This is a genomic window from Rothia sp. 32237D007AR (genome assembly GCF_053544675.1).
Genome location: NZ_JBPPUO010000005.1, coordinates 57672 through 114616 on the forward strand (window position 1 = coordinate 57672; position 56945 = coordinate 114616).

Below are 56945 nucleotides of genomic sequence, written 5' to 3' on the forward strand. Positions count from 1 at the left end.
GTTGCCCTCTTCAGGCTTAGAAACAATGTCAAGCTCGGGCTGCGCCAGGGGGGTCAGCTCGTTCTCAACCAGTGCCTGCTGGTAGAAGTTGTTCAGAGCATCGTTCAGGGCGTTCTCAACAACAAAGTCAAAGCCTGCACGCTGATCGATGAGAGCCTTGGGGGTCTTACCCTTACGGAAACCGGGAACCGAAATCTGGTTAGCCAGTGACTTGTAGGTGCGGTCAAGGTAGGTCTTGAACTCAGCGAAGGGAACCTCGACCTCGATCTTTGCGAGGGTCGGGTTGATCTTCTCGACGGCAGTCTTCACGTCCGTTGATCTCCTGATAACTTGATTGGAACCACCACCCGGAAAAGAGTGGGGTTAGATATAACGTTCTATAGAAAAACCCGCCGTTTCCGGCGGGTCGTTCTATTTCACGTCGGGGTGACAGGATTCGAACCTGCGATCTCCTGCTCCCAAAGCAGGCGCGTTAGCCAAGCTACGCCACACCCCGTTTGCACGGAAGGCACCACCCAGTTTAGCGCCTCCACCGTCTAAAACCTAACTCCCACCCCAATTACGCCCAGGGCGTGTTGAGAAACGCCCACACCACCCTAATTTGACAAGGCCCCACTCGACCAGGTTTACTGGAACACGTCCACAACGCTGGGCACCCTACGCGGGGATGTAGCTTAATGGTAAAGCCTCAGTCTTCCAAACTGATTACGCGGGTTCGATTCCCGTCATCCCCTCTCTTGCGGCTGTAGCTCAATGGTAGAGCGCACGCTTCCCAAGCCTGATACGCGGGTTCGATTCCCGTCAGCCGCTCGCCTACAACGGCCACTGTTACCAGTGGCCGTTACTGCTTTAACTCCATCCTGTGATTTAACCAGCCCTATAGAACCAAAAGACCGGATTCAGGCCATAAACCTAGGCCGCTACCGGAAACGAATCGGCACCTCAGGTTCCCCCAAAGACAGCATCAGACGATTAGCCCAGTTAAAGAAGGCCGAAGAATTAATCACATCAATAATGTCTGCGCAGTCCAAACCAACAGCACGAAGATTCTGAACATGCTGCTGACCAAAAGCAAGAGGCGTTTGAGTCAGCGCACGCGCAGCCTCCCCTATCGCATTCCACAAGGCGCTACCCAAATCAGCTTCAGCCCCTTGGTCAAGTAGACGCTCAACATCACCCAGCCTGCCTGTGGACTCTTCCAGAGTGCGACCGGCATGAACAGAAGCACAAAAAATGCAACCATTCATGCGAGAAACAACAGTGGCAGCAAGCTCACGCTCAGCCCGCCCAAGACCCCCAGAAACATTGTAAAAAATGTCTAAATCAGTCAAAGTACGGGCCTCTAAGGCAGCCGGGTTCAAGGACAGTAAACGAAAATAGGCAGACCCCACCCGCTCCGGGCGAATCATAGCTTGAACCTGCTCAGGGCTCAGCTGATCCTTACTAGGGGCAGGCACCCAGGGCTTCCAGCCCAAAGAATGGTGCACAAAACGTGTGGGAGGCACAATATCGGGGTAAGTCATCAGGTCGAACACTCCCCCAGTTAAACCAGAAGCCTGCCGCTTAGCAGAAGAAGCTACAGCTTTATTGGCCGCAGCATCGCTAGCCCCAGAAGGAACTGGCTCATACCGCTGTGCTTGGCTCCCGGCGTCCTGAGAATAGTGAGCCCCTACAACTGAGAGCCCCTGCACAACCCTCAACTGAAAAGTAAGAAAAGCCACCAATTGAGCTAGAGTAACCACCTCAGAGGCAGAAAAAACCTGAGCCAAAGGAGCAAGCCCCTCAGCGGTCGCATCCACCGGGTGAAACACCATATCGTGGGCATAATCAAAAGCAGCAACCAGCCGGGCAGACAAACCAGCAAGACCCTGAGTTGAAACCCAAGCCGATACCCCCGCAGGAGCAGGGCCCTGACCCATCACCGCTAAGGCAACCTCAACAGCATGGGCAACAACTGGTACCAGCTCTGGGTTCTCATCAGCTAAAAGATCGCTATAAAACTCAAAGGCGCTTGAGCGATGCAAACCAGCAACAAAAGCTGCCACCGCATACCGCTCAGGTAAATCGCCCTCCAGCAAAGCCTCAAACGACTTCTGTGCATTTTCTACAGCCTGAGGGCGCAAACTGCGTTCAGGTAGATCAGTAGCAGAAAGAAAATTAATAATATCGATTGTCATCAGACGTCCTTACCATCGATAACCAGCTAGAGGCCAAGGTTGAGGTGACCCTGACGGTAGCTCGCGCCAGGAATAGCATCAATTAGTGTCCGAGTAAATTCATGGGAAGGGTTATTAAAGACCTCAACAGTAGGCCCATACTCCACCTGGCGGCCGCGACTGAGCACCGATACCGTATCAGCAATCTGACGGACAACCGCCAAATCGTGGGAAATGAAAATATAGGTCAAACCCAGCTCCTTTTGGACCTCATCCAAAAGCCGCAGAATCTGGGCCTGAACAGTAACATCTAGAGCCGAAACCGCCTCATCAAAAACTACCAGCTCAGGTTCCACAATCATGGCACGGGCAATAGCCACCCGCTGACGCTGCCCACCAGAAAGCTCCCGAGGGCGGCGGTCAAGAAGAGTAGGGCTCAGAGCCACCAAATCTAAATAATGGGCCACCTTCTTACGAATCTCTCCCCTACTGAGCTGTGTAAGGTTGCGTAAACCTTCCCCGATCGCATCCCCAATAGTTTGACGGGGGTTAAGCGAAGAATAAGGGTTCTGGTAGACCATTTGCACTTTTTGCCGAAGCTCTTTACCCGGCCCAAGGGGCAGGCCATCAAGCAGCAAGGTCCCCTCAGTGGGGGTGCATAACCCGGCTATAGCTCGGCCAGCAGTGGTTTTACCTGAGCCAGATTCACCCACAATGGCGTGAGTAGCCCCCCGGCGGACGTCAAAAGTGAGGTCTTGTAGGGCTGTAAAGTCACCAAAGTGTTGAGTGAGATGCTCCACAGTTAAGAGGGGCTGTGAGTCCTCACCCCAGGGAATATGTGCTGTGTGCTCTTGGCGTTCTGTGCCTAAGTCTATATCGGTCACCAGCGAGGGGGCGTCTTGAAGTAACCGTTGGGTATAGCCTTCTTGGGGCTGAATCAACACGCTCGCCGCAGGGCCCTGTTCAACAATTTTGCCCTGGTTCATCACCACAATATGGTCGGCCCTATCACCGGCTACAGCAAGGTCATGGGTAATAAAGAGCACCCCAATACCCAGTTCTTCTTGCATGGTGTCAAGCAAGTCGAGAATCACCTTTTGGACGGTCACATCAAGGGCGCTAGTGGGCTCATCAGCTAGCAGCAAATCTGGTTCTAGAGCCAGGGCCGCTGCAATGAGTACACGCTGGTTCATACCGCCTGAAAGCTCATGAGGGTACTGGTGGTAGCGGCGCTGGGGGTCATCAATTCCAACCTTCGCCAAAAGGTCTAAAACCTTTTCTTTGACCTGATCTTGACGGTGAATTCTGAGCCCCTCCCCCACAGAAGCACCAATAGTTTTGGTGGGGTTGAGGGAATTGGTGGGATCTTGAGGAATGAGCCCGATGCGGGTACCCCGCATCTTTGAGGTAACGGGCTGGCCTGCTAGTTCCAGGCTGCTGAAAGTAACGCTGGCATTGCTGGCTAAAAGCCCCATGATAGCTAGAGCTGTGGTGGATTTACCGGACCCTGATTCACCCACAATTGCGGTGGTTTTTCCGGCCTCAACGGTAAGGTTCACGCCCTGGACGGCTTGGACGGGGCCCTGCTTGGTCTGGTAGCTAACATTGAGGTCTTTGATAGTGAGTAGGCTCATCGTGCAGCCTCCTTGGTGATGATGTGGCTCAGGTGGTTAGCAGCTAGGACCACTGCGACAATAATGGCACCCGGTAGCAGGGTCAGCCACCAGCTTATTGCCAAATAGGCCCGTGAATCAGCGATCAGTAGCCCCCACTCTGGGGTGGGCGGGGGTGTGCCGTAGCCAAGGAAGCCCAAGGTTGCCAGTTGCAGGAGGGCTGAGCCGAATTGAAGGGCAGCTAGGGCTAGGACGGGTGTGAGGGAGTTAGGCAGAATATGGTTGGTAAGCACCCGGAAAGTGCTGCTACCTAGCCCGTAGGCTGCCTCTACATAGCCGCTGTTGGCAACGGAAAGTACCTGGGAGCGGACCAGGCGGGCAAAGAGCGCGATGGAGGTGACACCTACGGCGATGGCAGCGTTAGTGGTGCCAAAGCCCATGATGATGAGGATTGAGAGACTTAGCAGTAGGGAGGGAATGGAAAGGAGCACATCTACCAGTCGCATCAGGACGGTGTCAGTGGCCCCCTTCAGGGTTCCAGCTAGAACTCCAAGGATAGTTCCGACCACCAACCCCACAGCAACAGCGATTAAAGCACCCAGTAGAGAGTGCCTTGCACCATAGACGACGCGGGTGTAGAGATCTCGGCCCACCGAGTCTGTGCCAAACCAGTGCTGTGAGCTGGGGGCAAGTAAGGCTGCATCGGTGCCCAGGGTGGGGTCTGCTGAGGTAAAGAGTGATGGGAAGAGAGCCCAAAAGGTAGCAATGATGAGCACAGCGTAGGCTAAGAAAGCTGTGGGTTTTGTGAAATAGTTGGTCATGATTGTTATGCCTTGTGTCGCAGCCGCGGGTCGAGCAGGGGGTAGAGAAGATCAACGATGAGGTTGATGAGCACGTAGGCGGCGGCAGCAACCACCACAATAGCCAGTAGCACCGGGGTGTCTCGGTTGGCTACGGCCTGAACCGTTAGGTTGCCTAGACCGGCTCGCCCGAAGACAGCTTCGGTCACAACGGCCCCACCCACAAGCTCACCGAAGAGCACACCGGCAAGCGTGATAGCTGGTAGTAAGGCATTGCGCAGAACATTGCGCCAAAAAATCCAGTTTTCTGTGGCTCCGCGGGCGGTTACTACCGTGATGAAAGGCTGGGTGTACACCTCATCGATACTGCGTATCAGCACCTGAGCCAGAGGGGCAGAAATCGGGACGGCTAGGGTCAACACAGGCAAGATGAGGTCTTGTAAATCTGTTGCCCCGTAGACCGGCACCCACCCTAACTGGAATGAAATGAATTGAATGAGAAGAATACCGATGAGGAAGCTAGGTATGGAGCTCATCGCTGGAGGAAGGGCACGGACGGCGCGGTTGAGCCAGGCCATCTGGGGCTGAGTGGCTAGGTAGGTGATAGCAAAAGCTAGGAGCAAAGCTGCCCCAAAGGCCAGCGTTGCCAGGGTGAGGGTGCTCGGTAGTGCTGCCTTCATAAGGTCAGTAATGGCTGTACCTGAGTTGACGGAGTAGCCAAAGTTACCCGTCAGGAAGTTCCCCAGAGTTGTGAAATATTGGAGGATAATCGGCCGGTCTGCCCCGTAGGAGGCTCTGATTTCGCTGATTTCAGCTTCAGATAAACCTAGTTCGGGGTTGGCGTAACGGGTGGTGATGGCGTCCCCCGGCAGGGCGGTTAAAAGGACGAAAGCTAAGGTGAAGGCTGCAAGCAGGACGAGGGCAGCCTGGCCTGTGCGCTGGATTAGGTAACGAGTTCTCATGGAGGGCCTTAGGCGGTGAAGGTTACGGCGTAGAAGCTGGGGCGGCCAATAGGGTCGGTGGTAAACCCCTGTACGAAGGGTTGTAGCCCAAAGACCTGAGGCTCTTCAAAGATGGGGATGGAGTAGGCTTTTTCAATCAGGATTTCCTGAATGCGGGCAGAAGCAGCCGCACGTTCTTCGGTTGTGGGTGCTTGGGCGACCTGGAAGGTGAGCTCTTCAAGCTCTGGGTCCCCTAGCTGGCCGGTCTTGGGGTCAAGGTTGAGCAAGGAGTTGCGGTTTTCACTGCAGTACTGGCTTTTGATGACGTCGTAGTCGGCTCGTCCAACCATGGAGGAATTGATGTGGATCAGGTTGGGGTCTTTCGTTGCTGCCCCTTGTGCTGAACGGTCACCAGGGAAAATGCTGATGTGGATTCCGATGCGTTTGAGTTGGGCCTGTATGACGGTAGATTGCTCACGGTTACGCGGCTGAACGGCGCTCCAGTTAACTGTGAGTTCTAGTCTTTGGCCGTCCTTACTTCTGATACCGTCTGCCCCTGGGACCCAGCCTGCCTCATCAAGTAAGGCGGCTGCCTGGGTAGGGTCGTAGGGGTAGGCTCCCTCATGGTTGACGTACCCGAAGGCTCCGCGGGCTAGGGGCCCGGTGGCCAGGGTGTAGCGCGGGGAGAAAAGGGTGGTAAGAATTTGCTGCCGGTCAATACCCAGGGCGATAGCTTTACGTACCCGGATGTCGGTCAGTAGGGGGTGCTGGAAGCGTAGGTCCCAGCAGTTGTTGACTCCGTTGGTGGCAGCGGCGACTATTTTTAGGCCTTTGTTAATGATGTGATCTTCAACAGGGGCCTCAATCTGGCGGGCTATCTGTGCCTGTTGAGCGATGAGGGCCCCTACCCGCACGCTGTCTTCACTTGCTAGTGCGATGGTGATGGTGTTGAGCCAGGGTCGGCCTTGGTGGGTGAGGTGGGGTGGGGCCCAGTTGTAGTCTTCTCGGGCGGTGAGGGTGAGTTCTGTTCCAAGTTTTTCGGAGGTGATGGTGAAGGGACCAGAGGCGATGATGTTAGGGGCGTTGCCGGGCCCAAACCCTGTGTTATCCAGCTCTAGGGTTGCGTTAGAGAGGATTGCTGCGTTCATGGAGCTGGTTGCTTGGGGGAAGCCTAGGGCTGGTTTTTCAAAGGAGAACCGTACCGTGTAGTCGTCGAGAACTTCACTGCCCAGGTAGCCGGTGATTTGTTCGGAGGCGGTGAGCTTGCGGGAGGTGTCCCCTTGCCCGTAGAGGTCAAAGTTTTTTGCTACGTTGTGGGCATCGACGGGGGTTCCGTCTGAGTGTGTGACGCCTTGACGCAGGGTGAAAGTGAATTGGGTTGCGTCTTGGCTGATGTCAGGTAGGGAGGTTGCCAGCCAGGGGTGTAGTTCTCTGGTGGTGGGGTCTTGGTAGAGCAGGCGGTCTGCAATGTTGTTCATAATGCCGCTGTTGGGGTAGAAGCCCACCGATGGCGGGTAGAGGGTGGTCCAGGTGGATGAATCCAGGTAGGTGAGGTGTCGGCTCTGGGTAAGGTTTGAGGTGCTTGGGGTGGTGCAGGCGGTCAGTAGCCCCACGCTCCCGGTGCTTAAAAGTGTTAGGTATTGACGCCTTGTCAGTGCCACAGGCTTATTCCTTTGGGTGTGAGTGATGATTGGGGTATGTGCTGGTGCGGGTTGCGAATTATTACACCAGGTGATTCTTGCTGCGTGTGCTGGTGATAGGTTTGAAAAAAGTAAAAGTCAGATTTTGTGTGCACAACACTATTTCAGTTCAAGCAGAAAGTTTCAAAGTGGCCGTAGCAAACGTAACAATTGTAGGGGTTGGCCCTCGCGGCATTTCCGTTCTGGAGCGTTTAGGGGCAGCTAGCCCTGAGCAACCTATAGTTCTGCATCTTGTCGATTCTTCTGAGCTTGGTTCCGGTGCTATTTGGGAGACCCAGCAGACACGTACCTTGTGCATGAACACCTTAGCTGGTGCGGTGACTTTGTTTACTGAGCCTGGTTCTTCGGTGGGCCTACCGGTTTTCCCTGGCCCTACCATGTTTGAGTGGATTCAGGCCATTCGGGGTGATGATGATGCTCCTGAGTACCAGATGTATCAGACCTACCCGGCTAATGCCCAGGCTGAGGTTTTCTCAGAGGGTTTAGCGGAGCTGATTTCTTCATTTGCTGATGAGATTGCGGTAACTCGCACGGAGTCTAACCCTTCTCGTGCCCTCTATGGGGCTTACCTGCGGTGGTGCTTTGAGGTTGCTTTACACCGCCTACCCCAGAATGTGACTGTTGAGAAGCATCAGGCTCGGGCTGTGTCTCTGACGGAGATTGAGGCTGATGGTCTCAAGCTAGATAAAATCACCCTTTCTGATGGTTCAACCATTTTCTCTCACGCAACGGTTTTGGCTCTTGGCTGGGTGACTCCTTCTGATACGTCCCACGAGGCGCTGTTGGCCCAGTCGTCCTTGCCTTGGGTGCGTCCGGCTAACCCTGTTGAGCAGGATCTTTCGGCTATTCCTAGCGCTCAGAGCCAGAAGCTTACCTTGGTGCGCGGTTTAGGTATGGGCTTTTTTGATGTGATGGCCCTGGTGACCATAGGACGCGGCGGCTCCTTTATCGAGGACGCTTCAGCTCGCTCTGGCTTGCGATATGAGCCTAGCGGCCAGGAGCCCTTGATGGTGATTGGCTCAGGCCGAGGCTACCCCTTTTTGCCCAAGAGTGAGTACGGTGATTTGCCGCCGGTTGCCCCGACTCCTGCCTTTGACCGTGTCTTTGATGAGCTGTCACAGCACTCTGAGCCGATTTCTTTCCAGGATCAGGTCTACCCGGCTATCCTTGCTGATGCTCAGGCTGAGGACCCAACCTTTGATGTTGACTACTGGTTTAACCCGCTCGCCAATTTCTCTGGTGACATCAGCGAATTGACGGATTATCTGGGCCAGCGGCTCACTGAGGATATCCAGCAGGCCAAGCTTGCTCAGGCTAGCCCTTTGAAGAATGCCCTGTGGGTCATTTCCTCAGTTCGTAAGCGCGTATCGATTCTAGGTGCTGGTGGGCGTTACACCGACACCGCTGACGTCTCACAGTTTATGAGAATGGGGCAGATGGTCGGATCAGGCCCTCCCCTCTTTAGGTCCCGCCAGCTCCTAGCTCTCCTTGATGCGGGTCTGATCCGTTTCATTGGTGCAGCCCCGAGCGTAGAGGCAACCGATGCGGGCTGGAAGATGGTCAGCCCCACTACCGGTGAGCCTGTTGTAGGTGAGGTTCTGGTGGATGCCTGGATGCATAACCCCAATACCTTTAGCACCCTGGACCCCTTGTTAGTTTCTCTGCGTGAGCGTATGCGCCCCTTTGCTGGTACTGGTTCCCCTGAAACTGATCCTGTGAGCCGGGCCCTGGTACACCCTGATGGTAGCCAGGATCCACGCCTGCTCTTGATTGGTATCCCCACTGCTGGGCAGCACCCTGACACCACCATTTCTCCCATGCCGGGCACCGACCCGCTCTTTTTGCAGGAGACCGATAAGGCCGCTCAGAGCCTGCTCAAGATGGTCGCTAGCGTCTAGAATGGAAAAAGTACCCACACTTTTGACCACAAGGTTGACCTTTTCATGGCTATAGCACCCTCTCGTTTCGCCCCGGCTTGCGCTCTACTTGCTACCAGCGTCCTGATACTTACAGGTTGCGGTAAGGAGAGTTCCAGCACCTCTGCGAGCGCTGAAGCTAGCATCTCTACACCTAGTGCCGCTGCCACCCCATCGCCTAGCGATAGCCCTACCATCGAAGCGACGGCTGAGACGAGCAGTGCTGAGCCTGCCCCGGTTGAAAGAGCTGAGGAACCGGCACCGGCTACTAGTGTGCTCACGCCCCCGGTCAATGATGGTTTCACTATTGACCCAGCTTCTTTGGCTACCGCTGATTTAGTGACCGGGGCCCCGGTCGCTGATGTGAACGCCTATAGTTTTGCTGCGGCCGATCAGCCCTCTGTGGTCTTTCAGACCCCAGATTCTCAGGTTGCCTGTCTCATGCAGCCTTACGGTGTGTTTTGTATGACCGATGACTCTAAGAACTGGGTGTTGCAGTCGGTGTCTATGGGCCCTGATGATACGGAGCCTCGTACGGTACAGGCTCGTGGGCGGGCTGCTACGCATGATTGGTTTAAGACCAATACGGTGTTGCCTGAAGGGCAGTCTATTAGCTGGATGGGTATGACCTGTACGGCTACCGGGCCGGCGAGTGTGCAGTGTCATGATGGTGCCCACGGTTTTAATCTTTCTGATCTTCCTGACCGTTAAAGCCTGAGAAGAGTAAGGGCCCCCGTCATTATGTCGGGGGCCCTTTTCTTGTGTGCCTGGTTGTCTAGCCCTAAGGTGCTGGGGGTAGAGAATCTTCTAGTGTTGGCAGCCTGGGCACCAGTAGAGTTTTCTGCCGGAGAGCTCTTCCATGGCGATGGTAGAGCCGCAGCGGGTGCAGGTTTGGCCCTGGCGGTGGTAGACGTAGTTGGCGTGCTCAGGCCAGGCCTCAGTTTCTGGGATGCCTGGGCGGTCTTCTGGCTCGGTCGTGATAATTCGGCCTAGGCGCACACCGATTTCAAGCAGGTGCTTGTTATCGGCCCAGAGAGCTTCAAGCTGTTGGGCGCTACATTCTTTGCCCGGTGTGAAGGGGTCAATCTGGGTGCGGTAGAGGGATTCTGCGCGGAAGATGTTCCCGACTCCCGAGATGGCCTTTTGGTCCATGAGGACTACACCGATGGGGCGGCTTGTTTTTGCTGCTGCGGTGTAGAAGGCTTTCGGGTCTGCGTCTGGGTTTAGTGGGTCAGGGCCCAGTTTAGCTCGTGTGGCTGCTAGGTCTTCAGGAGTAAGTGTGCGGCAAATGGTAGGGCCTACCAGGTCGGCCCAGCCGTGGTCTGAGACCAGGCGGACGCGGGTGGTCGGCCGAGGCTCAGGAGGGGTAGCTGAATGCTCGGTGTGGTGGTCTTCTTTCTCGCCAATCTTACGGGGTGCCCCGATGGATGAGGCCCCGGTAAAGTGCTTGTCCCCGCCGAAGGTGAAGGCCCCGTAGATTCCTAGGTGTACGTTGAGGTACAGGTCGTTGGAGAACCTGGCAAAGAGGTGTTTGCCGTGGGCAAAGGCAGAGTCGAAGACTTGGCCATCGAGTAGGGCGGCGCCGTCAGAGAATCTTCCTTGGGGGCTGGTGACCGTCAGTTGCTCACCGGCAAAAACGTCGGTGAGCTGACGGGCCAGGCGGTGGATGGAGTGCCCTTCTGGCATTAGCTCTCGTAGCTGTCGATCTGTTTGCCGGCGATTTTTCCGGTCTGCTCGTATTCAGCCATCTGGCCGATGCGGCGGGTGTGGCGTTCTTCGCCGGTCCATTCGGTGGTGAGGAAGGTTTTGATAATCTCTAGGGCTTCTTCCTTGGTGTGTTGGCGTCCGCCGACTGCAACGACCTGGGCGTTGTTGTGTTCGCGGGCTAGGGCGGCGGTGTCGTGGTTCCAGGCTAGGGCGGCGCGGATTCCTTCAACCTTGTTAGCAGCCATCTGTTCGCCGTTACCTGAGCCGCCTAGGACGATGCCTAGAGAATCTAGGCCAGCTGCTCGGTCTGCGCGCACGGCCAGGGCGGCGTTGATGCAGAAGCTGGGGTAGTCATCGAGGGCGTCGTATTCTGCCGGGCCGTGGTCGACCATTTCGTAGCCGGCTTCGGTGAGGGCTTCGATGAGGTAGTGGCTAAGTTCTAGGCCTGCGTGGTCGGTTGCGATGTGTACGCGCACGGTGTCTCCTTTGGTTGTGGTGGGTGGGGCTGGTGGACCGCACTGTAATTTAGTTATGTGAATCACTGGTGTGCACTTAGAATGGGGAATATATGTGCTGTGTATTGCCCTATATACGATTGTAGGTCACCTACAGTTGCCCTGCGGCTTGTTGACTGTGTTATTTGCACGGTGCAGGCCTCTGTTCAGATGTGATTGATGAAGGATTCCTGATGCCTGGAATGAATTTGACCCGTGCCGAAGCTGAGAAGAGAGCGTCTGTGATTCAGCGTGTGCATTCCTACACTGTTGAGCTTGACCTAACACGCGGTGAGCGTGTCTTTGGCTCTCGGACGGTAGTACGGTTTGATGCGATCCCCGGCAGTGAAACCTTTATCGATGCTATTACTGATACGGTGCACAGTATTGTGCTCAATGGTGAGCCTGTGCCGACGTCCGCCGCTGACGGGGCGCGTATAGCTTTGCCTTCCCTCGCTGAGCACAATGAGCTGGTCATTGAGGCAGATATGCTCTACACCAATACGGGTGAGGGGCTGCACCGCTTTGTGGACCCGGTAGATGGTGAGGTGTATCTTTACTCGCAGTTTGAGGTGCCTGATTCTCGCCGGGTCTACCCGGTCTTTGAGCAGCCTGATCTGAAGGCTGAGTTCCAGTTCCTGGTGACGGCCCCGGCCCACTGGGTTGTGGTGTCTAATCAACCAGAGACCTCGGTTGAGGAGGTTCCCGGTGGTAAAAAGTGGACCTTTGCCCCTACCCCACGGATGTCCTCCTACATTACTGCTATCATTGCCGGGCCCTATGCTAGTGTGCACTCGTCTTTGACCAATAGTGAGGGGCGTGAGGTGAAGCTGGGTTGCTACGCCCGCCAGTCTTTGATGGGGCACCTGGATGCTGATGAAATCTTCCACATTACCCGCCAGGGTTTTGAGTTCTTTGAAGAGCAGTTTTCAACCCCCTACCCCTTTGAGAAGTATGACCAGCTCTTTGTGCCCGAGTTTAACGCCGGAGCTATGGAGAACGCTGGTGCAGTGACCTTTTTGGAGAACTATATTTTCCGTTCTAAGGTAACTGAGGCCATGGTGGAGCGTCGTGCTATTACCATCTTGCACGAGCTTGCCCACATGTGGTTTGGTGACCTGGTCACCATGAAGTGGTGGAACGATCTATGGTTGAATGAGTCTTTTGCTGAGTTCATGTCAACCTTGGCTGCTGCTGAGAACACCCGCTTTGCCCCTGAAGCCTGGGCTACCTTTTCGGCCTCAGAAAAGACCTGGGCCTACAATCAGGATCAGCTCTCTTCCACCCACCCCATTGTTGCCCCGATTAGTGACTTGCAGGATGTTCAGGTCAATTTCGATGGCATTACCTATGCCAAGGGCGCCTCTGTGCTACGCCAGCTAGTGGCCTGGGTGGGGCAGGATAACTTCATGGCCGCCCTCACAGTCTATTTTGAGAAGCACGCCTACGGTAACACTGTGCTCGATGACCTCTTAGATGAGCTGGAGGCAACCAGCGGACGCGATGTGCGCACCTGGTCCCAGCTCTGGCTAGAGACTGCCGGGGTCAATACCCTCACCACCGAGGTGGAAGAAGCAGAAGATGGCACCATTTCCCGCCTGGCCCTGCGCCAAAGCTACGCTGAGGGCTTTGAAACCCTGCGCCCCCACCGCCTGGTCATTGGTTTCTATAACCTGGACGGTGAAGTGCTCACCCGCACTGAGCGCCTAGAAATAGATGTGGAAGGCCAGGTAACTGAGGTGCCCATGGCCGTAGGAGCCCAGCGCCCCGATTTGATTCTGGTCAACGATGAGGATCTAGCCTACGCCAAGATTCGCCTGGATGAGCGCTCCCGCGCCACCGCCATAGCCCACCTGGGCGCTATTGATTCGTCTCTTGCCCGCGGTGTGGTCTGGGGTTCTCTCTGGGATACTGTCCGAGACGCCCAGATGCCCGCCCATCAGTTTGTTGAACTGGTACTGGGTAATATCGGGGCAGAAACGAATTCTACGGCCGTCCGTACCCAACTGCTGAATCTTGAGACCACCCTGCGCGCTTACTTGAACCCCGCCCACGCTGATGCTCTTCGGGCTGAGGCAGCTGACCGTATCTGGCAGCTAGCCCAGGGGGCAGAAGCTGGCTCAGACAACCAGTTCCAGCTGGTGGGCACCTTCGCCCGGCTAGCTCACACTTCCAGCCAACTTGATAGGGTGGCGGCCCTGCTCGATGGCACCACCACTCTCGATGGCCTGGATATTGATACCGACCTACGCTGGAACCTGCTGGTATCCCTGGCAGCAGGCGGGCGCGTGACCGCCACCGAGATTGATGCCGCCTTAGCAGAAGATAACACCTCGAACGGCCAGCAGGCAGCAGCCACCGCTAAGGCCGCTATCCCCACGGCTAAGGCCAAGGCAGAAACCTGGCGCGCAGTAGTTGAAACAGGCGAACTGTCTAACATTGTGCAGCGCTCAGCTATTCTCGGCTTCTACCGGGGCGCCCCTGAAGTCTCAGAACCCTACATTGACCGCTACTTTGAGGCTATTGAAGGAGTCTGGCGCGAACGCTCCCACGAGATTTCAAGCCAGATTATCGGCGGGCTCTTCCCCCGCTTCTACACCCAAGAAGTTCTCGACAAAGTCGAAACCTACCTCGCCTCCCTACCTGAGGACGCAGCCGCTCTCAAGCGTCAGGTAGCAGAAGGACGCGACGCCCTAGCTCGTGCGCTGAAAGTACAGGCTGCAGACCGAACGGTCGATGAGCGTTCTTTCTACTACCAGGTCGGTGGCCGACCGGTTTTTGAAAAGCTCTGCCGAGAGTTCTACGCCCGTGTAGAAGCTGACCCAGAGTTTCGGGCCATGTACCCCGATGAGGATTTGGGCCCAGCAGAGCGCCGCCTTCTCATGTTTCTTGAGCAGTACTGGGGCGGGCCCAAGACCTACCAGATAGAGCGTGGCCACCCGCGCCTGCGTATGCGCCACAACCCTTTCTATGTGGGCCCCAAGGAGCGTGATATGTGGTTGAGATACATGCGTGAGGCCATGGACACCCTGAAGCTTTCTCCCCTGCACGATGCTGAAATGTGGGCCTACTTTGACCGGGCGGCTCACGCCATGCAAAACCGCGCCCAGTAAAGGTTATGAGGCTACTAAGGTTATGAGGCTACTGTGGGAGCTGCCGAATACACCAGCACATGCCCGGCCCGCGCTGAGATGCGCGCCCAGCGTCCGCTAGAAAAAACAGGCATCGGCTCAGTAGCCCTTGGCGGCAAGAAACCCAGCACCTCCAAGGCAAAAGCTGCCCCAGTCGGTAGATTCACAGGAGTATCAGCTGCTTCTAAAGGGGAAGACCAGATACGTGAGCGGACGGTTGCCACCACCGCATGCCCCGGATTGGCGGGAAGCGCCCCGTCTACAGCGGATATTCCCTCCTGGGCAGCAGCGCGGGCATGGTCGGAGAGGTAAAACCCTTTCTTCTCCCACCCACTACGCGGAACGGTTCGCCCAACCCAAGGAGCGGTGACGGTCACCGGGGGCAGGGCCAGGGCAAGCCCTGCCTCTTCGATACGGGCTAGCCGGTCGAGAAGAGCTGCCGCCTCAACCGTAAGATCAACCTCGGCAGGCTGGGTCAACTTAATAGCCCGCAAACCGATAACCGTAGGGGTCACATCAAGCAACGTCTCTGGTGCAAGCAGGCACGCCGAGACCCCCAGTACTTGGCCGCTGGCCTCTAGCCGAACAGCAGCCTGCGGGTCCACAGAACGGGCCCGGGTAAGAAAGGTCGCCAGATCACGGGCCGTTGCGGCATCGGGCAGGTAAAGGTAGTCGGTGTAATCAGAGAGCTTCTGCTCGGTCATATCACGGGCTTTCAGACAAGAGAGGGCGGTCTATTCACACACCACCCTATCGCAGAAACTAGGCTGCACTTCCCATGGCATAAGAAAAATGGGGCTGCCTGTGAGAGAGTTTAACTATGAGTCATCAAACCCTAGAAAGTCTCTCCCCTACCCAAAAATTATTGGCCATGCTCGATCTCACTCCCGGCGGGGCGTCCGCCCACGAGCAGGTCTTTAGTGCCCTCACGCTCACCAAAGAATCTCCCCGCATCTTCGGCGGGCAGGTACTAGCCCAGGCCATTATGGCCGCAGCCCAGACCGTTGAAGATAAAAGGCTTCACTCCTTGCACGGCTATTTTCTGCGGCCCGGTGATGTGGAGACTGACCTCTCCTACGGGGCTGAGACCCTGAACGATGCCAGGTCATTTTCTACCCGCAGGGTACAGGCCTACCAGGGCGGGCAACCTATTTTCTCCTGCATTGCTTCCTTCCAGACCCCTGCCCAGGGGCCCGACCACAGCAGCCCCATGCCGCAGAATCTACCAGCCCCAGAAAGCCTACCCACCACAGCCAATCTGCTGGGGCACCTGCAGGTACCCATCGCCCAGAAGGTCTCCTACACTCGCCCCTTCGATGTTCGGCACGTCACCACCCCGCTGTATCTAAGCCCCGATGAAAACCCTCAACCGGTCAACATGGTCTGGTTTAAAACCTTTGAGGCTCTACCAGATAACCCTGCTCTGCATCAGGCTGCTCTCGCCTACGCCTCGGACTACACCCAGCTTGAACCGGTCCTACGCCAGCACGGCAAGGTGTGGTTAGAGCCCGGTATGAAGGTGGCCTCTCTTGATCACGCCCTATGGTTTCACCGCCCTGCCCGGGCCGATGAGTGGCTGCTTCTCGTGCAAGAATCGCCCAGCTCCCAGGAGGCCCGCGGGCTATCTGTGGGTAAGATTTTCAGCCAGGACGGTGTACATGTAGCCACCGTAGCCCAAGAAGCGATGATTCGTCTCCCCGAGTACCGCGACCAGTAACGAAAGAAAAGAAAAATCCCTCCTGCCTTTATCGGCAGGAGGGATTTTTCGTGGGCGCAGAGTTTGCTTGCGTTAGCTAACGACTTCACTCGGCTCAGAGCCTCACAGTCGGTTGGCTCTTATGCGATCGCGTACTCGCACCCGGTGAACTCACCTTATCGGGTGAGCTTACGGTGAACTACGCGGTGGGGCTTTGCAGCCTCAGGGCCCAAACGCTCAACCTTGTTCTTCTCGTAGGACTCGAAGTTACCCTCGAACCAGTACCACTTATCGGGCTGCTCGTCGGTGCCTTCCCAGGCCAGAATGTGGGTGGCTACTCTGTCGAGGAACCAACGGTCGTGAGAGACCACAACAGCACAGCCGGGGAATTCCAGCAGGGCGTTCTCCAAGGAAGTGAGGGTTTCAACATCCAGGTCGTTGGTCGGTTCGTCCAGCAGCAAGAGGTTACCGCCCTGTTTGAGGGTCAGCGCTAGGTTCAGACGGTTACGCTCACCACCGGAAAGCACACCTGCCTTCTTCTGCTGATCCGGGCCCTTAAAACCAAAAGCTGAGACGTAGGCGCGTGAGGGCATTTCTACCTGCCCTACCTGGATGTAGTCCAAGCCGTCTGAAACAACTTCCCACAGTGACTTTTCAGGGTCGATGTTGGCACGGTTCTGATCAACGTAGGAAATCTTGACGGTTTCACCGATTTTGAGGCTACCGCCATCAAGAGGCTCAAGGCCAACAATGGTCTTGAACAGGGTTGACTTACCTACACCGTTGGGGCCGATAACACCAACGATGCCGTTACGGGGCAGGGAGAAGGAGAGGCCGTTGATGAGGGAACGCCCATCAAAACCCTTCTGCAGGTTCTCTGCTTCAATAACGACGTTACCCAGGCGGGGCCCTGGGGGAATCTGGATTTCTTCAAAGTCCAGCTTACGGGTCTTCTCAGCCTCAGCTGCCATCTCCTCATAACGGGCCAGACGGGCCTTTGACTTAGCCTGACGCCCCTTAGTGTTAGAGCGGACCCACTCCAGCTCTTCTTCCAAGCGCTTAGCGAGCTTAGCGTCCTTCTTGCCCTGAACTTCAAGGCGAGCGCGCTTCTTATCCAAGTAAGTAGAGTAGTTACCCTCGTAGGGGTAGAGGTTACCGCGATCTACTTCAGCAATCCATTCTGCAACGTGGTCAAGGAAGTAGCGGTCGTGGGTAATGGCAATGACGGCACCCTCATAGGACTGTAGGTGCTGTTCTAGCCAAAGGACGGATTCTGCGTCCAGGTGGTTGGTAGGCTCATCGAGCAGCAGCAGGTCGGGCTTCTGCAGTAGGAGCTTACATAGTGCTACGCGGCGGCGTTCACCACCGGAGAGGTGGGTGACGGGTGAGTCCCCGGGAGGGCAGCGCAAAGCGTCCATAGCCTGCTCTAGCTGGGAGTCGATGTCCCAGGCGTTAGCGGCGTCAATGGCTTCTTGCAGTTTGCCCATTTCTTCCATGAGCGCATCGAAGTCAGCGTCCGGGTTGGCCATCTCTTCTGAGATTTCGTTGTAGCGAACAATCTTTTCGTAGATTTCGCCGACGCCTTCTTGGACGTTGCCCAGCACGGTCTTCTCTTCATTTAGAGGGGGCTCCTGCATGAGGATGCCTACGGTGTAACCCTCTGATAGTCGTGCTTCACCGTTGGAGGGGGTATCAAGACCCGCCATGATTTTTAGGATGGTTGATTTACCGGCACCGTTGGGGCCGACCATACCGATTTTTGCACCGGGGAAGAACGACATGGATACGTCGTTAAGGATGACTTTGTCGCCCACAGTTTTGCGGGCTTTAGTCATGGTGTAGATAAATTCTGCCATGCGTTTAAGCCTACCGGTTGATGTCAAGCTCTTGGGGGGTTAGGGCAGGGCATCTCTAAGAATCTTAGTGTGAGTTTGCCCTGCCCCCAGTTTTTCTTATGCCCTTCAGTGGGTAAGGGCTACAGCAGCTTCATCTAATTCAGCATCGGCGGTCAGACCTGAATCAGTCTCTTGTGCCCCCGCTCCTGATGAGTGGTTCTCTAGGGGTGTTTTATCGGCCGGTGGTAGAGAATCATAGCCCTGGTGTACCGCCGGCTCCCCTGATACTTGTTCGTTGAGCGTGCGGTCAGTCTCATCAACATCTGGTTTGCGATCTGTCACGCGGGCAAAATTTGCTAGCCCATAGGTGAGGTCGTGGCCGATACTGGTGGCATCTACTTCGATGCTGGTGCCCGGTGAACCATCTGACCTTTCAAACTGTTTGACGCGGAGCCGGCCGGTAACTAGCACAGGCTGGCCTACTTTCAGGCTTCTGGCGCTGTTGTAAGCCAGGGCTCTGAAAGAGTTGACGGTGTACCAGTTGGTTGAGCCTTCTTTCCAGGTGCCGCTGGCAGCATCAAACCAGCGGGGCGTGGAGGCGATGCGGAAGTTGGTGACCGGGGTATTGCCCTTGGGTAAGAATTTTTGGGTGGGTGCGGTTGCGATGAAGCCTCGGATGGTGACGGTATCGGTCATGGCTCCTCCTTGAGGTATGGGTCAATCAGGTATCTCAAGGGTTACACCGGTAAGTGTGGTGGAGCCAGAAGAATCCTTGCTGTGGATAACTTTTTCCGTGAGATGGTGCGCTAGCGCACCCAAAATTGGTGAAGTTATGACGCGCCCCACCGCTTATATAACGGTTTTTGTTCACACCTCTAGCAGGCAACATCTCTTAGTCGCCCATGCGGCAAGCTACAGCAGATCAGGTGCCAGGGGTTTCTAGCCCGCATGGTCAAAATAGGCTTGCACAGCCTGACTGGCCACCTCATAACCTACCTGCTGGTCAGCAAAGCCTTTACCCAACAGAGCAATTGAATAGGTTGAGCTTTCAGTTCTGACCACACCCACTGAGTTAATATGCCAGGCCCCGGTATCTTCTTGTATCCAACCATTTTTGACGGACACATCAGTAACAGGCTCCCCCGCTACAAGCTGACCGTGTTGGGAGCCCACACCCCAGGCTTGTGACCAGTCCAAGGGCACCATCTTTTCGAGCAGGAATTGCGCGTCAGCGGCGTTAACCCACTCAACAGTATCCACAATGGCCCGCATGATACACACCTGGTCTTCAGCCCAGGTTTGGTTATCGCCCCAGTTCCCTGCTGTTCGGGTTTCTGTTAGGCCCAGAAGTTCATAGGTTTTATTGAGGGATTCTGCGCTCGCGGTAGATTCTCCTTTATTCGACCCGAATCTGCTGTAAATCTCGATGGTTGCATTGTTATCGGAGTAGGTGATGGAGGCCTCGATGAGAGCTTTCTCTTCGTCGGTCAGTAGGCGCTTTTCAAAGGCTGCGAGTCTGAGCAAGGTGAGGGAGATAGGAACCTTAACGATAGAGGCCTCATAGGTCCATTGGTCGCCTCGGTGCAGAAAGAGGTTATCTGCGCTGTGGTTATAGACCGCCAAGCTGAGGGTGATACCGTGTTCTGCTTCTAGCTGGCTCAGTACTTGGTTGATGTCTACATCCTGGGCTTCATTGGTATGTTTCCCGCCGTTTGCTGTGGGTTGGATGCGCTCTTGGGCAGGGCCGCAGGCTACGAGTAGGGAGCTGAGGGCTAGGGTGAGCCCGGTTCCTGCAAGCATTGTTCGGCGAGATAGGGAGGGCGCGGACGCTGGTGCGCCGCTGAGCGTTTCAGGCAGGTGAGCTGTAGACATGCACTCTAGTTTATTCCCAATGTGTCCAGTTTTCCTCTGTCTATGCTGAGCTGTGCGACTACCCCGTGGAGCTCACTTCGAGAGGAAGTGTTCATCAGCCGGGGGTGATTGTTAGATAACTTACCTCATTTTTTACTTGATCATAAAAATATCCCTCACTTGTTGTACCAAGTGAGGGATATATTGTGCGCCCCAGGAGGGAGTCGAACCCCCGACCAAGAGATTAGAAGGCTCCTGCTCTATCCACTGAGCTACTGAGGCTAGCGCTGTTCAATATTAGCCTGTAGCCGGGCAAAAGTCACTTTTACCGGTATTGGCCGAGGCCAACGTCCGCCCGGGGGCGTTTTAGATGGTGACCTCGTAGAGGGCTGAACGCTGGCCGCGGCGAAGGACACGGCGGGTTGCTGGGTCGAAGAAGACTAGCCAGAAGGCGTAGGCTACGCTGAGCACTGCTGCGATGAGGCGGCCGATATTCTGGTCGAAGTTTTCGAGGTAGGGCGAGACGGCGAGCTGGTCTGATACCCCGTACATGACGAAGAAGAGGGTGGTGAGGAAGTAGAAATCTAGCTGCCAGTCGGTGCGCACACCGGCTACTACCAGGAGGGGGATGAACCAGAGTAAGTACCAGGACTGGAGCATAGGTGAGAAGATGACGACCATGGCTAGGGCTAGGCCGGTGCGGCGGATGAGGTTTTCGTCTTTTCCGATGAACATCACCACCACAGCTAGCACCATACCGATGAGTTTCCCTAGGGAGAAGAAGGTGTCGCGTACCGAGTTCGCTAGGGCGTTATCGCCGGTAATGGATACTAGGATTTGGTTGATTTGTAGCCCGAGGAAGCCGATGGGGGTGAACCAGATGTATTGGCCCCCGGTGGTGGCTAGGGCGCCGATCCACCCGAAGCCTAGGTCGGTGATACTCCCGAGTACCCATAGCTCTGCCATGGAGATAGCTAGAGTCATGGCCCAGAAGGTAAAGCGGCGGTGCCAGCTTGCTCCCCTACCGGCCCAGAAGAGCCCAATGAAGGGGAGGGTTACCAGGGCGATAGGCTTAATTGCCACAGCAGCGGTAACTAGGGTAATCCCCAAAAGCCCGCCTACTGTATCTCGGCGAGCTGCCGCATGGTAGACCCCGGCTAGCACTAGCCCTGTCATGAGGGCGTCATTGTGAGAGGAGGTGATGAAGGCGGCGATAAAGAGGGGGTTAGCTAGGACCAGCCAGTTAGCGCGGACGCCGTTGATGCCGTGGAGTTTTGCCAGCTTGGGCACGTAGATGGCGATGAGGCCCACGCCGATGAGGGCAACGATCCTAAAGAGGTAGAGGGCAGTGTCTACAGAGTCACCGGCGAGTTGGGCGACCCATTGTTCAATCAGCAAGAAGATGGGCCCATAGGGTGGGGCAGATTCTGCCCACATCTGATCAGCACCGTATTGGAAGAAGTTGTTGACTGAAGATACCCCGTATTCGTAGGGGTTGAGCCCTGATGCCATGACGCGCCCCTGTGCGAAGTAGGAGAAGACGTCACGGCTGTAGAGGGGTAGGGCAAAGAGTTGTGGGAGCATCCAGCAGATGGTTGCTGCGGTTGCCCAGCGGCGTGCCCGCCGATCCCAGACGAGTAGTTTTTGTACCATGCGCAGCCATTCGCGGCAGAGCATCATGGACCCTACCACGAGCAGGGCGATGCAGGTGATGAGCCCGGGAGTGGTGTAGCGTAGCGGGATAATCCAGTCCACTCGGCGGAATGGGGAAGTATCTGCTAGCCATCCCACGCCAAAGGATGCGAACATCACCAGCAGGGAGCCGATGATTCCGAAGATGAGGGTACGCAGGGGGCTACCCGAGACATAGTAGGCTGTTTTGGGGTTATATCGATGCACTGGGATGCTATCGGTGTGGATGTGCGCTGTTCTGGGGCTCATGGTCCTCCTGGCCGGGCGGAAGAGTACACCTGATTTTACCCGGCCGTTTCCCCCTGTTAGACACCGGCAGGGCTCTGCTGACTAAAAATCTGCTGTGGGTTAGAGCTAAGAGGGGGTAGATTGGTGCTGTGTCTATTTCTAATGAACGTATCGTATGGATTGATTGTGAGATGACGGGCCTTTCCCTTGAGCGGGATGCCCTGATTGAGGTTGCTGCCCTGGTTACTGACGGGGATCTCAATATTTTGGGTGATGGTGTGGATGTCGTCATTAAGCCTGAGCCTGAGGCTCTTGAGCAGATGGATGATTTTGTGCGTAATATGCACACGGTCTCTGGCCTGTTAGATGATTTGGATCAGGGTATCACTATGGCTGAGGCTCAGCAGCTTGTGCTTGATTATGTGAAGCAGTGGGTCCCTGAGCCGCGTAAGGCTGTGCTGGGTGGTAACTCGGTGGGCACTGATAAGACTTTTTTGGTGCGTGATATGCCGGAGTTGGTTGATTATCTGCACTACCGGGTGATTGATGTTTCTACAATCAAGGAGCTTTCCCGCCGCTGGTTTGAGAAGGCTACCTATAATGCCCCGGCTAAGACTGGTAATCACCGGGCTTTGGGTGATATTCAGGATTCTATTGACGAGTTGCGTTATTACCGTGGCACGGTTTTTGTTCCTTCTCCTGGCCCTGATAGTGCCACTGCGCAGAAGGTTGCCCAGGAGGTTGCGGCGACCCGTCAGCAGATTAGCCCAGCTTAGTGGGTGTAGGTGGGCGGACGGTGTCAGCAGCTTGCCAGCGTCCGCCTGATTCTCTTACCTGCGGGGCTCGTGAGCGTACTCACCCTCGTATCTGCCTTTTTGATTTGCGGGGAATAAAAACTGGGTGTAAGCTAGTATCCGTTGCCAAAACAAGCCGGTCGCTGAGTCGGTAGTTTTTGTGAACATGGTGGTCGTAGCTCAGTTGGCAGAGCGCCTGGTTGTGGTCCAGGAGGTCGCGGGTTCAACCCCCGTCGATCACCCCATGTAAAAGGGCTGCTACGATTTTTATCGTAGCAGCCCTTTTTGTTTTTCTTGAAAGGTTTTCTCATGACTGTTTTGCCTATCGTTATCCACGGTAACCCGGTGTTGCACCGCCCGGCCGCTCCGGTGACCTCTTTCGATGATGAGTTGCGCAAGCTTATTGACGATATGTATGAGACTCAGGATGTCTCTAACGGTGTGGGCTTGGCTGCCCCCCAGGTGGGTGTGGGCCTGCGCCTTTTTACCTATACATTTGAAAATGAGGACGGCGTTCCCCCGGTTGGTGTGGTGGTGAACCCGGTTTTGACCTTGGGCAAAATTTCAACGGCTGACCCTGACCCTTACGATGAGGTTGAGGGTTGCCTGTCTTTCCCTGGTTATTCTTTCCCCCTCAAGCGTGCCGAGTGGGTGACCGTTAACGGGTTCGATGGTGAGGGTAACCCTTTGAAGTTTGAGGCAACTGGCTGGTTTGCCCGTGTGATGCAGCATGAGACTGACCACCTTGATGGCAAGCTCTATGTGAACCGTTTGAACGCTAAGTACAGCAAGAAGTACAAGAAGGTTGTGAAGGCTGAGGGCTGGACTACTGAGGGTAATACCTGGACTCCGGGTGTGGACCCTGACCCTTTCGGCCACTAGAGCATAAAGAACGGGACGCCCGATAAGCCGGGTTCTGTACCTGCCCTGAGGCAGGTGGCAATCATCCATCTAGACCCGTCGTTGCCAGCGGGTTCAAGCAGCCTACCCGGGCGCTTCACCGCACTGGTTACTGGCGCGCCCTGTTTGGCCTTGCTCCGGGTGGGGTTTACCGAGCTACCGCAGTCACCTGCGGTACTGGTGAGCTTTTACCTCACCTTTTCACCCTTACCCCCTTGGTGGGGCGGTTTATTTTCTGTGGCACTGGCCTGCAGGTTACCCTGAGTCGACGTTATCGACCACCCTGTGCTGTGGAGCCCGGACTTTCCTCGAAGCTGTTTCTGCCTCGCGATTGCCTGGGCGTCCCGTTCTGGGGTTCTACTTTACTACACTGGTGGGTATGTTGATTTTGTTTCCGCCGTCTGAGGGTAAGACTCCTGCCACATCTGGTCCGGGGGTTGAGTTGGGTGAGCTGGTGGCTCCTGCGCTAACGGAGGCTCGTGAGGCTGTGGCAGATGAGTTGGTGCGGGTCAGTGGTTTACCTGATGCGGCTAAGCTTTTGAAGGTGGGCCCGTCTTTGGTGGTTGAGGTTGAGCGAAATACCCGCTTGTGGGAGGAGCCTGCGGCGGCAGCGTCTGAGATATATTCGGGGGTTTTGTTTGAGGCTTTTGGGTATAGTTCTTTGGGGGCGCAGGCGTGTGAGCGGGCGGATAGGGCGGTGCTGGTTTTCTCTGCTGTGTGGGGTCTTGTGAGGCTGACCGATCGTATTCCGGCTTATCGTTTGTCGATGGGTACTCGTTTGGGTGAGATTGGTGATCTAGCGAAGTTTTGGCGGGGTGAGCTGGGCAGGCCGCTGGCTGAGTTGACCGGGGATCAGCTGGTGGTTGATGGGCGTTCTGCTGCCTATGCGAAGGCGTGGGCTCCTGCCCCGCAACGTCATGTTTTGGTGAGGGTTGAGAGGGTTGCTGCTGATGGTAGCCGCAAGGTTGTCTCTCATATGGCTAAGCATTATCGGGGCTTGCTGGGCCGCTACTTGGTGGAGCAGGGTTTGACTGATATTGAGGACGCCGGTGAGCTGGCTGAAGTCTTGCAGGAGGGGTTTGAGGTGGAGCTGCTCTCCCCCACCGAGAAGAAGCCAGGTGTTATGACTCTTCTGGTGAGGGACTAGTTCTTTAGCGGGTTGAGGCGGAGCCTGATACGTCCCCGGTGGAAACGGTGAAATCCCAGGGGTCGGTGTTGAGGGTTGAGACGTAGGTGTCGATAGTGAAGCCTCGCTCCTCCAGTTTTTCGGTGAGGTGGCGGGCTACCCCGTCCATCCAGAGCCATTCACTGGCGAAGTGGGAGCAGTCGATAAGGGCTGGGGTGCCGCCACTGATGAGGGCTTGTTCGCGAGCTTCTGAGGCTGGGTGGTGGCGTAGATCAGCGGTGATGTAAACATCTGCTTTTGCGGTGCGCACCTGGTCAAAGAGGGAGTCCCCAGCACCGGTGCAGAGGGCTATTTTTTGCACCTTTTGATTAGGACGCCCTGCAATGCGTAGCCCTCCTGCTGTTGCTGGAATAAAGTCTGCTATTTTTTCGGCTAGTTCCTTGAGGCTGATAGGGGCAGGTAAGCTGCCGATACGGCCGATGCCCACGCGGGCGTCCGCCCCTTCTATTTCTCGTGTCTCTTCACCGGATAGGATCTCGGTATCTGTGATTCCCAGCTTGTCCATGAAGGCATCATTAGTGCCGTGCGGGGCAGAGTCTACGTTGGTGTGGGCCCCTAACAAACCGCAACTGGCCTCGATGAGGGTGTGCACGATTTCGCCCTTGTAGTCGGTATCGGGCAAGAAGGAGGCCCCACGCAGGAGTAGGGGGTGGTGGGTGATGAGTAGCCCGGCACCTTTCTGGGCTGCTTCTTGGGCTGTTGCTACGGTGGCGTCCACCGCGAATCCCACAGTGGTAACAGGAGCGTCGGAGCGGCCCAGAACTAGGCCAACAGCGTCCCATTTTTCGGCGATAGCGGGTGGGAAGAGGTCGTGGAAGGCCTGGGTTACATGGTTGAGTGTGGGGGTTGAGAGTTCAGTCATGCCCCCTATTCTGTCATGAGTGAGCAGCCGGGAATAAGACCGTCAAGCCCCTGGTTACTCCTAGCATGCAAAGTTTTGTTTTAGGCGGCGGCTGCTTTTGGTGCATAGATGCTGTCTACCGCCAGTTTGAAGGAATTACCGCCAGCATCGCTGGTTACACCGGCGGGCACACCGCTAACCCTACCTACCAGGAGGTCTGTTCGGGAACGACAGGCCACGTTGAGGTGGTCAAGGTGGAGTTCGATGAGACTATCATCCCGGCTGAAACCGTGCTCGATATTTTCTTCACTTCTCATGACCCTACGAGTTGGGATAGGCAGGGGGCGGACGCCGGCACCCAGTACCGTTCAGCCCTCTACTACCAGGGGGAGGAGCAAAAAGCCCTCTTTCAGGCAGCACTTGAGAGGGCCTCACAGTGGTGGGAGCAGCCCATCGTGACAGTGCTAGAACCTCTAGGTACTTTCTATGAGGCTGAGGACTACCACCAGAACTACTATGCCCGTAACCCCTACCAGGGCTACTGTATGGCTGTCATTAACCCCAAGCTGGCTAAGACTAGGGAACATTACGCCAGGTTTCTTAGAAGTTAAGCCCTCCCCCTTTGTTTCGTAGACTAGAGGGCGAACCATCTATCGCTTCCACCTGAAAGGTGTAACCATGTCAAAGATGTACAAGAACATCACCGAAGTTGTCGGCAGCACTCCCCTCATCCGCCTCAACCGCCTGGATGCAGACCTGCCCGGCAACATCGCGGTGAAGCTGGAATTTTACAACCCCGCTAACTCTGTTAAAGACCGCATCGGTGTCGCTATTATCAACGCCGCCGAGAAGTCAGGTGCTCTCAAGCCTGGCGGAACTATCGTTGAAGGAACCTCAGGCAACACCGGTATCGCCCTAGCAATGGTAGGTGCCGCTCGTGGCTACAAGGTCATCCTGACCATGCCCGAAACCATGAGCAACGAGCGTCGCGTCATGCTACGCGCCTACGGCGCTGAAATCGTGCTGACCCCCGGTTCTGAGGGTATGCGCGGTGCCGTTGAGAAGGCCAAGGAAATCGTAGCCTCCACCGAGAACGCTATTTTGGCCTCACAGTTCTCCAACGACGCTAACCCCGAGATCCACTACAAGACCACCGGCCCCGAGATTTGGGAAGCTACCGAGGGTAAGGTTGATATCTTCGTTGCTGGTGTGGGCACCGGTGGCACCGTCTCAGGTGCCGGTAAGTACCTCAAGGAGCAGAACCCCGAGGTAAAAATCGTTGCTGTTGAGCCCAAGGATTCTCCCCTACTCACCGAGGGCAAGGCTGGCCCCCACAAGATTCAGGGCCTGGGCGCTAACTTCGTGCCTGACACTCTCAACCGCGACATCTACGACGCTGTCGCAGACGTAGCTATTGACGATGCTGTAGCCACCGCCCGCAAGCTAGGCATAGAAGAAGGCATCCTCGGCGGTATCTCTTCCGGTGCTGCTGTCTGGGCAGCTCTTGAAGAGGCTAAGAAGAGCGAGAACGCCGAGAAGCTGATTGTCGCTATCGTCCCTGACTTTGGCGAACGCTACATCTCCACTCTGCTCTACGAAGACATCCGCGGCTAAAAACGCCACCGCAGACGTCGGGCACCTCGCTGATTAGCAGCGGGGTGCCCGCTCCTATGAAGGGCGTATAATTCCATTCGGGCCCTGCCCGGGTGTGACCTACATATTTCGGGTGAGACGGAATTTCGTTCTGCCGGTGACTGTTGTAGAGTTCAGCAGGAGCGCTATCAGGGCTCCCCTGCCCATAATGTTGAGGAGAAGCATGAGTTTCCGAGCGCGCCTGCGTGAAGACTTAGACACCGTCAAAGCACATGACCCCGCAGCCCGCGGTGATATGGAAATCATCATCAACTATTCGGGTATGCACGCGATTTGGGCCCACCGGGTAGCCCATAAACTCTGGCAGACAGAATCTACCCGAACCTTAGCCCGCACCCTGAGCCAGTTTGCCCGGTTCATGACGGGCATTGAAATTCACCCCGGTGCAACCATCGGCCGGCGCTTCTTCATTGACCACGGCATGGGGGTAGTTATCGGTGAGACCGCTGAAATCGGCAATGACGTCATGCTGTATCACGGGGTGACCTTGGGTGGGCGTTCACTTGAGAAGGGTAAACGCCACCCCACCATTGGCGACCGGGTAACTATCGGTGCTGGCGCCAAGATTTTGGGCCCTGTTCTTATCGGTGCTGGCTCCGCAATTGGTGGTAATTCTGTGGTCGTGCATGACCACCCGGAGGACTCCATTATTACCGGTATCCCGGCTCGCTCGCGTCCGCGCACCCCAGAGAATAAGAAGCCGCTGGTGGATGCTGTGGAGTATGTGGACCCCACCATGTGGATCTAGCTCTACCCCTAAGTGCAACAATGCCCTATCACATGCAGGTGTGATAGGGCATTGTTTCATACTGTTTTGTGCCCCGCCTGCACGAGCACGGCGGGGCGCAGATTGATGAGCCTCAGGGGTGGCTAGTGGGTGTGGGAGTCCTCAGCGTTAATTTCGCTGCGGTCGCCGCTCCATTCGGTGTGCCACATGCCCTCAGAGTCGATACGACCGTAGGTGTGAGCGCCAAAGAAGTCACGCTGGCCCTGGATGAGGGCAGCAGGCAGACGCTTGCGGCGCAGGCCGTCGTAGTAGCTCAAGGATGAGGCAAAGACAGGAACGGGAACGCCCTCAGCAGTTGCCTTGGCAACCACACGGCGCCATGAGGGAACGAGTTCTTCCATGAGCTTCTTGAAGCCAGGAGCCAGGAGCATGTTGGCGGGGGCATCGTCCTTATAGGCGTTCATGATTTCGCCTAGCAGTTCTGCGCGAATGATGCAGCCGGCACGCCAGAGGCCAGCAATAACATCGAGCTTAAGGTCCCAACCGTATTCGTCACCGGCCTTGGCCAGCATATCTAGACCCTGAGCGTATGAAACTAGCTTAGAAGCGAAAAGGGCCTTGCGGACGTCCTCAATGAACTCTTCATCACCGTTAGCAACAGCGGTTGTTGCGATTAGACCAGCAGGCAGTTCTTCTTGGGCCTGCTTTCGGGCCTCAACGGCACTTGATGAGAGTGCGCGTGCAAAAACGGATTCGGCGATAGCAGAGACGGGAACACCGAGGTCAAGGGCTGCCTGTACGGTCCAGCGGCCGGTACCCTTCTGGCCTGCTTGGTCAACGATGATATCGACCAGGGGCTTGCCGGTTTTAGCATCCACCTGGGCTAGGACCTCAGCGGTAATTTCGATGAGGTAAGAGTTGAGCTCAGTGGCGTTCCACTGGGTGAAGATTTCTGCTTGGGTAGCAGGTTCGAGCCCTGCAACGGTGCGGAGCAAGTCGTAGGCTTCGCCGATGACCTGCATGTCAGCGTATTCGATACCGTTGTGCACCATCTTGACGAAGTGGCCGGCACCGCCGGTTGAGATCCAGGCGCAGCAGGGGTCACCGTTGGGTGCTTTGGCTGAAATTTTTTCGAGCAGGGGGCCTAGGGATTCGTAGGACTTAGCTGAGCCACCGGGCATGATGGAGGGGCCGTTCAGGGCGCCTTCTTCACCGCCAGAGACACCGATACCAACAAAGTGCAGACCCTTTTCAGCAAGGGCACGCTCACGGCGGATGGTGTCAGGGAAGTGAGAGTTACCGCCATCAATGATGACATCCCCTTCATCGAGCAGAGGTTCGAGTTGAGCGATCACAGCATCAACGGGGGCACCTGCCTTGACCATAATCAGGATGCGGCGGGGAGCTTCAAGGGAGTCGACCAGTTCCTGCAGGGTTTCGGTGCGCACGAAGTCGCCTTCATTGCCATGAGCTTCAAGCAGGGCGTCAGTTTTTTCAACGGAGCGGTTGTGCAGGGCAACAGTGTAGCCATTGCGGGCCAGGTTGCGGGCCAGGTTCGCACCCATGACGGCCAGGCCGGTTACACCAATTTGTGCCTTACGAGCAGTATTGTTTTCAGTCATACCTTTAAGACTACGCTGACCGGCTCAATTTGTGCTTCAGCAGCGGGTGAGATGAAGCAAACTCTCACATTCTGGGAGCCTGTTGCCGTTCCCTCACGGTCTTTGTCAAAAGGCGCAGGTGGCTCCCCCATAGGGGCGGGCCCGCTAGGGCGGATCAGAAAGTGCGAGAGGAGCGCGGCCTGATGCCGCGCTCCTTCCCAGGTGAGGGTATACCGCTTATCCTCGTGCGGTGTGAGTAATTGTTGAGACGGTAGCAGAAGAACCCTCATAAGTGTAGGTGGCAAGGTAGCCTGAGTAGAGGCCGCTTATTCCATCTACGCCCATGGAGCCATCTTCCGCAGTAAAACGGCCGGCGATATTGGTGGAGATATCTGTCTGCTTAACGGCCTGTGAGACAGCGGGAGAACTAGCTATAAAGTAAGTAGGCCCTGTGTTATAGGTTGCGGTGTAGATCAGGAAGTCGGCGGATGATGCTGTGGTTCCATCAGCTAGAAGTACAGTGGCCTGGTCAGAGGGTTTCATGGGGGCCCATACGGTCGCACCTACCCCGTAGTGAATATTCACTTCATCAATCGTGTAGGCCTTATTGCGGGGAATAAGCAGATAGTAGGTGAGTTCGGTAAGAAGGGCAGTAGTATCGGTGCCATCTATCTGATAGAGACGGAAGCCGGTTGAGCCACCCTCCATAAGGGTCTGGATGGTTTGGCCGGTGAAGTTCACCAGGTCTGTTGATCCAGCACTCTCGAAACTATAGAAGTCGTTTGATCCTTGGGCTACAAGGGTAGTGGAGGGCGATGCGGCGTAGGCAGGAATCGCAGCAGTTGCAAGGACGGCAGGTGCAGCCCAAGTAGCGCCCTGAAGCAGAGTACGACGTGAAGTAGTCACAGTAGGTTTCCCCTCTAATGTGTTTGGGTGTGCAGAGTAAAACTGAGCTATCAGTTTATCTAGAATGTACGCGTTGACAGGGGAAAACTGCGCCTAGATAGTACCCACATATGCGCCCACACTCCTCCATATATGTGCCCACATCTAGGGATAAAGTCGAGAAATAAAAAAGTCCCGCACCGAAGTGCGGGACTTATCTGTGGGTCCTACCGGGATCGAACCGATGACATCCACGGTGTAAACGTGGCGCTCTACCAGCTGAGCTAAAGACCCTTATGTCTCTTCCGCGTTATCTCTCGCGGCGACATGTAATACTCTACGCAAGCTAAAACCCTCGCGCAAATCGAAAACCGCCCATAAGGCACAAAAAGAGTCAATTTTCTGCCTATTTTTCACAGACAGGGTTCAGAAAATACCTATTTGACATGGGGTTATATTTTTCTTAAAAAATTATTAAATTTTTTTCTACCACCAACCTTTCATCAGCAGAGCCTACGAAAAAGGGCCCCCGTCCACCACGACGAAAGACCCTCATCTTCATTTCCCCTGCTTCATAACCAAGCGTGAAGCAGCCCAGTCTTGAGCTAGAGACTCAGTTGTAGTCACATGTAAACCAGCAAGTGGAGCAGCTTCTTGAATTTCGGCCGGAGGAACATAACCCTCTCGACCAGACTTGGGGGTCATCAGCCAAACCACACCGCCCTCATCTAGAGTTGCCAGAACGTCCATAAGCCCGTCAACCAAATCACCATCTTCGGCACGCCACCACAGCAAGATACCATCGACGACTTCTTGATCATCTTCATCTAGCAGCTCTGTGCCCAGAAAATCCTCCAGGTCATCACGCAAATCGAAGTCAACGTCCTCATCGTAGCCAAACTCCTGCAATAGGCTGCCAGCAGGCAGGCCCAGCTTCAGGCCAACAGTCTCTTTAGTAGCACCGGTGGCGCTCACGTATGTCCTCCAAGAATCAACAGCAAAAGTAACAGGCCGTCATAATTCAGACCCAGCCCGCCTCCATTCATTAGACACAGCCAAGTGCACAGAGGCGTTCTTAGTTCCTACTGAACACGCTTCAAGGCCCCAAATCAACAGAACACGGCCAAAATAGGTCAGCTATTTTCACCTTTATAAAAAGAAGAGACAAGTGACGGCTAACTCACACTACTTAATTCTTCAAACCACATCCATAAAACGGGTAATTTGTGACAACATAGAAGGGAAGTTGTCTTAGCGGCTACCTCCGGTAGCGTAAGGCATACATCCAAGGTTCGCCGGGCGCATCCGCTGCCGCAGGTGAACATAACCCCCTACAACAAAGAGAGGTTGACTAGTGGGACCCTCAGAAACGAACGACTTCGTTTTAAGTGCACTAACCAACAGCTTCACCGACAACGATCCTGAAGAAACCAATGAGTGGATTGAGTCTTTCGACGACCTAGTTGAGGCTCACGGCACCGAACGCGCACAGTTCATCGTACGATCACTCATGCAGCGTGCAGGTCAGAAGTCAATCACCGTACCCATGGTGACCACCACTGACTACATCAACACCATTCCTGTCGACCAGGAACCCGAATACCCCGGTGATGAGCAGCTTGAACGCCGCTACCGCGCAATGCTGCGCTGGAATGCAGCCGTCATGGTTCACCGTGCACAGAAAGCTACCCTAGGCGTTGGTGGCCACATTTCCTCCTACGCTGGTGTAGCGACCCTCTACGAAGTAGGTTTCAACCACTTCTTCCGTGGCCGCAACCACCCCGGTGGTGGAGACCAGGTCTTCTTCCAGGGCCACTCCTCACCCGGTAACTACGCACGTGCCTTCCTCGAAGGTCGCATTACCGAAGAGCAGCTCGACGGCTTCCGTCAGGAAAAGACCAAGCAGGGTAACCACCTGCCCTCTTACCCCCACCCCCGCAACCTGCCTGACTTCTGGCAGTTCCCCACCGTTTCTATGGGTCTTGGCCCCTTGAACGCAATCCACCAGGCACAGTTCAACAAGTACCTGCACAACCGCGGCATCAAGGACACCTCCGACCAGAACGTCTGGGCCTTCCTGGGCGACGGTGAAATGGACGAGCCCGAGTCACGCGGTGCTCTGCAGCTAGCTGCCAACGACAAGCTCGACAACCTGACCTTCGTCGTCAACTGTAACCTACAGCGTCTGGACGGCCCCGTTCGTGGTAACGGCAAGATCGTTCAGGAACTTGAAGCCTTCTTCCGCGGCGCAGGCTGGAACGTCATCAAGGTCCTCTGGGGCCGCGAATGGGACTCCCTGCTCGAAAAGGACAAGTCAGGCGAACTCGTCCGCATCATGAACGAGACCCTCGACGGTGACTACCAGACCTACAAGGCTGAGTCCGGCGGCTTCGTCCGCGAGCACTTCTTTGGCCAGACCCCTGAGACCAAGGAACTCGTTGCAGACATGAGCGACGACGAGATCTGGGCTCTGAAGCGCGGTGCACATGACTACCAGAAGGTCTACTCAGCTTTCAAGGCAGCTGTAGAGCACAAGGGTCAGCCCACCGTTATTCTTGCTCAGTCTGTTAAGGGCTACGGCTTGGGCCCCTCCTTCGAGGCTCGTAACGCTACCCACCAGATGAAGAAGATGACGATGGAAGACTTGAAGAACTTCCGCGACCACCTTCGCATCCCCATCTCTGACGAAGAGCTGGAGAAGGACCTCTACAACCCGCCTTACTACCACCCCGGTAAGGACTCAGAAGAGTACAAGTACCTCATGGCTCGCCGTGAGGAACTGGGCGGTTTCGTCCCCTCACGCAAGAACGCTCAGCCCAAGATCACCCTGCCTTCTGACAAGGCATACAAGGGTGCACTCAAGGGCACCGGCAAGCAGATGGCTGCTACCACCATGGCCTTCGTACGTCTGCTCAAGGACCTCATGCGTGAGAAGGACTTCGGCCACCGTATCGTGCCCATCATCCCCGATGAGGCTCGTACCTTCGGTATGGACTCCTACTTCCCCACCGCAAAGATTTACAACCCCAACGGCCAGAACTACCTGCCCGTTGACCGTGAACTGATGCTGGCCTACAAGGAATCACCTGAGGGCAAGATTATCCACGTAGGTATTAACGAAGCCGGTGCTACATCTGCCTTCACCGCTGTCGGTTCCTCCTACGACACCCACGGCGAGCCGATGATTCCGGTTTACGTCTTCTACTCAATGTTTGGTTTCCAGCGCACCGGCGATGCCTTCTGGGCAGCAGCTGACCAGCTGTGCCGCGGTTTCATCATGGGTGCAACTGCTGGCCGTACCACCCTTACCGGTGAAGGTCTGCAGCACGCCGATGGCCACTCACCTGTTCTGGCCGGTACTAACCCCGCAGTAATCCACTACGACCCTGCCTACGGTTACGAAATCGGTCACATCGTCAAGCGCGGTATCGAGCACATGTACGGTGATAAGGACGAAGACCACAACGTCATGTACTACATCACCGTTTACAACGAGCCTATTCAGCACCCCGCTGAACCCGAGAATCTCGATGTTGACGGCCTGCTTGGTGGTATCTACCGCCTGCAGGAGGCAAAGAACGATGGCCCCCGCGCCCAGCTTCTTGCCTCAGGTGTTGCCGTTCCCTGGGCAGTCAAGGCACAGCAGCTCCTTGCCGAGGACTGGGGCGTCTCAGCAGACGTCTGGTCAGTTACCTCATGGACCAGCCTGCGCCGCGATGGTCTTGCCGCCGAGCGTGAACTGCTGAAGAGCCCTTCAGCTACCCCCCGCACCCCCTTCGTTGCCCAGCAGCTTGAGGGTGCAACCGGCCCCATTGTTGCCGTGTCTGACTACCAGACCGACCTGATGGACGGTATCCGCCAGTTCGTTCCCAACGAATTTGCATCCCTGGGTACTGACGGCTTCGGCTTCTCAGACACCCGCGCCGGTGCTCGCCGCTTCTTCAAGATCGACGCCGAGTCCATCGTCGTCCGCACCCTGCAGATGCTAGCTAAGCGTGGCGAAGTCCCCGCTGACGCACCTGCTAAGGCCTTCGAGAAGTACGACCTGGACAACCTCAACGCAGGTTCTTCAGGCACCTCCGGTGGCGACGCCTAAGCCTCTGTGCTAATCGTTCACTCCTGTGAGTGAGCTACGGTGGCCCCCACGGTATATACCGTGGGGGCCACCGCCACAATATCCCCATTTCTAGGTGTGAGATTTCTTGGCTTTTGATATTGAGAGCTGTACTGGCACGGCTAACGCCCTGACAGGAGTAGGATAGTTATTTAAACAAAGTACTAAGAACTTTCAAGTTCTAGATTTCAAACTCTACTTTCAAGGCGGTTACGCGTGATAGCACTGGTGTGCCCCGGCCAGGGGTCGCAGAAGCCCGGGTTCCTCTCCAACTGGTTAGACGTAAACGGGGTACGCCCCCACCTCGAACAGCTCTCAGAAGCTGTGGAGCTTGACCTGATTCATTACGGCACCGAAGCCGATGAAGAAACCATCAAAGACACCGCTATTGCCCAACCCCTCATCGTGGCCGCTGGGCTAGTAACCGGCCGCCTGGCCCAACAAGCCCTCACAGGGCACAACCTCATCTTTGCCGGCCACTCAGTAGGCGAAATTACCGCCTCAGCCCTAGCCGGCGTCCTGAGCGAAGAAGAGGCCATGCGCTTTATCAAGGTGCGTGCAACTGGCATGGCTCAGGCTGCTGCTTCTTCCCCCACCGGCATGGCTGCTGTACTCGGCGGAGTTGAAGATGAGGTCCGCACCGCCATTGCCGAGGCGCACCTGACTGCTGCAAACTCCAACGGTGGCGGGCAGATTGTTGCTGCTGGCTCCCTAGAGGCGCTAGCAGCCTTCGCTGAGAACCCGCCCGCCAAGACCCGCGTCATTCCGCTGAAGGTAGCAGGTGCCTTCCACACCGACTACATGGCAGCAGCCCAAAAACCCCTGGCAGATTTTGCTGCTGGCCTCTCCCCCGCAGAACCCACTGCAGAACTGCTCTCTAACTACGACGGTCAGCCCATTATCTCAGGTGCAGCAGCCCTTGAATCATTGGTAGCTCAGGTGACCCGCCCCGTCCGCTGGGATCTGTGCATGGCAACCCTCTCCGAGCGTGAAGTAACCCGTCTAGTTGAGGTTGCCCCCGCGGGCACCCTAGTTGGCCTGGCAAAGCGCGCAATGCGTGGCACTCCCACCTCAGCTATCAACACCCCCGAAGACCTAACCGCCCTAGCCCAAGCCCTGCAGGCCTAAAATTCTCCCGAAAGGACCTCTCTATGCCTACCCTCAAACAGGTTGAGATGAACCGTTACTCCCGTATCTTGGGCTACGGCGCCTGCCGCCCCGACCTTATCGTCACTAACAACGATGTGGCCGGCCCCATCGACTCCTCAGATGAGTGGATCGTTCAGCGCACCGGCATTAAGACCCGCCACCGTGCATCAGAAAAGATTTCTGTGACAGATTTGGCCGTTGGCGCAGCCAAGGACGCCCTCGCCGCTGCAGGTGTACAGGGTGAAGAGCTGGACGCCATTATTGTTGCCACCATCTCCCACCCTTACGCCACCCCCTCCCTGGCAACCCTAGTAGCTGAAGCAGTCGGTTCTAAGGCTCCCGCCTACGATATTTCAGCAGCCTGCGCTGGCTTCTGCTATGGCATCGCCCAGGCCGACGCCCTAGTACGCTCAGGCACCGCCCAGAAAGTACTGGTCATGGGTGTTGAAAAGCTCTCAGACCTCATCGATAGCACCGAACGCACCATCTCCTTCCTGCTCGGCGACGGCGCTGGCGCAGCGGTAGTAGGTGTCTCCGATCAGCCCGGTATCGGCCCCACCATCTGGGGTTCAGACGGCGAACGCTGGAACGCAGTTGGCATGACCCACTCCATGCTCGATATTCGTAACCGTGACTTTGTGGCAAACCCGGTCCAAGAGGGCGAGAAAATCTGGCCGACCCTGCGCCAGGACGGCCAGACCGTCTTCCGCTGGGCTGTATGGGAGATGGCTAAGGTAGCACAGCAGGCTCTCGACGCTGCCGGTATCACCGCAGATGACCTGGGCGCCCTAGTGACCCACCAGGCGAATATGCGCATCATTGACCAGATGGTCAAGACCCTCAAACTCCCTGAGAGCGTTATGGTAGCCCGCGATATTGAATGCTCCGGTAACACCTCTGCAGCCTCCGTTCCCTTGGCTGCCCACCAGCTACTCCAGGACAACCCCGAACTATCTGGTAAGTTTGCCCTGCAGATTGGGTTCGGTGCGGGCCTAGCCTACGCGGCCCAGGTTGTAGCCCTTCCCTAATGTGCCTTAGGGAAGATACATGGGGCGGGCATCCGCACCATAGTTTGGTTAATTGTTAGATTTATTTCAAAAATTAGGTGACGTCACAGTTTAGCTTTGTGCGGGCTAGGGGCTACACTCAATTTTGGAAGCTAAAGTGGGTACTGCCCACTTAACCCTTAACTGCTGCGCACACCTGCGCGGTGAGTTACTCCAGTGGCCACAGGCCACTCATACTAAGACGAAGGAGCCATCATGGCAGATCAGAACGAAATCCTCGCAGGTCTTGCAGAAATCGTGAACGAAGAGACCGGTGTAGAGGTTGAGGACGTCCAGCTCGAGAAGTCCTTCACCGAAGACCTGGACATCGACTCCATCTCAATGATGACCATTGTTGTAAACGCTGAGGAAAAGTTCGGCGTAACCATCCCCGACGAAGAGGTCAAGAACCTGAAGACCGTCGGCGACGCTGTTACCTTCATCGCTAACGCCTAAGACGCGTTTAACCAGGTTGGGCACGCTCGAATCGTGCCCAACCTGCTTTTTATTCTTACCCCCACCAACCCAAGACTGTATTCGAAGGAATCAAGCATGACGCGTAAAGTTGTGGTTACCGGCCTCGGCGCCACCACCCCCATCGGCGGGGATGTTCCGACGACCTGGAAAAATGCGCTTGCAGGTGTCTCAGGCATTACCACTATTGAAGAGCCCTGGATTGAGGAATTCGACCTGCCAGTTTCTATCGCTGGCCGTGCAGCTGTAGAGGCTGTTGAGTCAGGCCGACTCACCAAGGTCGAGGCCAAGCGCCTAGACCCCTCAGGGCAGTTGGCTCTAGTTGCCGCCCGTGAAGCCTGGGAAGATGCCGGGTTCAGTGGCCCCGATGCTGAGTCCGCCGAAGAATGCGACCCCATGCGAACCGCAGTTGCTTTTGGTACCGGTATCGGTGGCGTGTGGACCCTGCTCGATGCCTGGGACACCCTGCGCGAAAAAGGCCCACGCCGTATGCTACCTATGACGGTGCCCATGCTCATGCCCAACTCCAACGCAGCCGCTGTATCGATGAACCTAAAGGCCCGTGGCTCTGCTCAGACCGTCGTCTCAGCCTGCGCCTCATCTACCGAAGCTCTTGAGCTAGGTTTGATGCTGATTCGTTCAGGTAAGGCTGATGTGGTCATTGTCGGTGGCTCTGAGGCTGCCATTCACCCCATGACGATTGGTGCTTTTGCAAAGATGCAGGCCCTGTCAACCCGCAACGACGACCCTGCCGGGGCTTCTCGCCCCTACGACACGGGCCGCGATGGTTTCGTCATGGGTGAAGGCGGTGCTGCCCTGATTCTTGAATCTGAGGAGCACGCTCTGGCACGTGGCGCACGTATCTACGCTGAGCTGGCCGGTACCGGTGTCTCAGCGGACGCCTACCACATCACCGCTCCTGACCCTGCGGCCCTGGGCGCTACCCGAGCACTACAGGAAGCACTAGTCGATGGCGGTATTTCCCCTGAGCAGGTTGTGCACGTGAACGCGCATGCAACCTCTACCCCCGTAGGTGATATTCCTGAGTCCTTGGCTTTGCGTGAGGTCTTTGGCGAACACACCGATAAAGTAGCTGTTTCTGCGACCAAGTCCATGACCGGCCACCTGCTTGGTGGCGCCGGTGCCCTTGAGGCTGTTCTGACTGTTCTTGCGGTTTACCACCGTAAGGCTCCTTGCACTATCAACCTTGAGGAAAAAGACCCTCAGATTGATTTGGACGTTGTCACTGAGGCACGCGACCTCCCTGCTGGTGAGATTGTTGCTGTCTCCAACTCCTTTGGCTTTGGTGGTCACAACGCTGTAGCGGCCTTCCGTAGCGTCAACAACTAAAAGAGGGGCGGCCTAGTGCCCGCTCTTAGCTGGTCAGGGGCCCTCCTGTATGAACTTCGGTTCAGACAGGAGGGCCCCTTTTCTATGCCCTGGTGCCCAGATTTTATGCCCGGCGTTCAGAAGGAAATGCTCCTCAGAAGGTAGCAGGCTCTCAGCCTTAGGCCCGGAGCCTGACGGTAGCGCTGGCAGAGCTAGCCTTGGGGCGCAAGACCTCAAGTTCTTCGTCCCAAGGCTGGCCCACAGCCACAGAGAACTGCCGGTAAAGCTCGTCAAAGTTACCGGCTGCCTGCTCAAAGGCGTAGCGTATGCGGTCTTCGGTCACAGTAAAATTGCCCTGTAAATCTACCGGTAGAGTGCAGATGCCCAGCTGGGGGGTGTGCATAATACGCAGGGCATCTGAGGTGGCGGTGCGGCGCTCGGTAACTTCAAAGTAGCTGGCTGAAAACTGCCGGAGGGTCGAAGCGATCAGGGCTGCCCCGCCGCTACTACCCTGCCAGCTGATATCTGCACGATGGTAGCCCGGTTTGTGGGGCTGATTCTGCCAGGTGGGGGTAAGCCGGTGAGCTGTGAGGTTTTCAAGAGCCCAGGTGACGTGGCTGGTGAGGGCCGATGGTACAGCTAGCAGAAAGATTGAACCGCCGGTAGGTGTGCCGGTGGTTTCTGGGGGCAGTGGAAGGGGCTGGCCGGTCTTTTCTGCTGGTGAAAACATGGTCTTCCCATCCTATACCTTTAGCCTTACCTTTAGGCCCGCGGGTGGGCCCTACGATAGGCCTGAGCAAGACGGTCTACCGACACATGGGTGTAAACCTGGGTGGTCGCTAAGGAGCTATGCCCAAGAAACTCTTGCACGGCTCTAATATCTGCCCCTCCATCGACCATGTGGGTTGCTGCCGTATGGCGAAAGACGTGGGCGCCGGTAGCTTCGGTGTCGTCAAGAGTCCCTAGCAAGGTAGTGAGGTCCTGGCGGATTTGTCGAGGGTTGGCGCGTTTACCTTGGGGGCCGATGAAGAGAGCATTTTGGCCAGAATCCCCGGCCCCGATAGCTGGGTTTGCTTCGGGAAGCCACTGGGGGCGTCCTGCCACAACCCAGCGGTTGAGGGCTTGCATAGCTTGAGCCCCAAACGGCACAACCCGCTCCTTATTTCCTTTACCCAGCACGCGCAGGGTCCGTTGGTTCCGGTCGATGCTGGTAAGGTCAAGCCCGGTGAGCTCTGAAATACGCAACCCGCTAGCATACAAGAGCTCCACGACCGCCTGTAACCGTAAAAGCCGGGCGTCTCGTGGGGCCTGGCCCAGTGCGGCGCTAAGAGTAGCTGTTAGCCCCTGCATCTGGGCTTGGCTCAGGACGGCAGGCAGGTGCTTGCTTTTCTTGGGCGTAGTCAGTTTGAGGGCGGGGTTAGCCTCTATGAGTTCTTCTTCCTCTGCCCAGGTGAAGAAGGTACGCAAGGACGAGGTGCGCCGGGCCATGGAGCTGCGGGCTGCTTGTTTGCGGTGATGGTGCGCTAGCCAGTCTCTAATGATATCTAGAGTGATATGAGAGAGATGGGTGATGCCGTACCTACGGGCGTAGGCGAAAAAATCCGATAGGTCAGAACGGTAGGCCCGAATAGTTTGAGGGGAACGATGAAGCTCGTAGGTGAGGTACCGTTCAAAAGCTTCAAGGGCACGCACAAATTCTCGATCTTCATCAACCGTTGAAGCCCCAATTTTGAGGGTGGTGGGTAACTGGTCGGCAGGTTGCACCGTTCTGCTCCTTCCTGCGATGGCAGAGATCAGGTTTTCATTCTATCCTTGCTTCTCTGCCATAGGTGTTTTAGCTTTTCGCCAGCCCGCCCCGCTCTGCTCTGCTAGGCTCAGTCGGTCAAGCTGAGATAAAGTGACCATGACTATTCGGGCAGGTAGCGCAAGGTCGGCGCTGAGGTGTTCAAGGGCAGCCGGGTTGCCTAAGGGGAGTATGTCCCAGACCCGCCGCTGGGTTTCGGTCAGGGAGTCTAAGAGTTCTTGCTGGGCAGAGGGGGCTGAGAAGAGACTGGTTTGTTCTGGTATAAGTTTCGATGTTCTATCTGCAAGTATCTGACGTGTGTCGGTGACCAGCTGGGCGAGGCCGTCACGGATGAGCCGGTGGCACCCTTCTGAGGTGGGTGAAAAGATGGGGCCAGGAACAGCATAAACTGGGCGGCCCAGTTCCAAGGCATGGTGGGCTGTGTTGAGAGCACCACTGCGCCAGCGAGCTTCAACCACCACACTAGCTCCGGTTAAGGCGGCGATTAGTCGATTGCGTTGAAGAAACCTATAACGGGTAGGGTTCTGCCCCAAAGGAACCTCGCTGAGCAAGAGGCCCCGTTCAATGATCTGGTGCAGTAGCCGTTCATTCGGTTTAGGGTAAAGACGGTCCAGGCCTCCGGCCATGAGTGCTACCGTGGGCAAGGGGCCGCTTGCTGTTGCCAGGGCTGCCCGGTGGGCGGTGGCGTCCACCCCAAAGGCTCCGCCAGAAACTACTGTGTAGCCTTGGTTTGCCAGTTCACCGGCCAGGTGGCTGGTTGCTGAGTTGCCGTAGGAGCTGACGTCTCGTGACCCTACTACCGCGTAGCTCCTTTCGGTGCTCAGGTGACTCAGCAGGTGGCGTTCTCCCCTGCCCCACAGGCCCACCGGTGTTTTTTCTGCCAGGTCGTTCAGGGCCTGCGGCCAGTCTGGGTCTTCAGGGATGCAGAGCCAACTGTTGCTGGCTCTAGCTAGGGCCATATCTTGTTCGGCGCTGATACCTGACCGTCTGTTCTTCCAGCGTTGAGTGCGTTCACTAATGGCAGCGGTGAGGGCCGGGGCCGCAGAGAGATCGTGCGCCCCAGCTTGGTCAAGGTGCTCTGCTAAGAGGTCGGGGGTGAGGGCCTGGCGGCCGGTCAGGTAATCTGCGGCAAGCACCGGGCCTACTAGCTGAATGAGGGTATAGGTTGCGGTGTCTTCTGGGTCGGTGATGCGCAGAATCTCTGTGCGCGCTCTACGAACCTGCTGGTAGGGGTCTTGGGTTATCATGGCTGGTTACTTTCACTGGCGTGGTTGCGGAAGTAAAGGGCAAGGTCAAGGTGGTCTTGGCTGGGGCTGGTTGCCCCATCCAGGTCGGCTAAGGTCCAGGCTGTGCGGAGTACCCTGTCGTAGCCGCGTGCGGTTAGGGTGCCGTGGTCAAGGGCCGTCGAAAGAGATGAGGTGAGTTGGGGTGCGAGTCTCAGAGGCCCCCGCAGAATTGTGCCGTTAGTCTCTGCGTTGGTGCTCGCCCCTAAGGGTTTCAATCGTTCTGCTTGGGCTTGCCTGGCCTGGCTGACCCGCTGGCGAATCTCATCTGAGCATTCGTTATTTCCGCTGTTTGCAAGGTCAACGGCAGTTACTTTAGGTACGCTGATATGAAGGTCAATACGGTCAAGGAGTGGGCCTGATAACCGGCTGAAATAGGTTCGTCGTTCCCGGCTGGTGCAGGTGCACTCTAACCCCCGGCCTACGTTATAGCCGCAGGGGCAAGGGTTGGCAGCTAAAACGAGCTGAAACCTGGCCGGGTAGCGGGCTGATGCAGCTGAGCGGCTAATGGTCACTTCGCCGTTTTCTAGGGGCTGACGCAGGGAGTCAAGTACACTGCGTTTGAACTCTGGTGCTTCATCAAGGAAAAGCACTCCCCTATGTGCTTTAGAGATACACCCCGGCTTAGGCATGCCCACGCCCCCACCCATAATGGCTGGGGCGCTTGCGGTATGGTGGGGTGCTTCGAAAGGTGGCCTAGTGATGAGCTCAGTTAGAGGTTCACCCATCTGGCAGAGCGAATGCACGGCGGTGACATCTAAAGCATCGTGGGGCGAAAGATGAGGAAGAATGCCGGGTAGACGTTCAGCGAGCATGGTCTTGCCAGAACCGGGCGGGCCTGTGAGGAGCAGATGGTGGCCCCCAGCGGCCGCGATTTCAAGGGCTAGTCGCCCCTCAGCTTGCCCGGCGACATCCGCCATATCTGCGCTGTGCCCTGGGGTTCTCTGCACTGGGTCAGCCATCTGGGCGCCGGTGAGGGCAGGTCTTTTAAGTTGTGTGGGATCTGCACACCCTAAGGCTTCAAACACCTCAGCTAGGCACCTTACCCCGGTAATTTCTACCCCGTCGATCAGGGCAGCTTCTTGGGCGTTACCAGCAGGGACAACGACTCGTTGGTGCCCAGCATCCCGGGCTGCCTTGACGGCAGGCAGTACACCAGAGACCGGTCGTACACTCCCATCGAGGCCCACCTCACCCAGAAAAACAGTGCGCCCTGAAGGCCCTAACTGGCCAGCAGCCTGCTGGGCTGCAACAAGCATAGCCACATCAAATACCGAGCCGCGTTTAGGCAAGGTTGGCGGGGTGAGATTAATGGTGAGCTTTTGGGGAGGTAAGGGCAGGCCAGAGTTCTTAGCCGCAGACCGCACCCGGTCTTTAGCCTCATTCAAAGAGCTATCAGGCAAACCAAGCAAAACAAAACCAGGTAGGGCCGCTGAAATATCAGCTTCTACCTCTACCAGATAACCAGTCACACCTACCAGGGCAACAGAATAGGTTCGGGCAAAAGCCACAGTTACACCACCGCCTGACGGTGCTCATACACAAACCTCGTGGGGCTGCCACACAGGGCAATGGCATCTACCCTCATGCTAGAATAAGGAACCTGGTGTTCTGCCAGCCAAGCATAGGCAAGCTGCCGTAACTTCTGACTTTTGCGGGCAGTAATCGCCTCAAACGGGTGCCCATAACCTGTGCCGGCGCGAGTTTTAACCTCAATAAAGACGATGGCCTGGTGGTTATCACGCATCACCAGGTCAAGTTCACCTCTAAGCGGTGGCTGGCCTGCTAAGGGGGAAGGGCGCCAGTTACGGGCCAGCAAACTATAGCCCTGTTGTTCTAACAGGGCCAGAGCAGTATCTTCACCCCATCTGCCAAGGTCTTTCGGTGGCATAGAAGCACGCGATGGGCTGGGTGGGAGCTGAGAGTACATGGCTTCCTCCTGGTAGTCCTGGGTCTAGCTCCATCATGGTGCTCTCTTCCCGCCAACCCCAGCTCCTGCCCCCTTGTGGAAAGTACTAATCCCAGCACTTCACCAGGTCAGAGGCCCTTTTTATACCAGCACGGTCGGCCTACTGGTGCACCTATGACGCAAGATAACGCCCGGTCAGGCCTTTATCCTCAGCTAGCTGCACCGGGCGTCCGCTCATATCATCACCCCTCTACACAAAAAGCCCGCCTGCTTCCCCGGGTAGGAAGTAGGCGGGCTGACAGACCATTTTTTAGGCAGAACCAGGGTCAAAGTCGCTCATAGTCGGCACCACAAAGTCCTCTGCAGCAGTGCGTTCTTCAACATTCACATCACGCACAGAATAAACCTTCACGTTCTTCACGAAACGAGACTGCCGGAAAATATCCCACACCCACACATCCTGCATCTCAACCTCAAAATATAAGGAACCATCAGCAGTTCGCGGGACCACCTGCACCTGGTTAGCCAGATAGAAACGACGATCGGTCTCAACGATATAGGTAAAAAGCTCAGCTACATTCTTATACTCCTCATACAAAGCAAGCTGGGCACCTGATTCATAGCTCTCAAGATCTTCTTGGCTCATCCTTCTTCTTTCTCTCGTTCGACCATAGCCTGCTGGATCTGCTCGCCGGTAGCAGGCAGCGACCAGCTCAACCGGTGCACAGGGGTAGGGCCTTTAGCGTCAATAGCTGTGCGATGGGCTGGTGAACCATACCCCTTATTCTTAGCCCACCCGTAGCCCGGGTAGCGAGAATCCAGCTCATCCATCAAAGTATCGCGCTCAACCTTAGCTACCACTGAAGCAGCAGCAATCGACGCACACCGATAATCCCCCTTAATTTCCATCTGAACAGGCCCAAACCAGCCGCCTGGCTCCCCTGCCTGGCCGGCCCACGCTTCAGCAACCAAGCCCTGGTAGAGGGAAGTTGCCGCATCCCCATCACTGAAAAGGTTGGGTTCAGGGGCAGAAAGCCAGTTATGCTTACCATCCAAAAGGACGGCATCAGGGTAGGCCCCCGCCGCAGCAACCTGGGCAAGAGCCCGCTGCCCTGCTAAACGCAGAGCGGTTGTAATGCCCAAAGCATCAATCACAGCAGGGCTAGCATGGCCCACCGCAGTTACAGCCCACTGCCTCACCTGAGGGGCCATCGCCACCCGTTTTTTCTCGGAAAGAGCCTTAGAATCAATAAGACCCTCGATAGTGAGCTGAGCGCTGGAATCTATGACGGCAACACCCACGGTCACTGGCCCGGCAAGTGGCCCGCGGCCCACCTCGTCCATGCCAGCAACTAGGGTTTTACCCGCCGCAAACATTCTTGCTTCAACGCTTAGGTCAGCAGAAACCGGTTCTTTAACGGGCACGGTCTTACTCGGTGGCAGGGACGGAGGCAAAGACGTCATTATCTCCGCCAACGAAAGTAAAGTTAGAGATCGGCCAGGCGACCACAAAGACCTCACCCACAACGTCAGCGTCGTTAATGAACTCAGTGTTGGTCTGAATGTGATAGCGCGAATCAGCAGAATTAGAGCGGTTATCGCCCATCACAAAGTAGGAGTTTTGGGGAACAATCACATCAAAAGGTAGCTCGGTGGGGCGCACACCCGGTTTGAGGTAGGTCTCATCAATTTCTACACCGTTCACAGAGATACGGCCATCGACGGTGCCCACAAGGTGGTCACCGCCCACACCAATAACTCGCTTGACCAGATAGTTTGATGAGCCATCAGGCATGATTCCTACAAAGGCTAGGGCATCACGCACCGGGTTGGAGCTGCTGGAGACAGGCATCCAGCCCTGGGTGTCTTTAAAGACGACGATGTCGCCGCGCTCAGCTTCGGTAAAGAGGCCACCGGCTACGTTCACGAACACGCGGTCGTTAATCTGTAGGGTGTCTTCCATGGAGCTTGAGGGGATGTAGAAGCCTCGCACCACAAAAGTTTTGAGCAGAAAAGCGATAAGAATCGCGTAAAGGATAATGAGGGCGTACTCTTTGACCGCGCTGTTTTCGCGGCGGCGCTTGCCCCCACGGGGTTTGTCGGTAGCGGCAATGGCGGACCCCTGGGTTGAGGCCTCGATACTGTCTGAGTTCTGTTGCTCCATGAGCACGCACCCTTCTGCTGTGAACGTGTTTAGGGAATAGTCTAATAGTTTTAGCTAGGAGCTTGGCCAAAGCGTTGGGCTGGCCAGGCAATAAAGACTGGGCTGCCGATAATTTTATCGGTGCGAATCATGCCGCCACCGGGTGCCCCCAGCAGGGCCCTGGAATCAGCGGACGCCGAACGGTGGTCCCCCATCACCCACATGCGCCCCTCGGGCACCTGCACCCTAAAGCGCACATCACTGACGGTATCCCCGTGGTATAGGTAGGGCTCGGCGATTGGTTGCCCATTTACCAGTAGGGAGCCGGTGGCATCGCAGCATTCAACGGTATCACCTGCTACCCCTATGACGCGTTTGATGTAGACCGTATCTGAGCCGATGATTCCCAGCCACTGCCCGGTTCTTGTGAGTGGGTCACGCACCCAGGGGTTTCCCGGCGTGTAGGGGGCGAAGGAGCCAGTGCCGTCAAAGACCACCACATCGCCAGCTTGGGGGTAGGTGGCCAGTTTTGAGACGAGAATACGGTCTCCCGGCTCGTAGGTTGGTTCCATGGAACTTGACGGTATGTAGAACACATCAATCAGGAAGGAGCGAACCAGCAGGAGCAGGGTGAAGGCTAGGGCTGCTGCGACAGCAATAAGGCGCCAGCCCTGTAGAAAGGGTTGGCGCCTTGGCTCAGAAGAGTCGGCGTTGAGGCCAGTCTCCATAAACCTGGTGAAACCTAAATGGCTTAGGCTTCGCGCTTCTCGCGGATACGAGCAGCCTTACCGTGGCGGTCGCGCATGTAGTAGAGCTTTGCACGGCGGACGTCACCGCGGGTGACAACCTCGATCTTTTCGATGACGGGAGAGTGTACGGGGAAGGTACGCTCTACGCCGATACCGAAGGAAACCTTGCGGACGGTGAAGGTTTCGCGGACGCCAGCGCCCTGACGGCCAACAACGAAGCCCTTGAAGACCTGGACACGGCTGCGGTTACCTTCAACAATGTTGACGTGTACGTTCAGGGTGTCACCGGGGCCGAACTCGGGCACGTCGGTGCGAAGTGACTTGTTGTCAATGAAGTCAAGAGTCTGCATTGAGTTTCTCCGTGAATATCTCTGCCGCAGGTCAAACATATTCGGTGTATTTCACAGGCAGTGTCTAAGGGTCACCAGGTGGTGCCAGACTGATGCTGTCTGCGATGAATTCTTATTTCACCGTGCTCTGAACGGTCAGAGCCGGTGGCTCATACTGTTACCGGTCGCTCTTCCCCCTGCGGCAGGGGCGCACCCAGCATGAACACAAAGAAAAATTATCCCACAGAAAACCCGCCTGCACCAGGGGCGCTGCGGCGGGCGTCCTGAACTTAAATGTGAGCTTACCTACTTTAGGTGCGCTACTGTGCCGGTTCGCCCTGAGCTGCCGCCTGGCGGGCAGCTTTCTGCTCGGTGTGCAGTTCCTGTAGGAGCTTACGATCCTTCTTATCCCAGTTTTCAGCGGGGTAAGCCTTGACCATATCGGGGCGGCGGGCAAAGGTGCGCTTGATTTGCTCATCACGCCGCCAGCGGGCAATGGCCCCGTGGTTACCTGAGAGCAGGACGGGCGGCACCTCCTGGTTTCGCCATGTGGCAGGTTTAGTGTAGACCGGGTATTCCAGTAGCCCACCGGTGTGGGACTCCTCAGCCAGGGACTCGGGGTTGCCCATCGCGCCGGGTATCAGGCGGGTAATGGCCTCAATCATGACCATCACGGCCACCTCACCCCCGTAGAGCACATAGTCGCCGATGGATACCGGTAGCACCCTAAATTCGGTTTCGGCCCAGTCAAGCACGCGCTCATCGATGCCTTCGTAGCGGGCCGGGGCGAAGACGATGTGTTCTTCTTCGGCCAGGTCGTAGGCTAGCTGCTGGTTAAAGACGGCACCGGCGGGTGAGGGAACAATCAGCAGGGGCTTGCCCCCGTCCGCCCGTGCGGACGCCGGTGAGTTAGCCAGTGCCTGGTCTAGGGCCAGGCCCCAGGGTTCGGGTTTCATGACCATGCCCGCTCCCCCGCCGTAGGGGGTATCGTCTACTGTTTTGTGGCGGTCAAAGGCGAAGTCACGCAGGTTGGTCAGGTGTAGGTCGACCTTGCCTGATGCGCGGGCTTTGCCCATGAGGGAGAGTTCTAGCGGGGTCAGGTATTCGGGGAAGATGGTGATGACATCAAAGCGCATGGGGTTTAGCCCTGCTCGCTCTCGGTCTCGGCTTCATCGTCTTCATCGCTGTTGAGTTCGAGCAGGCCGGCGGGCGGGTTGATGATAATGTAGCCCTCCTCGGTATCGATGGCGGGGATGATTTCTTCAACGAAGGGCACCATGATTTCTTCACCGTCTGCTGTTTTTTCTAGGATAAGCAGGTCCTGGGTGGGCATGGTCTGTAGGCCGGTGACGGTTGCGATGGGCTCTTCAGGCAGGTAGCCGTCTTTGATGTCGGCAGCCAGGTAGACGGGTAGGTCAAGCAGTTCGTGCTCGTAGTAGCCTTCATCGTCACCGTCGGTTTCTGCTTCGCTAGCAGAGTCAAAGGTGAGGCGGGTGTCTCGCAGGTCTTCGGCCTGGTTGCGGTTGGTGACTTCTTGGAAGGCTACGACCAGGATTTTTTTGTTCCAGCGGGCTTTTTTGACGGTGAGAGTGCCGGCGGGGGCGATGGCCCCTGCGGGGCTTGCGGGGTTGAAGTTTTCAATGTCGAGCACAGCCCCGGGGGCGAAGCGGTCTTCGGGGGCGTCGGTGAAGAGCTGGACGGTGACTTCGCCGCGGATGCCGTGGGGTTTGCCAATGCGGGCGACCTGTACCTGCACGCGTATCTCCTTGAGGGTGAGGTGTTGTGGGGTTTGGGTCTAACTTTACCGGGTTTTACGGACGGCCGGTGGCTAGGTGCGAGAAAGCCCCTACAGCTCTTAAGCGGTAGGGGCTTCTTGATAAGTATTCAGTTAGCGTCGTCGGTCGGTGTCGATGACGTCTACGCGTACATGGTCGCCGTCGTTGATGGCGTTGACCACGGTGCGGATGGACTTGGCGGTGCGGCCGGAGCGGCCAATCACCCGTCCAAGGTCATCAGGGTTCACGCGAACCTCCAGGGTTTCGCCCCGGCGGCCGGTTTTGGCGCGCACCTGGACGTCATCTGGGTTGTCGACGATACCCCGAACGAGGTGTTCGAGAGCGTCAGCCAACATGATTACTCAGCTGCTTCCTCAGAAGCTGCTTCTTCAGCAGCCTCTTCTGCGGGAGCTTCTTCAGCCTTGTCCTCACCCTTGGGGGTGATTGCCTCGGGGAGGATGACCGAACCCTTTTCGGGAACAACGAACTCGGGCTTGGCGTCAACGGGCTTAACGGTTGACTCAGCCTTTTCGCCCTTGGCAGCAGCCAGGTCGCCGGTCAGCTTCAGCAGAGCAGCTACCTGCTCGGTGGGCTGGGCGCCAACTGACAGCCAGTACTGGGCACGCTCTGAGTTGATCTCGATACGTGAGGGGTTCTCGGTCGGGTGGTAAATGCCGATTTCCTCGATAGCCTTACCGTCACGCTTGGTACGTGAGTCAGCTACTACAACACGGTAGCGGGGATCGCGGATTTTACCGAAACGCTTCAGACGAATTTTAACAGCCACTGTAGTGGTTTCTCCTGTTTTCTATAACTGTTCGAGGTCAGGTGTCAGCTCGTGGGGCGGGCTTCGTCATGACCTCTGCGGACACAATTTCTCCCGGATGAGAGGGGCCGGGAAAAATCGAGTACCCGTCAAGTATGCCAGCTTGCCCCCGCTTAATCTAGGGTTACGCCTGGGGTGTCTATGTGTTGTTGAAAACGAACTCAAAAGAAGCACGATGCGAAGGCGGGCGGAGACAGGATTACCCCGCAAGCGAGTTTTGCGAGCGCCAGCGAGCAACTGTCTGAGCTCTAGGGGTAATCCTGCGTAGCCCGCCGTCCCTCCCACTTCAGATTTATTTTTTGAGCGCTTGCTTCCAGCTAACTGAGGTGCCGCCGCGCATAATGTTGGCCCGGTAGATGCGGGCTCCTAGTCGGGTGAGGAGGGCTGCTATTACCAGGGTGAGGGCAAGAGCGAGCAGGGGTTCCCAGAGGGCTACGTCCTCGGTGAGTAGGCGGCGGGGCATGGCGATGGAGGACATGATGGGAATAAAGGAGATGACCTTGAGCCAGGCCCCTGAGGCGTAGATGCCAGCGAAGAGGGCGGCGATGAGCACCATGGTGATGGGGTTGGCGAGGTTAGCGATGTCTTCGGTGCGGGCTGCCATGGCACCTACAGCGGCCCAGATAGTGGCGATGGCTGCGAAGCCGGCGATGTAGAAGAGGGCGAACCAGCTAGCTGAGGGGAGAATCCAACCGAAGTCTGCGGCAGCTCCGGTGATTTGCATGCCGATGAGGCCGGTAACTGCATAAACGGCTACCTGAAGGGTGGCGAGCACGATATTGCCCACGATTTTTCCGGTGAGTAGCTGCCCCAGGGGTATGGCGGTGGCAATAATTTCGACGATGCGGTTTTGTTTTTCTTCGACAACTGAGTTGGCGATGGCTACGCCGAAGAACACGGTGGTCATGTAGAAGATCATGGCGAAGACCATGGCAATGAGGAAGGCCAGGCCGGCGTTTTGGTTGCCCGTTAGGACGCTGGTGCTCACCTGGGTGCCTGCGGTGAGGGCTTGCAGGTCAACGCCTGCTTGGGCGGCGTTTTCGGCGGTGATGGTGGAGGTGATGACGGCGCTCAGTTCAGTGACCAGGCTGTTGTCAGGAGATGAGTCGAAAATGAGTTCCCAGCCTTCTTCGGTGGGGGTTAGGTAGGCGTCCGCGTCCCCGTCGGCTACCAGGGTGCGGGCGGCGTCCGCGCTGTCAACCTGGGTGGCGGTGTAGTTGGTGTCGTCGTCGCTCGTTGAATCGGCTGCGGCGACTAGGGAGCTTGCCCGGTCGTCGTTGGTGGCTATGGTGTAGTCGGTGTTCCCTGTGTTGAGGAAGTAGGGGATGAGGGTTGCGGCCAGGATGATGACCAGGGAGAAGATGGTGCCCCCGATAAAGGTTTTATCGCGCAGTTTGACCATGATTTCGCGGGTGGCAACGATTTGCCAGGCGTTCTTGGGTCTTGAAGTGCGCTGTGCTGGTGTGGTGCTCATTGGCCGGTAGCCTTTCGGTAGATGTCGCCGAGGGTGGGAAGCTGGCGGGAGAACTCCTGTATATCGTGTTCCAGACCGCTGCTGAAAATCTGGTGGCGGACGCTGGCTAGATCTGCGCCGGGGGCTAGTTCCAGGACGGCTTCGGTGCCTGAGACATCCAGGACGTTCGCCCCGGGTATTTCACGGAGCCAGGCGGCGTCGGCCCCGCCCCGGTAGAGGTAGCGAGGGGTGCCTGCTTCGCGTAGTTCGGTGGCGCTGCCTGCGGCTCGCACGGTGCCGCCGTGCAGAATGACGACGCGGTCGCAGAGGCGGTCGACTAGGTCGAGTTGGTGGGATGAGAAGAGGATGGGGACGCCGGTGCGCATGAGCTCTCGCATCATGGAAACCATGGTATCTACGGCTCTGGGGTCCAGGCCGGAGAAGGGCTCATCGAGAATCAGGGCTGTGGGCTGGTGCAGGATTGAGGCTACAATCTGTACCCGCTGCTGGTTGCCCAGGGAGAGAGATTCAAGTTTGTCGTTGAGGCGCTCTCCTAGCCCTAGTTCGGTCAGGTGCTTGGTGGCGATGGTGCGGGCGGTGCTGGCGCTCATGCCGCGCAGCTGCCCCAGGTAAACCAGCTGGGCCAAGATAGCTTGTTTGGGGTAAAGGCCGCGTTCTTCGGGCATGTAGCCAAAGCCTGCGCGGTCGGCAGCGGTGATGGCACGCCCGCCATAAAGTACCTGCCCGGCAGTCGGTTCGAGCAGACCCATGATCATGCGCATGGTGGTGGTCTTGCCAGCACCGTTTGCGCCAAGAAAACCGGTCATGGAGCCGGGTTCAACGGTAAAGCTCACTTTTTCTACGGCGGCTGTGGCGGTGGGGCCACTGCCGTAGACCTTGGTGAGGTCATGGACTTCTATCGTACGGTCGTTCATAAGGGCACTTCCTGTGGGTTGCTTGTACTCCCAAGTCTAGAAAGTCCACGCATAGAAGAACTCCCCCGTGGGGCGGAGCTTCATGGGGGAGTTCTTTTGGGCTGCCAACAGACGGAGTTAGCCAGCTAGACCTACCCGGTGGGCAAAAATCACGGCGCCAACCCGGTCACGGCTGTGGGTCTTGGCCAGTATGTTCGATACGTGAGTTTTGACGGTTGCAGCTCCCAGAAAAAGTTTTTCTGCAATTTCCGCGTTAGTCAGCCCCTGGGCGAGCAGTTCCAGGGTCTCTTTCTCGCGCGGTGTCAAGGCTGCAAGAGCAAAGGCATCGTCGGGGCTCAGGTCATTGGTGGTCTGTGCTCCCCCAGCCTGTCCCTGCCCGATGCTTCCTGCCGGGGTGGTGACGTCCTGCCCCTTAGTTTGCTCCACAAAACGGGCGATGAGCGGCAGGGTCATTTCGGGTGAGAGCAGGGCCAAACCGCCTGCGACCTTTCGGATAGCATCCACTAGCTCATCAGCATCTGAAGTTTTGAGCAGGAAACCGCTGGCGCCAGCTTGAAGTGCTGAGAAGAGGTAGTCTTCGCGGTCGAAGGTCGTGAGAATCAGGACGGCCGTGCCCGGCAGCTGCTCGGTCAAAGCGGCGGTGGCGGTGATTCCGTCCATCACGGGCATTTGAACGTCCATGAGCACCACATCGGGGCGGACGCTTGCGGCAAGGTCCAGGGCCTCTTTGCCGTTGCGGGCCTGGCCGACTACCTCGATGTCCTCCTCCATGGAGAGGATCAGGGCGAACCCTGATCGCACCATGTCTTGGTCATCTGCTAGCAGGACTTTGATGGTCATGGGGTCTTCCTTAGCGGGTAGGTGTCGTGGGTTTCGTCAAAATCTGCGGGGAAGCGCACCTGCACTTTCCAGCCGGGGGCACCTTGCCTCCGGCCTGCCCAGCACGTGCCGCCTAGGGCGGCGGCTCGTTCTCTGATGCCTTGGAGCCCGTACCCTTGGCGTTTCTCATCGGCCCCGTGTTCTTGGCTGTTTGTTGCACCTGCCTCGTGTGCAGGCCCGTCATCGGTAACTTCCAGTTCCACCCAGTTGTCTCCTGTCTCTCCGCCGGTGCGCAGGGCCAGCACCGCGTTTTGGGCCACTGAATGTTTGCGCACATTGGTCAGGGCTTCTTGGGCCATGCGGTAGATAGAGAGCTGGGTTCCCTGCTGCAAGCCGGTCAGCCGGGTCAGGTCCTGTTCGCTGACCTGCACTCGGGTTGTCACACCTACCGCCGTCATATGCTCCACCAGGTCAAAGATTTCGGTCACCTGGGGCTCTTTGGCAGCCCCGCTTCCCTGCTCCGCTTCCCCGGCAGCCCGCATCACGCGAATCAGGTTCTTCATCTCAGCAACCGAGGATCGGGCCAACTTTTCAATATTAGCCAGGGGCTCAGCCGCCAGTTCCGGCTTCTTTTCTAGAGCCCGACGGGCAGCAGCCGCCTGAATCCCCATAGAAGAAACATGGTGCCCCACCGAGTCGTGAAGCTCTCTGGCTATACGCAGGCGGTCGCGGGTGACAGCGTCCTGAGCCATCTGTTGGGATTGCTGTTCCAGCTGCTGTGCCTGGGCAGCAAGCACGGTTCGCTGGTAGGCCTGGTTCCAGGAGGTACGCCCCATCACCGCAGCACACCCAAAGTAGAAGGTGTTAGTTACCGCGGCCATAATGTACCCGGCGGTTGCCTGGCTAAAGATACCGCCAGAGAAATCTTCGACCCCCGCTATGCTGTAGGCCGAGTCAGTCATCACCCAGGTAAGAATCACCCAGAGAAACGCTATAAGGCAGATCAGGGCATAGACGAACCAGGTGAGGGTGCGATTTTTGCCCCAGGCAATCCCCGCAAAAAGTGTCACAAAGTAGCACAGCTGAAAGCTGAGGGTAAATGACCCCACAGGGGAAAGATAGTACAGGGCGTAAAAGAGCGCAGTGGCTAGCAGCATCATGGTCAGGGGGTAGCGCCTGCGGCCAACTAGTGGCACCGTCATGCCCGCAACAGTGATGTAGGAGAGAAGAATCTGGTGCTGGTCCTCCCCCAGTAAGCCAGCCGAATGGTAGGCAGCGTTCAAGAGCAAGGTGACGGCAAGTACCACGAGCCAGATGAGCACGTCCTTACGCAAGGACGCTGCCGGTGGGGTGGATCGCTCCCAGTCAGGGTCTATGTGTGAGAAAGAGAAGGGAGTGGATGTGTTCACCCACCCACTGTATCAAGGCACAAGAAGGAGCAACTCCCCCGCCCGGCGGAGAAAACGGCGGAGAGAAGAGCGGAGAAAACGGCGGAGAGAAGAGCGGAGAAAACGGCGGAGAGAACGAGACTAGCTACCAGTGCCGAAAAAACGCCCCAGCTGCTGACGGGCCAGTTTCCCAGCCTGCCGGCCCAGCCTTTGAGCGGTGGTCGCGGCCTGGAGTCCTAGCCTTTGGGCTGTGTTCTCTGCCCGGCGGCCCAGCCTTTGGGCGGTGTGCCTCAGTGCAGGTGCCTTAGCCTCAGAGTCCTTCTGGGCTTGCTCTTGCTGGGCTTGCTCTTGCTGAGCCTGGGCCCGCAGCTCCTCAGTCAGCGACAGCGGCCGCGTTTGGTGGTGCTCAGTTACCGGCAGCTTCTGGGAAGACAGTAGACGGTGATAAACCCGTGCAATGACCATTTCAGCGGTGCCAGTAGCCCCTAAAGTAGCTGCTGCAACAAGAGCGGCACGAGGCGAGCGCCCCTGCCTCATTCTGCGCGCAGCCCAGAGAGCTAGGGCCCCTGAGGCCCCGAGCTGGGCGGCGGCGTCCGCAGTCAACAGCCAGGGGTGTTCACGAATTTCTCGGTTGACGGTGCTGAGGGTATCGGTGCCGTTAGGGTAGGCGGTTACGCTCTCTTTGAGGCGCTCTAGCCCGCTCATATCGGGGGTGAAACGGCGGTAGCCTACGAAAGCATCGAGGCTGACAGAACCGGTGAGTACCTTATGCAGTTCTTCAGGTAGCTCTAGGGCGTGGATGGTGGACTCTAACCCATCTACGCTGTGGAAATCTAGCACGTAGTTGGTGAGTCGGTTAGCGGTCTGGTCATCGAGCCCGTAGAGCCAGATGAGCTGGTCAAGCTGGTCGCGGGCACCTTGTTCCCGGTAGGGGGCAGGCAGTAGCCCTGGCAGGCTCCAGACCAGGTTGCCTACCTCGCTTGAGGTGCGTTCTAGGGCAGTACCAATTTTGGTCAGGGGTGACCAGCTAAAGGTCAGTACGGTACCTACCAGCCCAGAATCAGGGGTGCCCATCACCTGGTTCACCCAATCAGTGACACTGCCAGTCTCGGGGCCTGTAGAGTCAGCCGGGAGCACGAAAGATAGGTTCTGCCCGAAGAGGGTCTGCTCAGCCACGATGGAGGGCACGTTCATCGCTTCTAGCAGGAGCGCCAGAGTCTGCGGGTCAGCGGTAATGAGCGACCAGCCTTTATCAGCTGGGGCTGCGTGCACCTCCCCCACCATCAGCTCAGGTTGCATGTAGCTTGCTATATCTGCCATGGGTAGTTCTACCAGGGCGGCGCTCACCCCGTAGGGGTCAAGGCTCAAAGAGTCGGTACCTTGTGAGAAAGAGGCCAGGTGGTAGTCCTCCCCCGGCTGCTGCGGTAGGAGGTCAGCGGCACCCGGTAGGCGGGTATCCAACTGGGTCAGAAACTCATCGAGGGATGCACCAGGTAGGAGCACCCCGGTGCTATCGGTTTCTACGGTACGCAAGGACGCCTGCCCCGGTATACGCTCGCAGAGCACGAAGAGCTGGGCGCGGGGCCCGTCTATTTCTAGGGCGGTTACTGTTGCAAGGGACTCTATATAGCCTGCCAAATCTGGGATGATTTCCCAGTTCAGCTCATCAATAGCTGCCTGAGCTTCAGGGGATAGTTCGCCTGCGAAAGTCTCTAGCTCTTCATCAGGTATCTCACCGGTCTCACGCGGTGATTCTTCTGCCTGATTTCCACTCCCCTGCTCAGCTTGCATGATTTGTTGGATTAAATCATCAAATTTATTGGGGTCAGCAGCGAGTTCTTCAACGCTTTTGATGTCTTCGTCCGTGTATTCAGCGCCGTGGGGTGCCTCTTGGGTTTGCTCGCGAATCAGGCCGATGATGCTCTCTAGCTGGTTGCGTACCTCTTGTTCGAGACCAGCGGGCAGGGCAGGTTGCTCGCTGGCGTCCGCCTCTTGCTGCTTATCGCCCTGGGTAGGCCCGTCACCGTAGATGCCGGGTATCAGGTCAGGCCAGTTAGCCTGGGCCGGGTCACGGTCGATGCGCAGACGCACCCATATCACATCAGAACCTACAGCCTGCTGGGTCTCCTGGTGAGAGGGGCCCTGGGGGGCTGGGTCACGGTGTGATTCAGTCATATGTTTGTCATCCTTATCAACGCTTCATCGAAAGGGCAAAGATTTGCCCCGGTGCTACACGACGAATATAAAATCTAGCTGGCTGGCTTATCGCTAGAGAACTCATAGACAGCCCCGGTTTGCAGGGCACGGAAGGCCTGACGCAGACGGTGGGCGTGACGGGGCCCAAAATAATCATCTAAATCTTCAGGGGCGACCCACTCATAAGCGGTGAGTTCTTCTTCTTGAAGGGTGATTGTCGCATCGGCAGGTAGCACACCGGCATCGTAAATGTAGTAGGTGGAGTCGCCCCAGATGCCCATCTGCAGGCCGTGGAAAATCACCAGGAGCCGGCCCGGTTCCAAATCTAGACCCACTTCTTCAGCCACTTCGCGGAAGCAACCGGGTTGGGGGGCTTCGCCTGCCTCAACGGTGCCGCCGGGGATAGTCCAGCCGTCCTTATAGTTAGGTTTGACCACTAGCATCTGCCCGGCCTCGTTCCGAATCAGAGCGCCAGCAGCTAGACGGCGGGTTGGCAGGCTTGCGATAAAAGCCTTGAGTTCTTCTTCGGGTAGGTAGGAATCAACCACGGTACTGCTTTCTTCTTAAGGGGCGGGCTACTACACTCAATGTACCGCGCCCAGCCAGCAGGTAAAAGGCAGGGCGGGTCTTGCACTCTCACAGCAGAACTACCGCCGGTGCAATACACCTTTAAATGAAGGAGAGGGCGGGTGCGAGTCTCTTGCTCGCTCCCGCCCTAGCTCACAAGGTTTTGCTAGCTCACCAGGTTTTATTTGAGGAACTTCTCAAAGCCCTTGGGCAGGTTCAGATCCTCAGGTTTCACGTCCTGGGTCTGCTGGCCAAAGGCTGAGCCTGCAGCAGCCTGCTGCTTAGCTGCTGCAGCCTGTTCCTGCTGAGC

The 56945-nt window shown here is 56.7% G+C and carries 53 protein-coding genes, 6 tRNA genes, 1 other RNA gene and 1 pseudogene (2 of these 61 cut by a window edge); 19 read left to right on the forward strand and 42 right to left on the reverse strand.

Annotated elements, in window-relative coordinates; translation table 11 throughout:
• Both tig and ACED87_RS04785 read right to left on the reverse strand, forming a co-directional pair.
• A protein-coding gene (gene tig, locus ACED87_RS04780) for a trigger factor (RefSeq protein WP_449083274.1) crosses the window boundary here: on the reverse strand, nucleotides 1–309 show its start. Its footprint begins 990 nt before the window's first position; the window shows 309 of its 1299 coding nt (coding positions 1–309); its start codon is at nucleotides 307–309; its stop codon lies beyond the left edge, outside the window.
• 112 nt (nucleotides 310–421) lie between these two features.
• Nucleotides 422–496, reverse strand: a tRNA-Pro gene (locus tag ACED87_RS04785).
• Nucleotides 497–663: 167 nt separating this feature from the next.
• On the opposite strand from ACED87_RS04785, the gene ACED87_RS04790 reads away from it, so the two are divergent.
• A tRNA-Gly gene (locus ACED87_RS04790) sits at nucleotides 664–734 on the forward strand.
• Nucleotides 735–739: 5 nt separating this feature from the next.
• Nucleotides 740–810: transfer RNA gene (locus ACED87_RS04795), tRNA-Gly, on the forward strand.
• Nucleotides 811–920: 110 nt separating this feature from the next.
• On the opposite strand, the gene ACED87_RS04800 is transcribed toward ACED87_RS04795, so the two are convergent.
• Genes ACED87_RS04800 through ACED87_RS04820 form a run of 5 tightly spaced genes read right to left on the reverse strand, consistent with a single transcriptional unit; the run spans nucleotide 921 to nucleotide 7123 of the window.
• Nucleotides 921–2177 (reverse strand): alkylhydroperoxidase domain protein, encoded by a 1257-nt coding sequence (locus ACED87_RS04800; RefSeq protein WP_449083276.1) that lies wholly within the window; start codon nucleotides 2175–2177, stop codon nucleotides 921–923.
• Between the two features lie 26 nt (nucleotides 2178–2203).
• Nucleotides 2204–3790 carry a dipeptide ABC transporter ATP-binding protein gene (locus ACED87_RS04805; protein WP_449083278.1) on the reverse strand — a complete coding sequence of 529 codons (1587 nt, stop codon included), beginning with the start codon at nucleotides 3788–3790 and terminating at the stop codon, nucleotides 2204–2206.
• Nucleotides 3787–4590, reverse strand: a complete 804-nt coding sequence (locus tag ACED87_RS04810; RefSeq protein WP_449083279.1) for an ABC transporter permease — start codon at nucleotides 4588–4590, stop codon at nucleotides 3787–3789. Before ACED87_RS04810 ends, ACED87_RS04805 begins: the two co-directional genes overlap by 4 nt.
• Before the next feature lie 5 nt (nucleotides 4591–4595).
• Nucleotides 4596–5531: an ABC transporter permease gene (locus ACED87_RS04815; protein ID WP_449083281.1), complete on the reverse strand. Its 936-nt coding sequence runs from the start codon at nucleotides 5529–5531 to the stop codon at nucleotides 4596–4598.
• Nucleotides 5532–5539: 8 nt separating this feature from the next.
• Nucleotides 5540–7123 carry a TIGR04028 family ABC transporter substrate-binding protein gene (locus tag ACED87_RS04820; protein ID WP_449089647.1) on the reverse strand — a complete coding sequence of 528 codons (1584 nt, stop codon included), beginning with the start codon at nucleotides 7121–7123 and terminating at the stop codon, nucleotides 5540–5542.
• Nucleotides 7124–7338: 215 nt separating this feature from the next.
• Here ACED87_RS04820 and ACED87_RS04825 point away from each other — a divergent pair, with 215 nt between their 5' ends.
• Nucleotides 7339–9108 carry an FAD/NAD(P)-binding protein gene (locus ACED87_RS04825; protein WP_449083284.1) on the forward strand — a complete coding sequence of 590 codons (1770 nt, stop codon included), beginning with the start codon at nucleotides 7339–7341 and terminating at the stop codon, nucleotides 9106–9108.
• 45 nt (nucleotides 9109–9153) lie between these two features.
• The gene (locus tag ACED87_RS04830) at nucleotides 9154–9837 is read left to right on the forward strand and encodes a hypothetical protein (RefSeq protein ID WP_449083286.1); all 684 of its coding nucleotides are present in this window, start codon (nucleotides 9154–9156) and stop codon (nucleotides 9835–9837) included.
• A 96-nt stretch (nucleotides 9838–9933) separates the two neighbouring features.
• Here ACED87_RS04830 and ACED87_RS04835 read toward each other — a convergent pair whose 3' ends face one another.
• Nucleotides 9934–10812, reverse strand: coding sequence for an Fpg/Nei family DNA glycosylase (locus tag ACED87_RS04835; protein WP_449083288.1), 879 nt, complete (start codon nucleotides 10810–10812; stop codon nucleotides 9934–9936).
• Nucleotides 10812–11309 (reverse strand): ribose-5-phosphate isomerase, encoded by a 498-nt coding sequence (locus tag ACED87_RS04840; protein ID WP_449083289.1) that lies wholly within the window; start codon nucleotides 11307–11309, stop codon nucleotides 10812–10814. Before ACED87_RS04840 ends, ACED87_RS04835 begins: the two co-directional genes overlap by 1 nt.
• A 212-nt stretch (nucleotides 11310–11521) precedes the next feature.
• Here ACED87_RS04840 and pepN point away from each other — a divergent pair.
• Both pepN and ACED87_RS04850 read left to right on the forward strand, forming a co-directional pair.
• Nucleotides 11522–14056: pseudogene (gene pepN / locus ACED87_RS04845) on the forward strand (aminopeptidase N); the annotation flags it as partial.
• A complete protein-coding gene (locus ACED87_RS04850; RefSeq protein ID WP_449083415.1) occupies nucleotides 14033–14440 on the forward strand; it encodes a globin in 408 nt (135 codons plus the stop codon). The pseudogene pepN and the gene ACED87_RS04850, both read left to right, overlap by 24 nt.
• Before the next feature lie 20 nt (nucleotides 14441–14460).
• Here the strand turns inward: ACED87_RS04850 and ACED87_RS04855 are convergent, their stop codons facing one another.
• Nucleotides 14461–15162, reverse strand: coding sequence for a transcriptional regulator (locus tag ACED87_RS04855; RefSeq protein WP_449083290.1), 702 nt, complete (start codon nucleotides 15160–15162; stop codon nucleotides 14461–14463).
• Between the two features lie 116 nt (nucleotides 15163–15278).
• Here ACED87_RS04855 and ACED87_RS04860 point away from each other — a divergent pair, with 116 nt between their 5' ends.
• The gene (locus ACED87_RS04860) at nucleotides 15279–16175 is read left to right on the forward strand and encodes an acyl-CoA thioesterase (protein WP_449083292.1); all 897 of its coding nucleotides are present in this window, start codon (nucleotides 15279–15281) and stop codon (nucleotides 16173–16175) included.
• Nucleotides 16176–16330: 155 nt separating this feature from the next.
• Here ACED87_RS04860 and ettA read toward each other — a convergent pair whose 3' ends face one another.
• From ettA to mptB, 5 genes are all read right to left on the reverse strand, one after another.
• Nucleotides 16331–18010, reverse strand: a complete 1680-nt coding sequence (ettA, locus tag ACED87_RS04865) for an energy-dependent translational throttle protein EttA (protein WP_449083294.1) — start codon at nucleotides 18008–18010, stop codon at nucleotides 16331–16333.
• A gap of 105 nt (nucleotides 18011–18115) precedes the next feature.
• Nucleotides 18116–18685, reverse strand: coding sequence for a single-stranded DNA-binding protein (locus ACED87_RS04870; protein ID WP_449083296.1), 570 nt, complete (start codon nucleotides 18683–18685; stop codon nucleotides 18116–18118).
• Between the two features lie 243 nt (nucleotides 18686–18928).
• Complete coding sequence (locus ACED87_RS04875; protein WP_449083298.1) at nucleotides 18929–19861, reverse strand: serine hydrolase; 933 nt, start codon at nucleotides 19859–19861, stop codon at nucleotides 18929–18931.
• Nucleotides 19862–20049: 188 nt separating this feature from the next.
• Nucleotides 20050–20122, reverse strand: a tRNA-Arg gene (locus ACED87_RS04880).
• Nucleotides 20123–20206: 84 nt separating this feature from the next.
• On the reverse strand, nucleotides 20207–21781 hold the full coding sequence (mptB, locus tag ACED87_RS04885; RefSeq protein WP_449083300.1) for a polyprenol phosphomannose-dependent alpha 1,6 mannosyltransferase MptB: 1575 nt from the start codon (nucleotides 21779–21781) through the stop codon (nucleotides 20207–20209).
• Between the two features lie 128 nt (nucleotides 21782–21909).
• On the opposite strand from mptB, the gene orn reads away from it, so the two are divergent.
• The 3 genes from orn to def all read left to right on the forward strand — a co-directional run bounded on the left by orn (nucleotide 21910) and on the right by def (nucleotide 23436).
• Nucleotides 21910–22536 (forward strand): oligoribonuclease, encoded by a 627-nt coding sequence (gene orn / locus ACED87_RS04890; protein WP_449083302.1) that lies wholly within the window; start codon nucleotides 21910–21912, stop codon nucleotides 22534–22536.
• Nucleotides 22537–22723: 187 nt separating this feature from the next.
• Nucleotides 22724–22799 (forward strand) — tRNA-His (locus ACED87_RS04895).
• Between the two features lie 64 nt (nucleotides 22800–22863).
• On the forward strand, nucleotides 22864–23436 hold the full coding sequence (gene def / locus ACED87_RS04900) for a peptide deformylase (protein ID WP_449083304.1): 573 nt from the start codon (nucleotides 22864–22866) through the stop codon (nucleotides 23434–23436).
• 7 nt (nucleotides 23437–23443) lie between these two features.
• Here the strand turns inward: def and rnpB are convergent.
• Nucleotides 23444–23801, reverse strand: an RNA gene (rnpB, locus tag ACED87_RS04905) — RNase P RNA component class A.
• A 32-nt stretch (nucleotides 23802–23833) separates the two neighbouring features.
• Between rnpB and ACED87_RS04910 the strand changes: the two genes are divergently transcribed.
• Entirely contained in the window at nucleotides 23834–24601 is a 768-nt protein-coding gene (locus ACED87_RS04910; RefSeq protein WP_449083306.1) for a YaaA family protein, read from the forward strand.
• Between the two features lie 4 nt (nucleotides 24602–24605).
• On the opposite strand, the gene ACED87_RS04915 is transcribed toward ACED87_RS04910, so the two are convergent.
• Complete coding sequence (locus ACED87_RS04915) at nucleotides 24606–25502, reverse strand: Nif3-like dinuclear metal center hexameric protein (protein WP_449083308.1); 897 nt, start codon at nucleotides 25500–25502, stop codon at nucleotides 24606–24608.
• A 65-nt stretch (nucleotides 25503–25567) separates the two neighbouring features.
• Here ACED87_RS04915 and msrA point away from each other — a divergent pair, with 65 nt between their 5' ends.
• From msrA to epsC, 3 genes are all read left to right on the forward strand, one after another.
• Complete coding sequence (gene msrA, locus ACED87_RS04920; protein ID WP_449083310.1) at nucleotides 25568–26092, forward strand: peptide-methionine (S)-S-oxide reductase MsrA; 525 nt, start codon at nucleotides 25568–25570, stop codon at nucleotides 26090–26092.
• Nucleotides 26093–26159: 67 nt separating this feature from the next.
• Complete coding sequence (gene cysK / locus ACED87_RS04925; protein ID WP_449083312.1) at nucleotides 26160–27095, forward strand: cysteine synthase A; 936 nt, start codon at nucleotides 26160–26162, stop codon at nucleotides 27093–27095.
• A gap of 202 nt (nucleotides 27096–27297) precedes the next feature.
• Complete coding sequence (gene epsC, locus ACED87_RS04930) at nucleotides 27298–27882, forward strand: serine O-acetyltransferase EpsC (RefSeq protein WP_449083314.1); 585 nt, start codon at nucleotides 27298–27300, stop codon at nucleotides 27880–27882.
• A gap of 122 nt (nucleotides 27883–28004) precedes the next feature.
• On the opposite strand, the gene gndA is transcribed toward epsC, so the two are convergent.
• The 4 genes from gndA to ACED87_RS04950 all read right to left on the reverse strand — a co-directional run bounded on the left by gndA (nucleotide 28005) and on the right by ACED87_RS04950 (nucleotide 31322).
• Entirely contained in the window at nucleotides 28005–29483 is a 1479-nt protein-coding gene (gndA, locus tag ACED87_RS04935) for an NADP-dependent phosphogluconate dehydrogenase (protein ID WP_449083316.1), read from the reverse strand.
• Nucleotides 29484–29699: 216 nt separating this feature from the next.
• Complete coding sequence (locus tag ACED87_RS04940; protein WP_449083317.1) at nucleotides 29700–30368, reverse strand: hypothetical protein; 669 nt, start codon at nucleotides 30366–30368, stop codon at nucleotides 29700–29702.
• Nucleotides 30369–30568: 200 nt separating this feature from the next.
• A tRNA-Val gene (locus ACED87_RS04945) sits at nucleotides 30569–30641 on the reverse strand.
• Nucleotides 30642–30905: 264 nt separating this feature from the next.
• Nucleotides 30906–31322, reverse strand: coding sequence for a DUF3052 domain-containing protein (locus ACED87_RS04950; RefSeq protein ID WP_449083319.1), 417 nt, complete (start codon nucleotides 31320–31322; stop codon nucleotides 30906–30908).
• A gap of 379 nt (nucleotides 31323–31701) precedes the next feature.
• Here ACED87_RS04950 and aceE point away from each other — a divergent pair, with 379 nt between their 5' ends.
• The 5 genes from aceE to ACED87_RS04975 all read left to right on the forward strand — a co-directional run bounded on the left by aceE (nucleotide 31702) and on the right by ACED87_RS04975 (nucleotide 38480).
• Nucleotides 31702–34443, forward strand: a complete 2742-nt coding sequence (gene aceE / locus ACED87_RS04955; protein ID WP_449083321.1) for a pyruvate dehydrogenase (acetyl-transferring), homodimeric type — start codon at nucleotides 31702–31704, stop codon at nucleotides 34441–34443.
• 234 nt (nucleotides 34444–34677) lie between these two features.
• Nucleotides 34678–35589, forward strand: coding sequence for an ACP S-malonyltransferase (locus tag ACED87_RS04960; RefSeq protein WP_449083322.1), 912 nt, complete (start codon nucleotides 34678–34680; stop codon nucleotides 35587–35589).
• A gap of 23 nt (nucleotides 35590–35612) precedes the next feature.
• Nucleotides 35613–36638: a beta-ketoacyl-ACP synthase III gene (locus ACED87_RS04965; protein WP_449083324.1), complete on the forward strand. Its 1026-nt coding sequence runs from the start codon at nucleotides 35613–35615 to the stop codon at nucleotides 36636–36638.
• 234 nt (nucleotides 36639–36872) lie between these two features.
• Entirely contained in the window at nucleotides 36873–37112 is a 240-nt protein-coding gene (locus ACED87_RS04970; RefSeq protein WP_449083325.1) for an acyl carrier protein, read from the forward strand.
• A 96-nt stretch (nucleotides 37113–37208) separates the two neighbouring features.
• A complete protein-coding gene (locus ACED87_RS04975; RefSeq protein WP_449083326.1) occupies nucleotides 37209–38480 on the forward strand; it encodes a beta-ketoacyl-[acyl-carrier-protein] synthase family protein in 1272 nt (423 codons plus the stop codon).
• A gap of 157 nt (nucleotides 38481–38637) precedes the next feature.
• On the opposite strand, the gene ACED87_RS04980 is transcribed toward ACED87_RS04975, so the two are convergent.
• The 21 genes from ACED87_RS04980 to ffh form a co-directional block, all read right to left on the reverse strand.
• Complete coding sequence (locus ACED87_RS04980) at nucleotides 38638–39189, reverse strand: DUF3145 family protein (RefSeq protein WP_449083328.1); 552 nt, start codon at nucleotides 39187–39189, stop codon at nucleotides 38638–38640.
• 32 nt (nucleotides 39190–39221) lie between these two features.
• Nucleotides 39222–40223 (reverse strand): tyrosine recombinase XerC, encoded by a 1002-nt coding sequence (locus tag ACED87_RS04985; protein ID WP_449083330.1) that lies wholly within the window; start codon nucleotides 40221–40223, stop codon nucleotides 39222–39224.
• A gap of 42 nt (nucleotides 40224–40265) precedes the next feature.
• Nucleotides 40266–41510, reverse strand: coding sequence for a DNA-processing protein DprA (gene dprA / locus ACED87_RS04990; RefSeq protein ID WP_449083332.1), 1245 nt, complete (start codon nucleotides 41508–41510; stop codon nucleotides 40266–40268).
• Entirely contained in the window at nucleotides 41507–43057 is a 1551-nt protein-coding gene (locus ACED87_RS04995; RefSeq protein WP_449083334.1) for a YifB family Mg chelatase-like AAA ATPase, read from the reverse strand. Before ACED87_RS04995 ends, dprA begins: the two co-directional genes overlap by 4 nt.
• Before the next feature lie 2 nt (nucleotides 43058–43059).
• Nucleotides 43060–43476 carry a YraN family protein gene (locus ACED87_RS05000; RefSeq protein ID WP_449083336.1) on the reverse strand — a complete coding sequence of 139 codons (417 nt, stop codon included), beginning with the start codon at nucleotides 43474–43476 and terminating at the stop codon, nucleotides 43060–43062.
• 289 nt (nucleotides 43477–43765) lie between these two features.
• Entirely contained in the window at nucleotides 43766–44101 is a 336-nt protein-coding gene (locus ACED87_RS05005) for a DUF2469 family protein (protein WP_449083337.1), read from the reverse strand.
• The gene (locus tag ACED87_RS05010; RefSeq protein WP_449089648.1) at nucleotides 44098–44880 is read right to left on the reverse strand and encodes a ribonuclease HII; all 783 of its coding nucleotides are present in this window, start codon (nucleotides 44878–44880) and stop codon (nucleotides 44098–44100) included. Before ACED87_RS05010 ends, ACED87_RS05005 begins: the two co-directional genes overlap by 4 nt.
• Nucleotides 44881–44884: 4 nt before the next feature.
• Complete coding sequence (gene lepB / locus ACED87_RS05015; protein WP_449089649.1) at nucleotides 44885–45619, reverse strand: signal peptidase I; 735 nt, start codon at nucleotides 45617–45619, stop codon at nucleotides 44885–44887.
• 50 nt (nucleotides 45620–45669) lie between these two features.
• Nucleotides 45670–46326, reverse strand: coding sequence for a signal peptidase I (gene lepB / locus ACED87_RS05020; RefSeq protein ID WP_449089650.1), 657 nt, complete (start codon nucleotides 46324–46326; stop codon nucleotides 45670–45672).
• Nucleotides 46327–46349: 23 nt separating this feature from the next.
• On the reverse strand, nucleotides 46350–46697 hold the full coding sequence (gene rplS / locus ACED87_RS05025; RefSeq protein ID WP_449083345.1) for a 50S ribosomal protein L19: 348 nt from the start codon (nucleotides 46695–46697) through the stop codon (nucleotides 46350–46352).
• Nucleotides 46698–46996: 299 nt separating this feature from the next.
• Nucleotides 46997–47812: a tRNA (guanosine(37)-N1)-methyltransferase TrmD gene (gene trmD / locus ACED87_RS05030; RefSeq protein WP_449089651.1), complete on the reverse strand. Its 816-nt coding sequence runs from the start codon at nucleotides 47810–47812 to the stop codon at nucleotides 46997–46999.
• 5 nt (nucleotides 47813–47817) lie between these two features.
• Nucleotides 47818–48432 carry a ribosome maturation factor RimM gene (gene rimM, locus ACED87_RS05035; RefSeq protein ID WP_449083348.1) on the reverse strand — a complete coding sequence of 205 codons (615 nt, stop codon included), beginning with the start codon at nucleotides 48430–48432 and terminating at the stop codon, nucleotides 47818–47820.
• A gap of 132 nt (nucleotides 48433–48564) precedes the next feature.
• On the reverse strand, nucleotides 48565–48807 hold the full coding sequence (locus ACED87_RS05040; RefSeq protein WP_135011094.1) for an RNA-binding protein: 243 nt from the start codon (nucleotides 48805–48807) through the stop codon (nucleotides 48565–48567).
• A gap of 2 nt (nucleotides 48808–48809) precedes the next feature.
• A complete protein-coding gene (gene rpsP, locus ACED87_RS05045) occupies nucleotides 48810–49238 on the reverse strand; it encodes a 30S ribosomal protein S16 (RefSeq protein ID WP_185174544.1) in 429 nt (142 codons plus the stop codon).
• Nucleotides 49239–49569: 331 nt separating this feature from the next.
• Nucleotides 49570–50751, reverse strand: coding sequence for an ABC transporter permease (locus ACED87_RS05050; RefSeq protein ID WP_449083351.1), 1182 nt, complete (start codon nucleotides 50749–50751; stop codon nucleotides 49570–49572).
• Complete coding sequence (locus tag ACED87_RS05055; protein ID WP_449083352.1) at nucleotides 50748–51665, reverse strand: ABC transporter ATP-binding protein; 918 nt, start codon at nucleotides 51663–51665, stop codon at nucleotides 50748–50750. Before ACED87_RS05055 ends, ACED87_RS05050 begins: the two co-directional genes overlap by 4 nt.
• Before the next feature lie 117 nt (nucleotides 51666–51782).
• Entirely contained in the window at nucleotides 51783–52505 is a 723-nt protein-coding gene (locus ACED87_RS05060) for a response regulator (protein ID WP_449083354.1), read from the reverse strand.
• Entirely contained in the window at nucleotides 52502–53893 is a 1392-nt protein-coding gene (locus ACED87_RS05065) for a sensor histidine kinase (RefSeq protein ID WP_449083356.1), read from the reverse strand. The genes ACED87_RS05060 and ACED87_RS05065 overlap by 4 nt, the downstream gene beginning before the upstream one ends.
• Before the next feature lie 120 nt (nucleotides 53894–54013).
• Nucleotides 54014–56047, reverse strand: a complete 2034-nt coding sequence (locus ACED87_RS05070) for a hypothetical protein (RefSeq protein ID WP_449083358.1) — start codon at nucleotides 56045–56047, stop codon at nucleotides 54014–54016.
• A gap of 74 nt (nucleotides 56048–56121) precedes the next feature.
• Nucleotides 56122–56616, reverse strand: coding sequence for an NUDIX domain-containing protein (locus ACED87_RS05075; protein WP_449083359.1), 495 nt, complete (start codon nucleotides 56614–56616; stop codon nucleotides 56122–56124).
• 200 nt (nucleotides 56617–56816) lie between these two features.
• Nucleotides 56817–56945, reverse strand: the 3' portion of a protein-coding gene (gene ffh, locus ACED87_RS05080) for a signal recognition particle protein (protein ID WP_449089652.1). 1446 nt of this gene lie beyond the right edge of the window; 129 of the gene's 1575 nt are visible here — the last part of the coding sequence; its start codon lies beyond the right edge, outside the window; it ends in the stop codon at nucleotides 56817–56819.

Excerpts from the sequence above, each read along its gene's own strand:
- ACED87_RS04800 (WP_449083276.1), bottom strand. The coding sequence starts at position 2,177 with ATGACAATCGATATTATTAATTTTCTTTCTGCTACTGATCTACCTGAA.
- ACED87_RS04805 (WP_449083278.1), bottom strand. The coding sequence starts at position 3,790 with ATGAGCCTACTCACTATCAAAGACCTCAATGTTAGCTACCAGACCAAG.
- ACED87_RS04810 (WP_449083279.1), bottom strand. The coding sequence starts at position 4,590 with ATGACCAACTATTTCACAAAACCCACAGCTTTCTTAGCCTACGCTGTG.
- ACED87_RS04815 (WP_449083281.1), bottom strand. The coding sequence starts at position 5,531 with ATGAGAACTCGTTACCTAATCCAGCGCACAGGCCAGGCTGCCCTCGTC.
- ACED87_RS04830 (WP_449083286.1), top strand. The coding sequence starts at position 9,154 with ATGGCTATAGCACCCTCTCGTTTCGCCCCGGCTTGCGCTCTACTTGCT.
- ACED87_RS04835 (WP_449083288.1), bottom strand. The coding sequence starts at position 10,812 with ATGCCAGAAGGGCACTCCATCCACCGCCTGGCCCGTCAGCTCACCGAC.
- ACED87_RS04855 (WP_449083290.1), bottom strand. The coding sequence starts at position 15,162 with ATGACCGAGCAGAAGCTCTCTGATTACACCGACTACCTTTACCTGCCC.
- ACED87_RS04860 (WP_449083292.1), top strand. The coding sequence starts at position 15,279 with ATGAGTCATCAAACCCTAGAAAGTCTCTCCCCTACCCAAAAATTATTG.
- ettA (WP_449083294.1), bottom strand. The coding sequence starts at position 18,010 with ATGGCAGAATTTATCTACACCATGACTAAAGCCCGCAAAACTGTGGGC.
- ACED87_RS04870 (WP_449083296.1), bottom strand. The coding sequence starts at position 18,685 with ATGACCGATACCGTCACCATCCGAGGCTTCATCGCAACCGCACCCACC.
- ACED87_RS04875 (WP_449083298.1), bottom strand. The coding sequence starts at position 19,861 with ATGTCTACAGCTCACCTGCCTGAAACGCTCAGCGGCGCACCAGCGTCC.
- mptB (WP_449083300.1), bottom strand. The coding sequence starts at position 21,781 with ATGAGCCCCAGAACAGCGCACATCCACACCGATAGCATCCCAGTGCAT.
- def (WP_449083304.1), top strand. The coding sequence starts at position 22,864 with ATGACTGTTTTGCCTATCGTTATCCACGGTAACCCGGTGTTGCACCGC.
- ACED87_RS04910 (WP_449083306.1), top strand. The coding sequence starts at position 23,834 with ATGTTGATTTTGTTTCCGCCGTCTGAGGGTAAGACTCCTGCCACATCT.
- ACED87_RS04915 (WP_449083308.1), bottom strand. The coding sequence starts at position 25,502 with ATGACTGAACTCTCAACCCCCACACTCAACCATGTAACCCAGGCCTTC.
- msrA (WP_449083310.1), top strand. The coding sequence starts at position 25,568 with ATGCAAAGTTTTGTTTTAGGCGGCGGCTGCTTTTGGTGCATAGATGCT.
- cysK (WP_449083312.1), top strand. The coding sequence starts at position 26,160 with ATGTCAAAGATGTACAAGAACATCACCGAAGTTGTCGGCAGCACTCCC.
- epsC (WP_449083314.1), top strand. The coding sequence starts at position 27,298 with ATGAGTTTCCGAGCGCGCCTGCGTGAAGACTTAGACACCGTCAAAGCA.
- gndA (WP_449083316.1), bottom strand. The coding sequence starts at position 29,483 with ATGACTGAAAACAATACTGCTCGTAAGGCACAAATTGGTGTAACCGGC.
- ACED87_RS04965 (WP_449083324.1), top strand. The coding sequence starts at position 35,613 with ATGCCTACCCTCAAACAGGTTGAGATGAACCGTTACTCCCGTATCTTG.
- ACED87_RS04970 (WP_449083325.1), top strand. The coding sequence starts at position 36,873 with ATGGCAGATCAGAACGAAATCCTCGCAGGTCTTGCAGAAATCGTGAAC.
- ACED87_RS04975 (WP_449083326.1), top strand. The coding sequence starts at position 37,209 with ATGACGCGTAAAGTTGTGGTTACCGGCCTCGGCGCCACCACCCCCATC.
- ACED87_RS04980 (WP_449083328.1), bottom strand. The coding sequence starts at position 39,189 with ATGTTTTCACCAGCAGAAAAGACCGGCCAGCCCCTTCCACTGCCCCCA.
- dprA (WP_449083332.1), bottom strand. The coding sequence starts at position 41,510 with ATGATAACCCAAGACCCCTACCAGCAGGTTCGTAGAGCGCGCACAGAG.
- ACED87_RS05000 (WP_449083336.1), bottom strand. The coding sequence starts at position 43,476 with ATGTACTCTCAGCTCCCACCCAGCCCATCGCGTGCTTCTATGCCACCG.
- ACED87_RS05005 (WP_449083337.1), bottom strand. The coding sequence starts at position 44,101 with ATGAGCCAAGAAGATCTTGAGAGCTATGAATCAGGTGCCCAGCTTGCT.
- lepB (WP_449089649.1), bottom strand. The coding sequence starts at position 45,619 with ATGGAGCAACAGAACTCAGACAGTATCGAGGCCTCAACCCAGGGGTCC.
- lepB (WP_449089650.1), bottom strand. The coding sequence starts at position 46,326 with ATGGAGACTGGCCTCAACGCCGACTCTTCTGAGCCAAGGCGCCAACCC.
- rplS (WP_449083345.1), bottom strand. The coding sequence starts at position 46,697 with ATGCAGACTCTTGACTTCATTGACAACAAGTCACTTCGCACCGACGTG.
- trmD (WP_449089651.1), bottom strand. The coding sequence starts at position 47,812 with ATGCGCTTTGATGTCATCACCATCTTCCCCGAATACCTGACCCCGCTA.
- ACED87_RS05040 (WP_135011094.1), bottom strand. The coding sequence starts at position 48,807 with ATGTTGGCTGACGCTCTCGAACACCTCGTTCGGGGTATCGTCGACAAC.
- ACED87_RS05050 (WP_449083351.1), bottom strand. The coding sequence starts at position 50,751 with ATGAGCACCACACCAGCACAGCGCACTTCAAGACCCAAGAACGCCTGG.
- ACED87_RS05055 (WP_449083352.1), bottom strand. The coding sequence starts at position 51,665 with ATGAACGACCGTACGATAGAAGTCCATGACCTCACCAAGGTCTACGGC.
- ACED87_RS05060 (WP_449083354.1), bottom strand. The coding sequence starts at position 52,505 with ATGACCATCAAAGTCCTGCTAGCAGATGACCAAGACATGGTGCGATCA.
- ACED87_RS05070 (WP_449083358.1), bottom strand. The coding sequence starts at position 56,047 with ATGACTGAATCACACCGTGACCCAGCCCCCCAGGGCCCCTCTCACCAG.